Annotated in this window: 47 protein-coding genes (2 of these 47 only partly in view); 37 read left to right on the top strand and 10 right to left on the bottom strand. The window is 66.8% G+C overall.

The annotated features are described in order from the left end of the window. Window positions 1-1368 carry the 5' portion of a lipopolysaccharide biosynthesis protein gene (locus ACFQPS_RS08215; protein WP_377358030.1) on the bottom strand. Its footprint begins 93 nt before the window's first position, so the window shows 1368 of its 1461 coding nt (coding positions 1-1368); its start codon is at window positions 1366-1368; the stop codon falls past the left edge of the window. A gap of 168 nt (window positions 1369-1536) precedes the next feature. Then, window positions 1537-2190 (bottom strand): sensor histidine kinase, encoded by a 654-nt coding sequence (locus tag ACFQPS_RS08210; protein WP_377358029.1) that lies wholly within the window; start codon window positions 2188-2190, stop codon window positions 1537-1539. A 275-nt stretch (window positions 2191-2465) separates the two neighbouring features. Here ACFQPS_RS08210 and ACFQPS_RS08205 point away from each other — a divergent pair, with 275 nt between their 5' ends. The 4 genes from ACFQPS_RS08205 to ACFQPS_RS08190 all read left to right on the top strand — a co-directional run bounded on the left by ACFQPS_RS08205 (window position 2466) and on the right by ACFQPS_RS08190 (window position 6257). Further along, entirely contained in the window at window positions 2466-3269 is an 804-nt protein-coding gene (locus ACFQPS_RS08205; protein ID WP_377358027.1) for an FkbM family methyltransferase, read from the top strand. 180 nt (window positions 3270-3449) lie between these two features. Next, entirely contained in the window at window positions 3450-4766 is a 1317-nt protein-coding gene (locus tag ACFQPS_RS08200; protein WP_377358025.1) for a class I SAM-dependent methyltransferase, read from the top strand. Next, window positions 4763-5602: a glucose-1-phosphate cytidylyltransferase gene (locus tag ACFQPS_RS08195; RefSeq protein ID WP_377358023.1), complete on the top strand. Its 840-nt coding sequence runs from the start codon at window positions 4763-4765 to the stop codon at window positions 5600-5602. Before ACFQPS_RS08200 ends, ACFQPS_RS08195 begins: the two co-directional genes overlap by 4 nt. Before the next feature lie 7 nt (window positions 5603-5609). Next, entirely contained in the window at window positions 5610-6257 is a 648-nt protein-coding gene (locus ACFQPS_RS08190; RefSeq protein ID WP_377358021.1) for a PIG-L deacetylase family protein, read from the top strand. A 70-nt stretch (window positions 6258-6327) separates the two neighbouring features. On the opposite strand, the gene ACFQPS_RS08185 is transcribed toward ACFQPS_RS08190, so the two are convergent. The 3 genes from ACFQPS_RS08185 to ACFQPS_RS08175 form a co-directional block, all read right to left on the bottom strand. Beyond that, on the bottom strand, window positions 6328-7230 hold the full coding sequence (locus ACFQPS_RS08185; protein ID WP_377358019.1) for a glycosyltransferase family 2 protein: 903 nt from the start codon (window positions 7228-7230) through the stop codon (window positions 6328-6330). A 217-nt stretch (window positions 7231-7447) separates the two neighbouring features. Next, entirely contained in the window at window positions 7448-8647 is a 1200-nt protein-coding gene (locus ACFQPS_RS08180; RefSeq protein ID WP_377358017.1) for a VanZ family protein, read from the bottom strand. A 13-nt stretch (window positions 8648-8660) separates the two neighbouring features. Beyond that, a complete protein-coding gene (locus ACFQPS_RS08175) occupies window positions 8661-9761 on the bottom strand; it encodes an NAD-dependent epimerase/dehydratase family protein (protein WP_377358015.1) in 1101 nt (366 codons plus the stop codon). Between the two features lie 408 nt (window positions 9762-10169). Between ACFQPS_RS08175 and ACFQPS_RS08170 the strand changes: the two genes are divergently transcribed. From ACFQPS_RS08170 to ACFQPS_RS08135, 8 genes are all read left to right on the top strand, one after another. Continuing rightward, window positions 10170-11195 carry an NAD-dependent epimerase/dehydratase family protein gene (locus ACFQPS_RS08170; protein WP_377358014.1) on the top strand — a complete coding sequence of 342 codons (1026 nt, stop codon included), beginning with the start codon at window positions 10170-10172 and terminating at the stop codon, window positions 11193-11195. A gap of 193 nt (window positions 11196-11388) precedes the next feature. After that, a complete protein-coding gene (locus ACFQPS_RS08165) occupies window positions 11389-12939 on the top strand; it encodes a lipopolysaccharide biosynthesis protein (protein WP_377358012.1) in 1551 nt (516 codons plus the stop codon). 215 nt (window positions 12940-13154) lie between these two features. Beyond that, window positions 13155-13976, top strand: coding sequence for a glucose-1-phosphate cytidylyltransferase (gene rfbF, locus ACFQPS_RS08160; protein WP_377358010.1), 822 nt, complete (start codon window positions 13155-13157; stop codon window positions 13974-13976). 14 nt (window positions 13977-13990) lie between these two features. Then, window positions 13991-14572, top strand: a complete 582-nt coding sequence (locus tag ACFQPS_RS08155; protein WP_377358008.1) for a dTDP-4-dehydrorhamnose 3,5-epimerase family protein — start codon at window positions 13991-13993, stop codon at window positions 14570-14572. Window positions 14573-14581: 9 nt separating this feature from the next. Beyond that, entirely contained in the window at window positions 14582-15907 is a 1326-nt protein-coding gene (locus tag ACFQPS_RS08150; RefSeq protein ID WP_377358006.1) for a DUF4910 domain-containing protein, read from the top strand. Continuing rightward, complete coding sequence (locus tag ACFQPS_RS08145; protein WP_377358005.1) at window positions 15908-16657, top strand: SDR family oxidoreductase; 750 nt, start codon at window positions 15908-15910, stop codon at window positions 16655-16657. It begins immediately after the preceding gene. A 43-nt stretch (window positions 16658-16700) separates the two neighbouring features. Next, window positions 16701-17972: a methyltransferase domain-containing protein gene (locus ACFQPS_RS08140; RefSeq protein WP_377358003.1), complete on the top strand. Its 1272-nt coding sequence runs from the start codon at window positions 16701-16703 to the stop codon at window positions 17970-17972. A gap of 37 nt (window positions 17973-18009) precedes the next feature. Next, on the top strand, window positions 18010-19170 hold the full coding sequence (locus ACFQPS_RS08135) for an NAD(P)/FAD-dependent oxidoreductase (RefSeq protein WP_377358001.1): 1161 nt from the start codon (window positions 18010-18012) through the stop codon (window positions 19168-19170). Here ACFQPS_RS08135 and ACFQPS_RS08130 read toward each other — a convergent pair. Next, window positions 19131-20189: a glycosyltransferase gene (locus tag ACFQPS_RS08130; protein WP_377358000.1), complete on the bottom strand. Its 1059-nt coding sequence runs from the start codon at window positions 20187-20189 to the stop codon at window positions 19131-19133. The genes ACFQPS_RS08135 and ACFQPS_RS08130 overlap by 40 nt on opposite strands. 345 nt (window positions 20190-20534) lie before the next feature. Between ACFQPS_RS08130 and ACFQPS_RS08125 the strand changes: the two genes are divergently transcribed. From ACFQPS_RS08125 to ACFQPS_RS08105, 5 genes are all read left to right on the top strand, one after another. Further along, on the top strand, window positions 20535-20966 hold the full coding sequence (locus ACFQPS_RS08125; RefSeq protein ID WP_377357998.1) for a c-type cytochrome: 432 nt from the start codon (window positions 20535-20537) through the stop codon (window positions 20964-20966). Window positions 20967-21380: 414 nt separating this feature from the next. After that, window positions 21381-23498, top strand: coding sequence for a TonB-dependent receptor plug domain-containing protein (locus tag ACFQPS_RS08120; RefSeq protein ID WP_377357996.1), 2118 nt, complete (start codon window positions 21381-21383; stop codon window positions 23496-23498). Continuing rightward, window positions 23473-24039, top strand: a complete 567-nt coding sequence (locus ACFQPS_RS08115; protein ID WP_377357994.1) for a TlpA family protein disulfide reductase — start codon at window positions 23473-23475, stop codon at window positions 24037-24039. The genes ACFQPS_RS08120 and ACFQPS_RS08115 overlap by 26 nt, the downstream gene beginning before the upstream one ends. 84 nt (window positions 24040-24123) lie before the next feature. Then, complete coding sequence (locus ACFQPS_RS08110) at window positions 24124-25326, top strand: NnrS family protein (protein ID WP_377357993.1); 1203 nt, start codon at window positions 24124-24126, stop codon at window positions 25324-25326. A 153-nt stretch (window positions 25327-25479) separates the two neighbouring features. Then, window positions 25480-26205, top strand: a complete 726-nt coding sequence (locus ACFQPS_RS08105; protein ID WP_377357992.1) for a Crp/Fnr family transcriptional regulator — start codon at window positions 25480-25482, stop codon at window positions 26203-26205. Between the two features lie 96 nt (window positions 26206-26301). On the opposite strand, the gene ACFQPS_RS08100 is transcribed toward ACFQPS_RS08105, so the two are convergent. Then, the gene (locus ACFQPS_RS08100) at window positions 26302-28581 is read right to left on the bottom strand and encodes a nitric-oxide reductase large subunit (protein ID WP_377357991.1); all 2280 of its coding nucleotides are present in this window, start codon (window positions 28579-28581) and stop codon (window positions 26302-26304) included. Between the two features lie 272 nt (window positions 28582-28853). Between ACFQPS_RS08100 and ACFQPS_RS08095 the strand changes: the two genes are divergently transcribed. From ACFQPS_RS08095 to ACFQPS_RS08035, 13 genes are all read left to right on the top strand, one after another. Then, window positions 28854-29447 carry a hemerythrin domain-containing protein gene (locus ACFQPS_RS08095; protein ID WP_377357989.1) on the top strand — a complete coding sequence of 198 codons (594 nt, stop codon included), beginning with the start codon at window positions 28854-28856 and terminating at the stop codon, window positions 29445-29447. Between the two features lie 72 nt (window positions 29448-29519). Next, window positions 29520-30992 carry a F0F1 ATP synthase subunit beta gene (gene atpD / locus ACFQPS_RS08090; RefSeq protein WP_377357988.1) on the top strand — a complete coding sequence of 491 codons (1473 nt, stop codon included), beginning with the start codon at window positions 29520-29522 and terminating at the stop codon, window positions 30990-30992. Continuing rightward, complete coding sequence (locus tag ACFQPS_RS08085; RefSeq protein ID WP_377357987.1) at window positions 30989-31435, top strand: F0F1 ATP synthase subunit epsilon; 447 nt, start codon at window positions 30989-30991, stop codon at window positions 31433-31435. Before atpD ends, ACFQPS_RS08085 begins: the two co-directional genes overlap by 4 nt. After that, entirely contained in the window at window positions 31432-31722 is a 291-nt protein-coding gene (locus tag ACFQPS_RS08080) for an AtpZ/AtpI family protein (protein WP_377357986.1), read from the top strand. Before ACFQPS_RS08085 ends, ACFQPS_RS08080 begins: the two co-directional genes overlap by 4 nt. Beyond that, window positions 31719-32024, top strand: coding sequence for an N-ATPase subunit AtpR (locus ACFQPS_RS08075; protein WP_377357985.1), 306 nt, complete (start codon window positions 31719-31721; stop codon window positions 32022-32024). Before ACFQPS_RS08080 ends, ACFQPS_RS08075 begins: the two co-directional genes overlap by 4 nt. Further along, window positions 32021-32692: a F0F1 ATP synthase subunit A gene (locus ACFQPS_RS08070; protein ID WP_377357984.1), complete on the top strand. Its 672-nt coding sequence runs from the start codon at window positions 32021-32023 to the stop codon at window positions 32690-32692. Before ACFQPS_RS08075 ends, ACFQPS_RS08070 begins: the two co-directional genes overlap by 4 nt. A gap of 6 nt (window positions 32693-32698) precedes the next feature. Continuing rightward, window positions 32699-32941, top strand: a complete 243-nt coding sequence (locus ACFQPS_RS08065) for a F0F1 ATP synthase subunit C (RefSeq protein ID WP_012565602.1) — start codon at window positions 32699-32701, stop codon at window positions 32939-32941. 3 nt (window positions 32942-32944) lie between these two features. Beyond that, complete coding sequence (locus ACFQPS_RS08060) at window positions 32945-33706, top strand: F0F1 ATP synthase subunit B family protein (RefSeq protein ID WP_377357982.1); 762 nt, start codon at window positions 32945-32947, stop codon at window positions 33704-33706. Then, window positions 33681-35231: a F0F1 ATP synthase subunit alpha gene (locus ACFQPS_RS08055; RefSeq protein ID WP_377357981.1), complete on the top strand. Its 1551-nt coding sequence runs from the start codon at window positions 33681-33683 to the stop codon at window positions 35229-35231. The genes ACFQPS_RS08060 and ACFQPS_RS08055 overlap by 26 nt, the downstream gene beginning before the upstream one ends. After that, entirely contained in the window at window positions 35228-36046 is an 819-nt protein-coding gene (locus ACFQPS_RS08050) for a F0F1 ATP synthase subunit gamma (RefSeq protein ID WP_377357979.1), read from the top strand. The genes ACFQPS_RS08055 and ACFQPS_RS08050 overlap by 4 nt, the downstream gene beginning before the upstream one ends. 145 nt (window positions 36047-36191) lie before the next feature. Next, on the top strand, window positions 36192-36965 hold the full coding sequence (locus tag ACFQPS_RS08045; RefSeq protein ID WP_377357978.1) for an SDR family oxidoreductase: 774 nt from the start codon (window positions 36192-36194) through the stop codon (window positions 36963-36965). 74 nt (window positions 36966-37039) lie between these two features. Beyond that, a complete protein-coding gene (locus ACFQPS_RS08040; protein WP_377357976.1) occupies window positions 37040-37513 on the top strand; it encodes a helix-turn-helix transcriptional regulator in 474 nt (157 codons plus the stop codon). A gap of 106 nt (window positions 37514-37619) precedes the next feature. After that, a protein-coding gene (locus ACFQPS_RS08035; RefSeq protein ID WP_377357975.1) for an IS3 family transposase occupies window positions 37620-38797 on the top strand; the annotation gives its coding sequence in 2 pieces (ribosomal slippage) (window positions 37620-37893 and window positions 37893-38797; 1179 coding nt in all). 132 nt (window positions 38798-38929) lie between these two features. Here ACFQPS_RS08035 and ACFQPS_RS08030 read toward each other — a convergent pair. Continuing rightward, complete coding sequence (locus tag ACFQPS_RS08030) at window positions 38930-39286, bottom strand: helix-turn-helix domain-containing protein (RefSeq protein ID WP_377357973.1); 357 nt, start codon at window positions 39284-39286, stop codon at window positions 38930-38932. 165 nt (window positions 39287-39451) lie between these two features. Here ACFQPS_RS08030 and ACFQPS_RS08025 point away from each other — a divergent pair, with 165 nt between their 5' ends. From ACFQPS_RS08025 to mads8, 7 genes are read left to right on the top strand one after another with little or no spacing between them, the layout of a single operon-like run. Next, a complete protein-coding gene (locus tag ACFQPS_RS08025) occupies window positions 39452-39631 on the top strand; it encodes a helix-turn-helix domain-containing protein (protein WP_417715182.1) in 180 nt (59 codons plus the stop codon). Beyond that, on the top strand, window positions 39631-41664 hold the full coding sequence (gene mads2 / locus ACFQPS_RS08020; protein WP_377357970.1) for a methylation-associated defense system DNA methyltransferase MAD2: 2034 nt from the start codon (window positions 39631-39633) through the stop codon (window positions 41662-41664). The genes ACFQPS_RS08025 and mads2 (ACFQPS_RS08020) overlap by 1 nt, the downstream gene beginning before the upstream one ends. Further along, window positions 41661-43679, top strand: a complete 2019-nt coding sequence (gene mads2, locus ACFQPS_RS08015) for a methylation-associated defense system DNA methyltransferase MAD2 (protein WP_377357969.1) — start codon at window positions 41661-41663, stop codon at window positions 43677-43679. The genes mads2 (ACFQPS_RS08020) and mads2 (ACFQPS_RS08015) overlap by 4 nt, the downstream gene beginning before the upstream one ends. Then, window positions 43676-45073 (top strand): methylation-associated defense system restriction endonuclease subunit S MAD5, encoded by a 1398-nt coding sequence (gene mads5 / locus ACFQPS_RS08010; protein ID WP_377357967.1) that lies wholly within the window; start codon window positions 43676-43678, stop codon window positions 45071-45073. The genes mads2 (ACFQPS_RS08015) and mads5 overlap by 4 nt, the downstream gene beginning before the upstream one ends. Then, on the top strand, window positions 45073-49215 hold the full coding sequence (gene mads6 / locus ACFQPS_RS08005) for a methylation-associated defense system protein kinase MAD6 (protein WP_377357965.1): 4143 nt from the start codon (window positions 45073-45075) through the stop codon (window positions 49213-49215). Before mads5 ends, mads6 begins: the two co-directional genes overlap by 1 nt. Beyond that, complete coding sequence (gene mads7 / locus ACFQPS_RS08000) at window positions 49212-50894, top strand: methylation-associated defense system protein MAD7 (protein WP_377357963.1); 1683 nt, start codon at window positions 49212-49214, stop codon at window positions 50892-50894. Before mads6 ends, mads7 begins: the two co-directional genes overlap by 4 nt. Beyond that, the gene (mads8, locus tag ACFQPS_RS07995; RefSeq protein ID WP_377357961.1) at window positions 50891-56350 is read left to right on the top strand and encodes a methylation-associated defense system ATP-binding protein MAD8; all 5460 of its coding nucleotides are present in this window, start codon (window positions 50891-50893) and stop codon (window positions 56348-56350) included. Before mads7 ends, mads8 begins: the two co-directional genes overlap by 4 nt. Window positions 56351-56352: 2 nt before the next feature. Here the strand turns inward: mads8 and ACFQPS_RS07990 are convergent, their stop codons facing one another. Then, complete coding sequence (locus ACFQPS_RS07990) at window positions 56353-56625, bottom strand: hypothetical protein (protein WP_377357960.1); 273 nt, start codon at window positions 56623-56625, stop codon at window positions 56353-56355. Window positions 56626-56708: 83 nt separating this feature from the next. Then, on the bottom strand, window positions 56709-57671 hold the 3' portion of the coding sequence (locus tag ACFQPS_RS07985) for a pectate lyase family protein (RefSeq protein WP_377357958.1). 465 nt of this gene lie beyond the right edge of the window; only the last 963 of its 1428 coding nucleotides appear in the window; its start codon lies beyond the right edge, outside the window; it ends in the stop codon at window positions 56709-56711.

Here is a 57671-nt window from a genome sequence, read left to right as displayed (position 1 = left end):
GTAGACGGCCAGACCGACCGCCACCTGCACCCCCAGCGCCGCGGGGGCGGTCAGATAGGGTGCCAGCACGAGCCCGACACCATGGACGATCACGGCCATGCCCGCGGCCGCGAGGAATCCGGGCATGAAGCAGGCAAGGTAATCGCCCGCACGGACACCGATCAGCCGCCGCATGATCCAGAGATAGACCGGCACGAAGGCGACGTTGCGCAGCAGGATGGCGATGGAGACGGCGACCAACCCGTACTGCACGCTGACCAGCACCACGGCCACGTTGGCGACGGCGCTGGCGGTCAGGAGGGCCAGCAGCAGGGCGGCGCTGCCGGTGGCTCGGATCACGGCACCGGCGAAGTTGCTGACCAGACCCGGCACGCCCAGCAGGGCGATGACGGCCAGGATGGTGCCGCTCTCCCGCCAGCCCTCGCCGAAGAAGGTGACCACCAGATTGGACGCCACCGCGGAAACGCCGAGGAAGACGGGCGTGGCCAGCAGGCCGCCAAGCTCGACCGCGGCATAGAGCGCGCGGCGCATGCGCTCGCGTTCGGCCTGGAGCCGGGCGAAGGTGCTCATGCCGACATTGGCGACGCCCTGCACGATCAGAAAGCTCAGCGTGTCGTGCACGCGGTAGGCCAGGGTATAGACACCCAGCGCCGCCGGTCCCATCAGCAGCCCGACCAGATAGCGGTCGACATGCTTGCTACAGAAATTGACGATGCGGGTGGCGGTGAGGAAGGCGCTGTACGGCATCAGGTCGCGGGCATGGGCCAGGGAGAAGCGTGCCCGCGGCGTCCAGCCGGCTCCGGCCCAGAGCACGGCCGCCCCGACCGCACGGTCCACCACCTGCTGCGCCACCAGGGCCCAGGCGCCGTAGCCCTGCACCGCCAGCAGGATACCGACAGCCCCGCCGGCCACGATGCCGGCCAGCGAGCGGGTGACCAGCAGTCTGTAGCGGAACTGCCGGCGCAGCAGCGCCTGCTGCACCCCACAGAGACCGACCAGCAGGGGCGCCAGCGCCACCACCTGGAGCAGCGGCGCGATACCAGGTTCGTCGAAGAGACGGGCCAGCAGCGGTGCCGCCAGCACCAATGCGCCGCAGATGCCCCCGGTCAGGGCGACATTGCACCAGAAGGCCGTGTCCAGGTGGCGGTCATCCAGCGGCTCGCGCTGGATCAGCACCTCGTTCAGCCCCTCGTCGAGGACCGTCTGGACCGCGGCCAGCACGATTGTGACCATGGCGAACAGGCCGATCTCCGCCGGCGACAGCAGGCGTGCGACGGCGACAAAGATGACGAGCGATGCGAGCTGGCGGCTCCAGCCCTCCGCGGAGGACCAGAACGCGCCTTCCAGGGCGAGCCGGCGCAGATTCATCGGGATGCGGACCTTGCACGGGGGATCGGGGATGCGGCCGGACCGGCGGACGACGGCGCGCCGCGGCCCCGATCAAGCACGCGATCGGAAGGGTTGCCCATGGGGCCTTGGGCATAGGCACAGGCTGGCCCCCTCGCCCGTCCGGCCGATCCGATGCGGCAGAGGGGCTCAGGGAAGATGGGGAAGGACAAGGCTGATCGCGGTTCCCTCGCGCCGGTCCACATCGACATGGCCGCCGAGCTGCGCGGCGATCGCACGGACCAGCCACAGGCCGGTGCTGCCGCTGGACAGGGTCCGGTCGGAGATCCCTTCGCCGTCGTCGGCGACACGCAGGACGAGCCGGCCGCCGGCGCAGCGGAGATCCACCTCGATGCGGCCGCTGCTGCGGCGACGGAAGGCATAGCGCAGGGCATTGCCGATCAGTTCGTTGGCGGCAAGCCCCAGGGGAAACGCCAGGGAGCGGGGCAGCGGCGGCGCTCCCCAGCAGCGCACCTCGAACCGGATGTTCCGTCCATCGACCTGATGCGCCAGGACCAGGGCCGTTCCCAGTTCGCGCAGCGCCACGCCGAGATCGGCGGCACAGGTTTCTGCCAGATCGGCCAGGACGCGCTGCGCCTGGGCCAGTGCCACGACCCGGGAACGGGCCCCGTCCAGGGCGGCCCGGGCCACGGGATCGCGGATCGCCCGGATCTCGGCCTCCAGCGACTTGGCCAGAGAGACGATGCCGCCCATCGCGGCATGATGAACGGCACCCGGAAGCAGTGCCGCCGCCGTAGCGTCCGCATCGGATACCAGGACTTCGGCCACCGGAACGGCTCCCATCCGGACGCTTTCCTTGCCCATTACTGTCCCCGGCTGTGTCACACGGCGAAGAAAGCGCACCCGCAGCAAAAGCTCCCGCCCTCTTTCGCGGTAGGGCTTCCGCGTGCCAACGCCCTCTGCCTTCGGCAGGGCCGGCGGGAATTCCGTGCGATACCCGTCACCGCCATCCGGCAGAGCAGGAACTCTGTTTAGCAAGGTAACGCGCCTGCGGACGGCATGGACCGGAACGGTCGCCGCCCGTGTCCCCCTTGGAACCGACTGCGGAGTTCGACCCCATGCTTGGGACCCTGTTGCGACAGGTCGTGCCGGAAAGTGCGAAACTGCGGCTGCGCGCCCGCCGCGGACTGACATCCGGTGAGACGGAACTGCCCCTCGTTCCCCTGCTCTGCGATCCCGACGGCACGTCCGTGGATGTCGGTGCGAATGTCGGGGTCTACACCTGGCACATCGCCCGTGCCTCCGCCCGGACCGTGGCGGTGGAGCCGAACCCCGGACTGGCCGAGAAACTACAGCGCGGAACCGGCCGGACTGTCGAGGTGCTGGCCTGCGCCCTGTCGGACCATGAGGGCACCGCCCACCTCGCCATCCCCCTGACGGCAGCCGGGGAGCTGACCTCCCGCGCCACCATCGAGGACAGGGTGAACCGGGAGTTCGAGCGCCGCACCGTGGAGGTTCCGCTCCGCACCCTGGACGGGCTGGGTCTGCGCGATCTCGGCTTCCTCAAGGTGCATGCCGAAGGGCATGAATACCCGATCCTGGAGGGCGGGCGACAGTGTATCGCCCGCGACCGCCCCACGATCCTTGTCGGCAGCGAGGACAGGCACGTCCCCGGTGCCCGCCAGCGGATCGAGGCGATGCTGGGGAGCCTGGGCTACCGCGGCTTCTTCCTGCATGAGGGACGCCTGCACCCGCTCGGCCGTTTCCGCCCGGAAATCCTGCAACGGCCGGAGAACGCCAAGCGGGTCGGCGCCTCCTACAGCGACGCCTACATCCACAACTTCCTGTTCATCCACCCCGACCGTCCCCGCGTTCTCTTCGCGCTGGCGGCCCGGCTGGGCGCCCCCACCGACCCGGACTGAGGGGGCCCGCCCTTCGGCTCTCCCCTCCCCCGGAAGGCCCGACGATCCTCCGCCTGGACGCTTGGTTCCCCCCTCCGCCGTAGGGGCCTCCCCAGGCGGAGCGCCACCACAGGCGCCGGGCCGAGTGCCGCCGCCGCGGGTTCTTGCTCGGGAACTGTTCTGATCCGACCCGGAGCCACCATGGACGCTACCGTCCTGTCCCACGGCGCCCCCCCGGGCGACGCCGCCCCCCACAGCCGCGGGCATACGATCTGCCGCGCCTGCGGCCATGCCCTGGAGCCCTTCGTCGATCTGGGCCTGTCCCCCCTGTGCGAGAGCTTCGTCCCGCCGGAACGGGCCGACGCGGGGGAGATGTTCTATCCCCTGGACGTCAAGGTCTGCCCGCACTGCTGGCTGGTGCAGCTCGGCGAATACGTGCCGCCCGACGACATCTTCGGCGAGTACGCCTACTTCTCCTCCTTCTCCCGGGCCTGGCTGGCCCATGCCGCCGACTATGTGGCGGCGATGGCGGCGCGCTTCGGCCTGGGCCGGGACAGCTTTGTCGTCGAGGTGGCGAGCAACGACGGCTACCTGCTGCGCAATGCGGTCGAGCGGGGCATCCCCTGCCTGGGCATCGAGCCCGCCGCCAACGTCGCCCGCGCGGCGGAGGAGGCGGGCGTGCCGACCCTGGTCCGCTTCTTCGACGCCGCCCTGGCGCGGGAGCTGGCGGCCGAGGGGAAGCAGGCCGACCTGATCGCCGGCAACAACGTGCTGGCGCAGGTGCCGGACCTGCACGCCTTCGTCGGCGGTTTCCCGGTGCTGCTGAAGCCGCAGGGCGTGCTGACGCTGGAGTTCCCCCATCTGCTGCGGCTGATCGAGGAGAACCAGTTCGACACGATCTACCACGAGCACTTCTCCTACTTCTCCCTGGGCACGGTGCGCCGGCTGCTGGCGGCCCACGGGCTGCGGGTGTTCGACGTGGATGAGCTGTGGACGCATGGCGGCTCGCTGCGCGTCTACGCCTGCCACGAGAACGCCGCGCATCCGACGGCGCCGGCGGTGGAGGCGCTCTGCGCCACCGAGCGCGGCCGCGGGCTGGAGGACATGGCGACCTACCGCGCCTTCGACGCGCGGGTGCGCCGGACCAAGCGGCGGCTTCTCCGGCTGTTGTCGGACCTGCGCGAGCAGGGGCTGAGCGTCGTCGGCTACGGTGCGCCGGGCAAGGGCAACACCCTGCTGAACTACTGCGGCATCCGCACCGATCTGCTGGACTACACGGTGGACCGCAATCCCTACAAGCACGGGCGCCTGCTGCCCGGCACCCGCATCCCGATCCATCCGCCCGACCGGATCGAGCAGACACGGCCCGACTGCGTGCTGATCCTGCCCTGGAACCTGAAGGACGAGATCATGCGCCAGCTTGCCCCCGTCGCCGGCTGGGGCGGCCGCTTCATCGTCCCGATCCCCGAACCGGTCATCGTCGATCCCGCCGATCTCTCGAAGGGAACCGCGCCATGAAGGTGGTCCTGTTCTGCGGGGGCCTCGGGCTCCGCATGCGCGACTATTCGGACGCCCTGCCGAAGCCGATGGTGCCGATCGGCACACGGCCGATCCTGTGGCATCTGATGCGCTACTACGCCCATTACGGGCACAAGGACTTCATCCTGTGCCTGGGCCACAAGGGGCACGTCATCAAGGACTTCTTCCTGAAGTATGACGAGTGCGTGTCCAACGACTTCGTGCTGTCGGAAGGGGCGAAGCGGCTGGAACTGCTGCGCCGCGACATCGACGACTGGCGCATCACCTTCGTGGACACGGGCAGCACCAGCAACATCGGCCAGCGCCTGCTGGCCGTCCGCCGCTTCCTGCGCGACGAGGAAATGTTCCTGGCCAACTACAGCGACGGGCTGACCGACTGCCCGCTGCCGGAGATCACGGACCGGCTGGCCGCCAGCGACGCGACGGCCGCCTTCATGGCGGCGCGGCCCAACACCAGCTTCCATTTCGTCCGTCACGACACGGCCGGACGGGTGACCCGGGTGGACAATGTGGAGGATGCGGACCTCTGGGTGAATGCGGGCTATTTCGCGTTCCGGCAGGAGATCTTCGACTACATCGTGCCCGGCGAGGAGCTGGTGGAGGAACCGTTCCAGCGCCTGATCGACGCCCGCCGCCTGCTGGTGCATGAGCATACCGGCTTCTGGCGCGGCTGCGACACCTTCAAGGACCTCCAGACGCTGGAGGCGGCGCAGTCGTCCGGCCCCGCCCCCTGGGAGGTCTGGCGCGATCCGCAGGACACGGTGCAGGACAACAGCGTCCCGACCCACCGCGCCGTCGGCTTCGCTGCTGCGTGAGCGCGCCATGCTGACCCTGTCCCTCGGCCCCGGCACGCCCCTCGACATCCTGTGCCTGGGCGCGCATTCCGACGACGTGGAGATCGGCTGCGGCGGCACGCTGCTGACGCTGCTGGAGCGCCATCCCGGCAGCAGCGTCCATTGGGTGGTGTTCGCGGCGGACGACGTGCGCGCCAGCGAGGCCCGCGACAGCGCGGCGGACTTCCTGCGCGCGGCGGGCCGCAGCCGGATCGACGTCCACGCCTTCCGCGACGGCTTCTTCCCCGCGCAGTTCGCCGAGATCAAGCAGTGCTTCGAGGCCCTGAAGCGGTGCGGGCAGCCCGACCTGGTCCTGACCCATCACCGCGAGGACCGGCACCAGGACCACAGGACGCTGGCGGATCTGGCCTGGAACACCTTCCGCAACCACCTGATCCTGGAATACGAGATCCCGAAATACGACGGCGACACCGGCAATCCGAACCTCTATGTGCCGCTGACCCGCGCCGCGGCGGAACGCAAGGCCGGACTGCTGATGCAGCATTTCGGCAGCCAGCGCGCCCGGTCCTGGTTCACACCGGAGACCTTCCTGGGGCTGATGCGCCTGCGCGGCATCCAGTCGGCCGCCCCGGAGGGCTACGCCGAAGGATTCCACGCGCATAAAGTGTGCCTGTGACGCACTGACTCCCCCGGAACGGGCATGGGCCGCCGGACTGTTTCCATGATCTGGAAACAGTCCGGCGGCGTCAGCTCTGATGCGGCAGGGCGCGGCGCAACAGGCCGCGCCATTTCACGTTCGCCGCGATGATGCCGAGGCAGCGCGCCTTCTCCGCCGCCGACAGTCCGCTGCGCCCCAGCGCATCGAGCACCTGGGTGTAGTAGAGCCGCCGCGGCAGCAGCTTCGGCGGCCGTCGGGCCGGGTCAATCCAGCGCGCCTTCTCCGCGGCCGAGAGCGTCAGCGAGGTTTCGGCATGGTCGCGCTTCAGGAACAGCGGCTCCGGCACCTCCGAGAAGCGGCCCAGCAGCGCCAGTTCCACCAGCAGCGCCTTGTCCGACCCGTAATAGGAGCGGTGCAGCGAGGTGCGGCGGAGCACGTCGCTGCGCATCAGCCCGAAGATGTCGAAGCAGCGGATCAGGTCCACATGGATGTCGCGGAAGCGCTGCACGGGGTCGGGACTCTGCGCCCGGGTCGGCGGCGGCGGCCCGAAGCGCAGATTGCCCGCCCTGTCCCGGTAGGTACCGTCGATCGGGTCGCGGGCCAGTTCCACCTCGTCCTCGTCCACCAGCGTGGTGGCGGTGTGGCAGAGCACCAGACCAGGGTCGGCCTGCATGGCCTCAAGGCAGCGTTCCAGATAGGTGGGGGCGTGCAGGTCGTCGTGCGACGCCCACTTGAAGAACGCGCCGGTCGCCATCGAGAAGACCCGGTTCCAGTTGGGCGCCGCCCCGATGTTGGCATTGTTGCGGACGTAGCGGATGCGGTCGTCGTGGCGGGCCGCCTCGGCCAGGATCGCCGGCGTCCGGTCGGTCGAGGCGTTGTCGCAGACGATCAGTTCGAAATCCCGGAAGCTCTGGCCGAGGATCGTGTCGATCGCCCGGGCCAAGTAGCGCTCGCCGTTGAAGACCGGCAGGCCGATGGAAACCAGGGGCATCAGGACCTCCCCGGCTGCGCCGCGGGAACGAGGGTTGTGGAAGCGACCGGCACGGGATTCCCCCTTTTTGTCACAGGCCGCGCCGGGTCGGACTTGCGGGGCGGCCGCGTCCGGACTCTCCGCCGCCCGGGCCGTCTTCTGCGGCCCTGGGCTGAATCCGGCTTCTCAGGTTCTGAAACGGTGGGGAACACGGTTTGGTTTCGTCACGAAAGAGAGGTCACAGCGACCGGGACGGGAGCGTGTCCCTGGCACCACAGCCATGGCGCGGCACCGTGACCGGCGGCGGTCGCGCGGGCTCCAGCAACCCCCAGACACCGGCCAGGATCAGGACGAGGACCGCATCCGTCGTCAATGGCACGCCCCCCGCCACCGCCCGGACCGCCTCTCCCAGCAGCAGCAACCCGGCGAAGCCCAGGGCCGCCCGCCGCCGGTCCAGCCCGGCCGACCAGAGCAGCCAGAGCACCGACCCCAGGCGGAAGGTCTTCTCGAACAGGGCCAGGAAGACCGCCGTCAGATGGCGCTCGCGCAGTTCCGCGAAGGGGACCAGCCCCGCCAGCGGATCGGCCAGGGCATCACCGGCACGCAGGCGCCCGGCGACGATGGCCGCGGCTGCCAGCCCGGCCAGCAGCCAGCGCCAGGGCCCGCGCCGCCAGGGCACCACGGCCCAGAGCAGGCCGCCCAGCAGGGCCGCCAGCAGGTCGGAGGCATAGAGACGGTTGCGGTCCAGCGTCACCGCGGCCACCAGGAGCAGGGCGATGGCGAGCGGTGCCGCCAGCCGGGCCAGCCGGCGACCGGACAGCGCCTCCACCAGCACCGCGAGCGTCAGCCAGGTGACGGTGCCACGCAGCACCGTCAGGGGCGGGGCCGTGTGCAGGTCGAAGGCGTAGTAGAAACCCGCCCAGACATGGTCCGGCTCCAGCGAGGGAACATAAGGATAAAGACGGTAGCCGGCGACGGCCGCCAGCAGCAGCAGCACGAAGGGCTGCGCCGCCAGCCGCCGCAGGGACCAGCCGCGCACCAGGCGCGGTGCCACCACGGCCCCGAGTATCCCGCCCAGCGCGGCGCCCAGGGTGTTCAGCCCCAGATCCAGCAGGCTGGAGGTGCGGTCGGGCATCACGGCCTGCACCGTCTCCACCCCCAGGGACAGGAGAAAGCCCCCGAACCCGGCCAGCAGGGCCGCGCGGCGCATCGACACCCCGCCCCACGCGGCAACGGCCAGGGCCGCCGTCGGCGCGTAGAGCAGCAGGTTGACCAGCATCTCCGCCGGATGGCTGCCCTCCGTCCCGGCGGACAGCCAGGCCGCCGCCGCTCCCGTCTCCGGCCAGACGAAGCGGAACGGATGGAGGGAGCCGTAGAGGACGGCGGCGAGGCAGACCAGCGCCGCCGCCGCTGCCGGAAGCCGCAGGGGCAGGATCACGGCCGCGACGGTCTCAGGCGACGGCCCGGGCCTGCGGCGCGGCCTCGCCTGCCTGCGTGCCGGTGTGCGGCTCGTCGATGTCCAGGCCATGCCAGCGGAAGCGGCCGTCGAGCCTCCCCAGGTCGAGCAGACGCCGCAGCTCCTTCAGCCGGGTGAAGGGCGGCGCCTTGAAATCCTCCCCCGAGAGGGCGATGGCGCGGAACAGGCTGTGGAGCTGCACCGCCCCCGCCCGGGCCGACCAGTCGCAGCGGAAATCGGGCAGGTGCTCCCGTATCCGGGCGAAGGAGACGCGGTAGCTGCGGTTGTCCGGGCTGGGCTCGCCGAAGGTCACCTCCGATCCGGTGAAGACCTCGCCGACGACGCTGGCGATCTCCCGCACCCGATAGTTCTGGTCATCGGCACCGACATTGAAGATCTGCCCGGCCACCCGCTCCGGCGGGGCCGCCAGCGTCAGCTCCACGGCGCGGCAGATGTCCAGGACATGGACCAGCGGCCGCCAGGGCGTGCCGTCGCTGGACATGGCGATTTGGCCGGTGGTCCAGGCCAGCCCGGCGAGGTTGTTCAGCACGATGTCGAAACGCATGCGCGGCGACGCGCCGAAGGCTGTGGCGTTGCGCAGGCAGGTGGTGGCGAAGCGGTCCGGATCGTTCATCGTGGCGAGGTGCCGCTCGCACAGCACCTTGCACTCCGCATAGGCCGTGCGCGGATCGGGCTCGGAGGTCTCGTCCTTCACCTCGCCCTCGCTGCCGACGCCGTAGACGGAGCAGGAGGAGGCGTAGACGAAGCGGCGCACCCCGGCCCGCCGTGCGGCCTCGGCCAGCGAGCGGGACCCGTTCCAGTTGATGTCCATGGTGGTGTCGCGGTCATGCGCGCCGAGCGGGTCGTTCGACAGCTCGGCCAGATGCACGACGGCGTCGAAGCCCTGGAGATCCTCCGGCCCGACATCGCGGATGTCGCGCGCCACCAGCGGCGGCCGCTGCTTGGCATCCTGATAGAGCAGGCCGGCCGTGTAGAAGCCGGTGTCCAGCCCGGTGACCCGATGCCCACGGGCGATCAGGTACGGGCCGAGGACGGACCCGATGTATCCTTCCGACCCGGTAACCAGCACCTTCATCGCAATGCTTCCTTCGTCTGCCAGTGTCGGCGCCGGCCAGATCGGTCCGGCGGATCGCCTGTTAAACGGAGGCTGTGGTGGACAGGGTGCAGCGCGGCACGGCAGGCAGGGGGAGTACTCCGCCGCCCCCGCACTTACGGTACGGGGATGCCGCCCCGCCGGGCGGAGAGTCCCCCGACGCCGCGGGGTTCACCCGCTTTCGCCCTTGCCACGGCGCGGCAGGGTCTTGGCCCTGCAACGGCTGACGACCGGCCCGCCCCCCTTGCCCAAGGCCATAGGCCCGGCACCGGCAGGCTCCGCCGTCTGGCGGGGTCGATCCTCTTTCGGTTCCCGGTCCTAAAGTGAACCGCGTTCATCACCCGCCCTGCATCCCCGCCGGGATTCCCCCCACCGGAAAGCGGAGGTCCCATGCCCGCGACACCGCCCCCCTCGTCGCTGCGCCCCCCATCGGCGGTCACCCCACCGTCGATCGACGTCAGCGCCCTGCGGGGCCGCCGTGTGCTGGTGATCGGGGCCAGCGGATTCCTGGGCGCGCATCTGGTGGCCCGGCTGGGCCGGCTGGGTGCCCAGGTATGGGGCATGTCGCGCAGTCCCTGGCGGCCGGGCCTGCCGACGGAACCCGTCGGCTGGTGGCCCTGCGATGCCAGCGTCCCCGAGCGGCTGGCCGAGGCCTTCGCCCATATCCGGCCGGAGATCGTCTACCACCTGACCAGCGACAGCCGCGGCGGGCGCGAGGTCGATCTGATCGGGGAGAGCATCCGCAACGACGTGATCGCCACCGTCAACGTGCTGGTGGAGGCGACCCGCCGCGGCGTGGACCGGCTGGTGCTGGCGGCGTCGCTGGAGGAGCCGACCGGCGATGCCGGCGAGGCCGTTCCCTCCTCCCCCTATGCGGCGGCGAAATGGACGACGGCCGGTTATGCCCGGATGATGGCGGCGCTGCACGGCCTGCCGGTGACGGTGCTGCGGCTGATGATGACCTACGGGCCGGGACAGAAGGACTACAAGGTCATCCCCGCCTCCATCCTGGCACTGCTGCGCGGCGAACCGGCACGGCTGGGCAGCGGCCTGCGGCCGGTGGACTGGGTGTTCGTGGACGACGTGACCGACGCCTTCCTGCGCGCCGGGCTCGCCCCCTATACGGGGGCGGGCTCCATCGACATCGGCAGCGGCCGGCTGGTGACGCTGCGCGACTGCCTGACGCTGGCGGGGGAGATGCTGGGGCGGACCGACCTGCTGCGCTTCGGCGCCCTGCCGGACCGCGCGCTGGAGATGGTCCGCGCCGCCGATACAGGCCCGGCGCTGGAGCGGCTCGGCTGGCGGGCGACGACGACGCTGGCCGAGGGCCTGACCCGCACCATCGGGCACTACCGGGAGCACCTGGAGGGCAAACCCTTGGCGGAGGAGCGCCCGACCCTGGCCCGCGCCGGCTGAACCGGCGTGTCCGACGGCGGTTTCCACCCCCTCCGGCCGCGGCGCCGGAGGGGGGTTACCCCGCCAGGCCCGGCCGGTGCCGTCCGTGGCGCGCATCCGGGAGACTGTGACTAAACCGGCCAGCCCCCCTGCCCACCCGGCCCGATGCCGCGTTGGAGTCCCCGTTCGGGAACTCTCGCGGGCCTGTCACCCCATGCCGGATCTGAAGACCGAGATCGCCCTGCCGGAAGGGCAGACGCCGGGAGGGGCCGCGGGGCTCGGCCGGCAGGCGGCCAAGGGTGCGCTGTGGTCCATGGCGAACAACTGGGGCCGGCAGATCATCTCGCTGCTGGTCATGCTGGTGCTGGCGCGCCTGCTGACCCCGCACGATTTCGGCAGCTTCGCCGTGATCGTCGTGCTGGTGGCCTTCGCCCAGGCGATCCTGGACGACGGGCTGGGCGAGGCCCTGATCCAGCGCCCCGCGCTGGAGGGCGACCATCTTGATGGCGTCTTCTGGCTCAATCTCGGCCTTTCGCTGCTGCTGGCGGGCATCGGGGCCGCCGCCGCTCCGACCATCCAGCGGGCCTACGATACGCCGGGGCTGGCGCCGCTGATCTGGGTCGGAGCCGGGGTGCTGGTGGTGGGATCGACCGGCGCAGTCCATCAGGCGTTGCTGTTCCGGCGCATGGCCTTCCGCGCCATCGCGGTACGGACCCTGGCCGGCATCGTCGCCGGCGGGATCACCGGCATCGCCCTGGCGGTGGCCGGCGCCGGGGTCTGGGCACTGGTCGGGCAGTTCACCGTGGAGAGGCTGGTCGGCACGCTGATGCTCTGGCGGGCGGTGGCGTGGCGGCCGCGGTTGCGCTTCTCCCGCCCGCATGTCGCCGAACTGCTGCCCTTCACCGCCAAGACCGCCGGCACCCGGTTGCTGATGTTCGCCTACAGTCAGGCCGACAAGCTGCTGGTCGGCCTGCTGGCCAGCCCCATGGTGCTGGGATTCTACGTGCTGGCGCAGCGGATCCAGGAAACCGTCATCACGCTGCTGTCCCGGACCACGACCCAGGTGGCCTTTCCGCTGTTCTCCCGCGTGCAGCACGAGCGGGAGCGGCTGGCCGGCGCCTTCCTCACCCTGACGGAGGCGGTGCTGGCGGTGGCCGCCGTGCTGCTGCTGGGCCTGTCGGCGGTGGCGCCGGCCCTGGTGGAACTGGCCTTCGGATCGGACTGGCGGACCGCCGGGGAGGTCCTGCGCTGGCTGGCGCTGGGCGGCATCCCCACCATCATCGGCAGCATGTCGGGCACCGTGCTGCGCGGCGTCGGCCATGCCGGCCGGTTCATGCTGCTGATCGGGCTGGGGGCGGCCTGCAACCTGCTGCTGATCGCGCTGCTGATCGACCGCGGCCTTGTCGCCCTGGCCGCGGCTCTGGTCGTCCGCCAGTGCTGCTTCGTGCCGCTGGACCTGCTGGCGCTGCGCCGGGCGATCGGCATTCCGCCGCTCCAGGTCATGCGTCGGCTGGCGCCGGTGCTGCTGGCTTCCGCCGCGTTCGTCGCCGCCTGGCAGACGGTTGCGGGTCTGCACCTGACCCTGCCGCACCGGCTGCTGGCGGAGCCGCTGGGGGCCGCGGCCGGTGTGCTGGCCTATGCCCTGGTGCTGCTGACGGTCGGCCGGCGCAGCCTGCGCACCTGCCTGGACCTGGTCGGGCTGGCGCTGGGCCGCCCCCGGGCAACCGCAGCCGGTCCGGTGGTCAGCGCACCCGCCGGAGACTGACGACTCCTCCTGCTCTGTTCCGCCCCGAAGCGGTTCCACGGAAGCGACAGCGCTTCCCCCGCGGGGACGCCCCCTCCCCCGAGGCCGCACCCCCGAATCCGGGACGCTCAGCCGGAAGGGCGCCGGTCCTGGGCGTCGCGCGAAGCGTTCCGAGACGGACCAGAGACGCAGTCGGCAGCCGCATTCTGTGCAGGCGCATTCTTTCGGGAGGTGTCATGAAGGTCGTCATCCTCGCGGGCGGATATGGAACCCGCATCAGCGAAGAAAGCAATGTGCGCCCGAAGCCGCTGGTAGAAATCGGCGGCAAGCCGATCATCTGGCATATCATGAAAATATATTCGCACTACGGGCTGCGCGACTTCATCGTCTGCTGCGGCTACAAGAGCGAACTGCTGAAAATCTATTTCCGCGATTTCATGCTCTCCAACGGGGACGTGACCTTCGATCTGGCGCGGCAGTCGATGCAGATCGCCCCGCGGGAGGTAGAGCCCTGGCGGGTCACCCTGGTCGATACCGGGCTGGAGACGATGACCGGTGGCCGCCTGCGCCGGGTGGCGCATCTGTTGGACGATACCTTCTGCATGACCTACGGCGACGGCGTCGGCGACGTGGACATCGCCGCCCTGGTCGCGCAGCACCGGGAAAGCGGGCTGCTGGCGACGGTCACGGCCGTCACCCAGCCCGGCCGCTTCGGCGCGCTGCACCTGCACCCCGGCGAGCCGCGGGTGCAGGGTTTCCGTGAGAAGGGGCCGGAGGACGGCGGCTTCATCAATGGCGGCTTCTTCGTGCTGGAGCCGTCGGCGGTGGACTTCATCGACGGCGACCACAGCGTCTGGGAGCGCGAGCCGATGGAGCGGCTGGTCGCCGCGAACCAGCTCCAGGCCTTCCGCCACACCGGTTTCTGGCAGCCGATGGATACGCTGCGCGACAAGATGGTGCTGGAGGATCTCTGGAAGAGCGGCCGGGCGCCCTGGCGGGTCTGGGACCGGAAGCCGGCCGCGGACACCGCGGCGCCGGCGAAGCTCCGCGCCGTGTGACGGCCGAGGCCCCCATGAGGTTCGAGCCCACCGCCATTGCCGATGCCCGCATCGTCCGCCTGACCGCGCACCGCGACGACCGCGGTGCCTTCGCCCGCACCTGGTGTCGGCAGACCTTCGTCGACGCCGGCATCGCCTTCGACTTCGTGCAGGCGAACTGGTCGGTCACGCGCAGCCGCGGCACCATCCGCGGGATGCACTTCCAGCGCGCGCCGCATGCGGAATCCAAGCTGGTCCGCATCACCCGCGGGCGGGTCCACGACGTGATCGTGGACCTGCGCGCGGACTCCCCCACCCGTGGCCGGCTGCACGTCATGGAGCTGGGCGAGGGCGACGACACGATGCTCTATGTCCCGGCCGGCGTCGCCCACGGTTTCCAGACTCTGACGGACGACGTGACGGTCGAATACTTCATGGGCGGCGAGCCCTACCGGCCGGAGTACTACGACGGCTTCCGTCCCGACGATCCGGCCGTCGCCATCCGCTGGCCGCTGCCGCCCGTGTCCGTCTCCGACAAGGACCTGTCCTGGCCGCCGCTCGGTCAGCGGTTCCCCTGGCTGCTGCCCACCCCCGCCCTGGCCACCCCTGCCCTCTGAGGCCCGACCATGGACATCGCCGTTCCCAGCGAGACGCGCCCGGATCTGTCCCCCGGCGCCGCCATGCATGCCTTCATGCGGGAGCTGTTCCCGCTCTGCCGCAGCATCACGGGGCCGGGCCTGCGCGAGACCATCCAGCGGATCGCCGGCCGGATTCCCCTTCAGGTCCACGAGGTGCCGAGCGGCACCGACGTGCTGGACTGGACGGTGCCGGACGAATGGACGATCCGCGCTGCCCGGATCGAGAGCCTGGACGGCCGCACGCTGGTGGATTTCCGCGACAGCACCCTGCACGTCGTCGGCTACAGCCGGCCCGTGGACGCGGTGCTGCCGCGCGCGGAGCTGGCCCGGCACGTCCATACCCTGCCCGACAAGCCGGACCTGATCCCCTACCACACCGGCTACTTCGCCAACTCCTGGGGCTTCTGCGTCACCCACCGGCTCTGGGAGTCCATGACGGACGACGCCTACCGCGTGGTGATCGACAGCACGCTCGCCCCCGGCAGCCTGACCTACGGCGACCTGCTGGTGCCGGGGGAGAGCACGGACGAGGTGCTGATCCATGCCCATTGCTGCCACCCGAGTCTGGCCAACGACAACCTGTCCGGCATCGCCGTGGCGACCTGGCTGGCGCAGCGGGTGCTGGCCCAGGGGGGGCTGAGGCGACCGCGGCGGCTGAGCTACCGCTTCGTCTTCGTGCCGGCCACCATCGGCGCCATCACCTGGCTGGCCCGGAACGAACCGACGCTGGACCGCATCCGGCACGGGCTGGTGCTGACCTGCGTCGGCGATCCCGGCGGCTTCCACTACAAGCGCAGCCGGCGCGGCGACGCCGTGATCGACCGCGCCGTCGCCCAGGTCTGCCGCGACCGGGGCATTTCCCTGGACGTGAGGCCGTTCAGGCCGACGGGCTACGATGAGCGCCAGTACGGGTCGCCCGGCTTCGACCTGCCGGTGGGCTGCTTCATGCGCTCCCCCGACCGCGGCTTCCCGGAGTACCACACCTCCGCCGACAACCTGGATCTGGTGCGCCCCGAGGCGCTGGAGGAGAGCTACGAGGTGCTGGGCGAGGTGCTGGACCTGCTGGAGGCGGACCGCGTCTGGCGGCGGGTGGACGGCCGCGGCGAACCGCAGCTCGGCCGGCGCGGCCTCTACCGCCTGCTCAGCGCGCAGCAGGGTGCCGCCTGCCAGGAGTCCCTGCTCTGGGTCCTGAACCTTGCCGACGGCACGCGCTCCCTGCTGGACATGGCGGAGCACAGCGGCCTGAGCTTCCGCGAGCTGCGCGATGCCGCCGCCCTCGCCGCAGAGGCCGGGCTGATCGTGGAGACGGCCTGAATGTTCGCAGCGGGAGAGCGGCCGCTGGCGCTGGTCACCGGGGCCACCGGCGGCATCGGCCGCGCCCTGGTGGGCCGGCTGGCGGAGGCCGGCATGGACCTGCTGCTCTCCGCCCGTTCAGGCCCCGCATTGGCGGCGCTGGCCGACACACTGCCGCCGGGGCGGGCGCGTCATCACGCCTGCGATCTTGCCCGCGACGTCGGTCTTCTGGCGGACGCGGCGCTTGCCCTGCCCCGGCTCGACCTGATCGTGCATGCCGCGGGCGTGCATGACAGCGGCCCCTGGGAGGCGACGGACGACGGCACGCTGCGCACCCTGCTGGCCGTCAATGTCGAGGCCCCGACCCTGCTGACCCGGCTGCTGCTGCCGCGGCTGCGGGCGGCGCAGGGCATGGTCGTGTTCCTGAACTCGACCCGCGGGCTGGACGTGGCCGAGCATGTCGGCCCCTATGCCGCCTCCAAGCACGCGCTGCGGGCGCTGGCAGACACGCTGCGGCTGGAGATCCAGGGCAGCGGCATCCGCGTGCTGTCCGTCTATCCCGGATCGACCGCCACGCCGATGCAGCAGGCGATCCAGGCGGCGAAGGGCCACGCCTACGATCCGGACGCCTTCATCCGGCCCGACGACATCGCCGCCATGGTGATGGCGGCCCTGGCCCTGCCGCGCACGGCCGAGGTGTCGGACATCACCATCCGTCCCCTGGGGCGCCCGCCCGATCCCTCGCCCGCCGCCGGGCCGGCCACCGCCTGACCCGTTTCCCCGACATTCCCCGCACGCCAGGAGCGTTCTTCCGATGAGCCAGCTTCACCAGTGCCGATCCTGCGGCAGCACCGACCTGACCTCCATCCTGGACCTCGGGATGCAGCCGATCGCCAACGCGCTGGTCGAGCCGGAGCGGATCGGCGAGACGGAGCCCCGCTTCCCGCTGGCGGTCGCCTTCTGTGGCGCCTGCACCCTGGTGCAGGTGACCGAGACCATCCCGCCGGCGGAGCTGTTCGGCCGCGACTACCCCTATTACTCCTCCGTCTCGCCCTTCCTGCTGGCGCACAGCCGGGACCATGCCCTGCGGCTGATCGGCGACCGCCGGCTGGGGCCGGACAGTCTGGTGGTGGAGGTCGCCAGCAACGACGGGTATCTGCTGCGCAACTTCGCGGCGGCCGGCATCCCCGTCCTGGGCATCGACCCGGCCGCCGGTCCCGCCGCCGCGGCGCGGGCGATCGGCGTGCCGACGGTCGGGGACTTCTTCGGCGCCGATCTGGCCCGCCGGCTGGCTGCTGAGGGGAAGCAGGCCGACGTGATCCTGGCCAACAACGTGCTGGCCCATGTCGAGGGGATCAACGGCTTCGTCGAGGGCTTCGCCCTGCTGCTGAAGGACGAGGGCATCGCCGAGTTCGAGTTCCCCTACCTGCTGGATCTGGTGGAGAGCTGCGCCTTCGACACGATCTACCACGAGCATGTCTTCTACTATTCCCTGACGGCGCTGGAGCCCCTGTTCGGCCGGCACGGCCTGCACCTGAACGAGGTGGAGAGGCTGGACATCCACGGCGGCTCGCTCCGGCTGACGGTCAGCCGGCGTCCGGGTGCCTCGCCGCGGCTGGCCGCCCTGATGGCGGAGGAGCGCCGGCTGGGCATGGACCGGCTGCCCTTCTATGCCGACTTCGCCGGGCGGGTGGCCCGCGTGCGCGAGGACCTGCGCGCCCTGGTCGGCGGGCTGCGGTCACAGGGCGCCCGCATCGCCGCCTACGGCGCCGCGGCCAAGGGGGCCACGCTGCTGAACTATGCCGGGCTGGACCATACGGCCCTGGACTATGTGGTGGACCGCAACCCGCACAAGGTGGGCCGCCACATGCCGGGGCTGGGGCTGCCCATCCGCCCGGTGGAGGCGCTGGAGAGCGACCGGCCGGACTATCTGCTGATCCTGGCCTGGAACTTCGGGCGGGAGATCATGGCGCAGCAAAGGGCCTTTGCCGAGGCCGGCGGCCGCTTCATCCTGCCGGTGCCGACGCCGACGGTGACCGACGGCGCAGCCCCGGCCGCCGTGAAGATCGGCGCGCTGGCCGGCTGACGGCGCGGCGGCGCGGGACAGGAGCGGGAGGCTGCCCATGGAGCGGGTGGACGCGGTGGTGGTCGGCGCGGGCGTGGTCGGGCTGGCCGTCGCCCGCGCCCTGGCCCTGGCCGGGCGCGAGGTGATCGTGCTGGAGACGGAGCCGATGATCGGCACCGGGACCAGCTCGCGCAGCAGCGAGGTGATCCATGCCGGCCTCTACTACCCGCCGGGATCGCTGAAGGCGCGCCTCTGCGTCGAGGGGCGGCAGGCGCTCTACGCCTATTGCCGTGAGCGGGACGTGCCGCACCGGGCCTGCGGCAAGCTGATCGTCGCCACGTCCCCCGCCCAGGCGGACCGGCTGGCAGCGATCCGCGCCCGTGCCGAGGCGAACGGGGTGACGGACCTGGAGCTGATCGGCCCGGACCGGGTGCGCAAGCTGGAACCGGAGGTCGTCTGCACGGCCGCCCTCTGGTCGCCGTCGTCCGGCATCATCGACAGCCACGCCCTGATGCTGGCCTACCGCCACGAGGCGGAGAGGCACGGGGCCGCCGTGGTGCCGGGCAGCCCGCTGGAGGCCGGGGAGGTGACGGGCGACGGCTTCGTCCTGACCGTCGGCGGGGCGGAGCCCTGCCGGATCGGCGCGGCATTGCTGGTCAACGCCGCCGGGCTTCAGGCGCAGGCGGTGGCGGGGCACCTGCGCGGCCTGCCGCCGGAGACGATCCCCCGCCGCTGGATGGCGAAAGGCAGCTACTTCTCCCTGACCGGACGGCACCCGTTCAGCCACCTCGTCTACCCGGTGCCGGAACCGGGCGGCCTGGGTGTCCACGCCACGCTGGACCTGGGCGGACAGGTCCGCTTCGGCCCCGACGTGGAATGGGTCGATCACATCGATTACAGGGTGGAACCGGCCCGCGGCGACCGTTTCTACGCGGCGGTGCGGCGCTACTGGCCGGGCCTGCCCGACGGGGCGTTGCAGCCGGGCTATGCCGGCATAAGGCCCAAGGTGGTGGGACCGGGCGAGCCCGACGCCGACTTCGTGATCCAGGGGCCGCGCGGACACGGGGTGCCGGGTCTGGTGAACCTCTACGGGATCGAATCGCCGGGGCTGACGGCCTCCCTCGCCATCGGCCGGATGGTCGCCGCCCTGCTGCTGGAGGAGGACGCGGGGGCCGGGTCTCAGGGCGACAGGGCCGCCGCGTCCGCCGTGGGGGCGTAGTCCGGCACGTCGGAGAGGGTGGCGGTCCCGTCCGGGCGCGCGCCATCCGGGCGGCCGACCCGCTGGCCCTGGCGCAGCAGCACCCGGTGCTCCGCCATCAGGGCGGGATCGGCGGCGGGCGTCAGGCGGGGCCGGAACCGGAAGGCGGACAGGGTGCCGAGCGCGAGCGCCCTGGCCGCCGGCAGGTTGCCGCGGACCAGCGCGCGCACGAACTGGCTGCCGGCCCCCCAGAGGCAGTCCATCATGGGCCAGAAGCCGTAGTAGCGCCGCCGGATGTAGACGTTGTTGCGGCACTTGTAGCGCATGTAGCGCAGCCGGACCGGGTCGGTCTCCGTCAGCGGGTTCACCGGCCGGGCGATCCTGCGCAGATGCACCGCCCGGCTGGCGCCGATCAGGAAGGCCGGCAGATCGGCCGTGACGCGCAGGGTGAAGTCCGAATCCTCCCCCCACATGAAGAAATCCGGCGAGGGTGGCGGGAACCGCTCCAGCGTCGTGCGGGGGATCAGGGTGGAGGTGAGCGCCGCCTTGCTGGTGGCGACGATGCCGTGCTTCAGCAGCCGCTCCCAGTCGGGATAATTGCCGTCCTCCGTCCGCCAGGCCACCTCCGGCGTGTTCTGGGAACGGCCGTCCTCCCCCACCACGCGACTCTGGAGATAGCCCAGCGCCGCCGGCGGCGGCAGCCTGTCCAGGGCGCGCAGCAGGCTCTCCAGGCAGTCCGGATCGGGCAGCACGTCGTCGTCCATCACCCAGACCCAGTCCGCCCCGTCGGCGACGGCATAGGACATGCCCTGCCAGAAGCCGCGCGCCGGGCCGCGGTTGGAATCGAGCCGGACATAATCGACGCGGCGGAGATCGAGCCCCGAGGCGAGCAGGCGCGCGAACGTCCCGTCGCTGGAGCCGTTGTCCAGCAGCACGATGCGGTCCACCGGCCGCGTCTGGGCCTGGAGCGCGCCGAGGGTGAGCAGGAGAAGCTCGAAGCGGTTGTACGTCACGACAAGGGCGGTGACCGTCTCGGACATGCTTGCTGGGCCCGTGTTCCGGTGGGCACCGCCCCATCGTGACCGGCGGACGGAGGCGACGGGAAGGAGCGGTGCGCAGGATGTCGGCCATGGCGCCGCAAAATCGAACGGCATGCCATCCTGCCTTGCGTCGGAGATCAGGGGCGAAGGCTGCACCGGACGGCTTAGGACGGTTGGCAGGCCCCTCCTGAAGCGAACCGGCCCGGCTCCGGGCCTGGCCCCGCCATGACGGAATTATGAAATGGCTTTCATCCTCTCGAAAGGATGAGGACGCCATTCTACCGCCAGAGTGCCGCGTTCCCGGGGACGGCCCCCGGACAGTCAACCGAGCGAAGGGAAGCAGCAGTGAAGAAGTCGTTCGCCACCCTGGCCCTGTCCGGGCTTGTCGCGCTTTCCGCCAGCGGGGCGCTGGCTCAGGATGGCGATCCGGTCAAGGGCGAAGCCGTGTTCAAGAAGTGCATGGCCTGCCACCGGATCGGCCCGGATGCCAAGAACCTCGTCGGTCCGGTCCTCACCGGTGTCGTCGGCCGTCAGGCTGGCGTCGCGCCGGGGTTCAGCTACTCCGCCCTGAACCACGCGGCGGGCGAAGCCGGCCTGCACTGGACGGCTGAGAACATCATGGCCTACCTGCCGGACCCGAACGCCTTCCTGCGCAAGTTCGTGACCGACGCCGGCAACCCGGACGCGGCCAAGGGCTCCACGAAGATGGTGTTCAAGCTCCCGAACGAGCAGGAGCGCAAGGACGTCATCGCCTACCTGAAGACCTTCTCCAACTGAGGTCCGGCCTCCTGCCGAGGTCCGGACGACCGGGCGCGCCCTGAGGGGCGAGGTCCCGCAAGGTCCGCGGCCCCCACGGGCCGCCCGCAAGGGATGCCGCATCGGCCGATGCGGCATCCCTTTGCCGTTCCGCCCCCTGTACGGGGCGATCTCCGCAGCGCCCCGCAGCCCCTGCGACACCGGGCCGCACCGGCCGGTCCGGTCAATGCGCCCGTCGGCGAGGCCGGGATTTCGCGCCACCTTTCTGCGAGTTTCCGGCCATCTTCCGCAATTTTCCGCCAGTCGCTCCGGACCGGGATCGTGTTCCGGCTGTCGCATCCGTCACATCCAGTATTGCGAATCGCTCGCATTTGCATATAAGCAGGGCCCAAGGTCAACCGCTATCGAGTTGAGGTCGACAGGATGCGGAAGTGGATGGGGACGGCCCTTGCCGTCCTGGCGATGACGGATGCTGCCGCGGCGCACGAGGCACAGGCCCCCGGGCCTGATGTCGAGGAGATCGTGATCACCGCGCGGGCGCGGGCCCTGGAAGCGGGAAAGCTGGCGGACACGATCCAGCAGACCGAGGTGGTCGGGCTGGGGGAGCTGCGGGCCACCCAGTCGGCCGTGCTGTCCGAGGCGTTGCAGTTCAGCCCCGGCGTCCGCGTCAACAACGAATGCTCCATGTGCGCGGTCAAGCGCGTCATGCTGAACGGCCTGGGCGGCCAGCACACGACCTTCCTGATCGACGGGCTGCCGGCGCACACGCTGGTGTCCGGCTTCTACGGTCCCGACGCGCTGTCCATGGCGGGCGTCGAGCGGATCGAGATCGCCCGCGGCGCCGGCGCCTCGCTGACCGCCCCGGAGGCGATCGGCGGCACCATCAACATCGTCACCCAGGACCCGACCTCCACCGGGGTGACGGTCAACGCCGCCGGCGGCAGCTTCGGCTACCGCCAGGGTGACGCCGTCGCCACCTACGCCAGCGAGGACGGGCTGTTCCGAGCGCTCTTCAGCGCCCAGCACGACGAGCGCGACCAGGTGGACGGCGACGACAACGGCGTCAGCGAAAGCCCGTTCCTGGAGAACACCAACTACACGGCCCGCGCCTCCTTCGACCCGACGCGGGGCAGCACCGTGTCCCTGCGCGGCGCCTACACCCGGTCCGAGGTGTTCGGCGGCCCCGTGATCGGCGACACCACGGCATCGATCGGCGCGACCCTGGACGGCTTCCGGACCTCGCCGGACCCGTCCGACCGCCTGTTCGCCGGTGGCGACGTGCGCAACCGCTACATCGGCAAGCCCTGGGAAACCACGGAGTGGATCGAGACCAAGCGCAAGGAGCTGTCCGGCCGCTACTTCCAGGAACTGACCGACGACCTGAACGCCGACCTGGGGGTGAGCTGGTCGAAGCACGACCAGGATTCGTTCTACGAGGGCTTCGACTACCGCGCCGACAACAAGATGCTGTACCTGACGGGCCGGCTGAACTGGTCGATCGACGCCGACCACCTGCTGACCGTCGGCGGCGACCGGCGCGACGAGACGCTACGCTCGGACTCCGACGCCGCCCGGGGCAACCCGAACTACATCTCGGACAGCTTCGACTACCTGACCAACGGCCTGTTCGTGCAGCACACCTGGACGCCGCTGCGCGAGCTTGAGGTCGCCACGGCGCTGCGGCTGGACTGGGTCGAGGCCGATTTCATCGACGCCCAGCGGCCGGGCACGGACATCGACGAGACGATGGTCTCGCCCCGCATCGACCTGCGTTACCAGCATTCCGACCAGTGGACCTCCCGCGTGTCGGCGGGCCGCGGCTACCGCGCGCCGCTGTCCTTCTTCGAGTCCGACCACGGCATCCTGGATGCCGGCCAGGGCTTCCTGATCGAGGTGGACGAACTTGAGACATCCACCTCCCTCACCTATGCCCTGAGCTACACGGGCGAGCGGCTGAACTGGACGGCGGCGCTGGCCTGGACCGCCATCGACAATCTGGCGGCGCTGGACGAGGTGGAGATCGACGGCAGGGCCGTCCCGGTGCTGACCCAGCGCGACGAGACCGGGCATGCCTATGGCGGCACGATCGACATCGGCTACAAGCTGACCGACGCGCTGGACCTGTCGCTGACCCTGGAGAAGTTCGAGCACGACGACGTGATGCGCTCGATCTTCGGCGTGGCCCCGATCGAGGAGCGGGCGATCCTGGGGCTGGAATGGCACCCGGGCGCCTGGGACATCGACGTGAACATGACCTGGATCGGGCCGCGCAACCTGAAGGACTACGGCTACGATGGCTACGAGGATGCCGGGCTGACCATCCCGAAGGCGACCAGGGCAGACGCCTTCGTCACGGTGGACGCGCGCATCGAGTACGCCGTCACCGAGGACATCGCCCTCTATGTCGGCGGCCGCAACCTGTTCGACTACACCCAGGTGAAGGATGAGGAGACGCCCCTCTTCTACAAGCCCGACGGCGGCTTCGACGTCGCCTACATCTACGGACCGTTGCGGGGACGCGAACTCTATGCCGGCACCCGCTTCTCCTTCTAGGGCGCGGTCCCTGCTGCCGGGGGCCCTGCTGCCGGGGTCCCTGCTGGCCGCGATCCTGCTGGCGGCGACGGTGCTGGCGCCGGGGTCCGCCCCGGCCGGTGCCGCCGCCGGGCCGCTGGCGCCGGCCGCCCCCGCGGCCGGCCTGTTCGACCTGCCGGCGCAGCCGCTGGAGGGCGCGCCGCCCTTCGAGCGGTTCCGCGACCGGCCGGCGCTGGTGGTGCTGTTCCAGCCGCACTGCCCGCACTGCCTTGTGCAGTTCCGGGAGCTGGAGGGGTTCGCCGCCGCGCATCCGGAGATCGCCGTCGCCGCCGTCTCCCTGCACGGGCGGACCCCGGACCTGCTGGCCGAGCTGCGCCGGGCGCGGGCCGGGGTGCCGGCCTACCGCGGGAGTCCGGCCCTGCTGACGGCCCTGGGCGATCCGGAGGGGACGCCGCGGCTGTTCGCCGTGGCCCCCGACGGCCGCATCGTCGGGGAGCGGCGCGGCCTCCAGGGCCGGGCCGCGCTGGAGGCCCTGGCCGCGGCGGTGACGGCCGCCCCCTGACCCGTCGCGGACTTGCCCGCGGACAAAGACCGGCGCGGCCCCCGCCGCTAGGGTCCGGACAGATTCCGACAGGGAAACCGGACCATGCCGAGCGCCGCAGAAACCCTCCCGCTGCCCGGGCGACGGGGAGTCGCCCTGTTCGCCGCGGGCTTCCGCCCCTTCTTCCTGGGGGCCGGACTCTATGCCGTGGCGTCTGTCGCCACCTGGCTGGCCGTCATGGCCGGGGCGGTGCCCTGGATGCCGGCGGACCCCGTCGCCTGGCACCGGCACGAGATGCTGTACGGCTTCGTCGCCGCCGCCATCGCCGGCTTCCTGCTGACCGCCGTGCCGAACTGGACGGGGGCGCGGGGCTATGGCGGACCGCCGCTGGCGGCCCTGGCCGCGCTGTGGCTGGCGGGCCGGCTGGCGATGAGCCCGTTCCTGCCGGTGCCGCCCCTGGCGGCGGCGCTGATCGACACCGCCTTCCTGCCCGCCCTGGCCGCCCTGGTGCTCCCGTCCATCGTGCGGGCGGGCAACCGGCGCAACTATGTCTTCATCGGCATGCTGGCGCTGCTGACGCTCGGCAGCGCCCTGTTCCATGCCGAGCGGCTGGGCCTGCTGGCCGGCGGAGGCGAGGCTGGCAAGCGCCTTGCGCTGGGGATCGTGCTGCTGATGGTGGCGCTGATCGGCGGCCGGATCGTGCCGTCCTTCACCTCCAGCGCGCTGAAACGTGAGGGCCGGGGGGTGGAGATCGTGCAACGGCCCTGGCTGGACCGGGCGGCCCTGGGGCTGCTGGTCCTGCTGATCCCGGTCGGCCTGCTGGCGCCGGACTCCCGGCTGGAGGGGGCGGTCGCGGCCGCCGCGGCCGGGGCGCACGCGCTGCGGCTGGCCGGCTGGCACGGGCTGCGCACCCTGGACCAGCCCATCCTGTGGGTGCTGCATCTGGGCTATGCCTGGGTGCCGGCCGGACTGCTGTTGCAGGCGGCGTGGCTGCTGGGCGGGCTGGAGATCGGCGCCGCCTGGGCCCATGCCGTGACGATCGGCGCCTTCTCCACCATGATCCTGGCGGTGATGTCGCGGGCCTCGCTGGGGCACACGGGCCGCGCGCTGGTGGTGGCCCGGCCGGTGACGGCGGCCTATCTCCTGATCACCCTGGCGGCCCTGGCGCGGCTGGCGGCGCCGCTGCTGCCGGACCCGCAGACGGCGTTCGCCCTGTCCGGCCTGTGCTGGACGGCGGCCTTCGTGCTCTACTGCATCGTCTATGCACCGATCCTGCTGCTGGCGCGGGCGGACGGCCGGCCGGGCTGATCCTGACGCGCTGACCCGCCGGACGGCAGGGACCGGAGCAGGCGCCTCCCGGAAACGGGGGGCGCTTTCTGTCTTTGCAGAAGAACGGGACCTCGGGCCCGCGCCCTGGTTTCCATCGAGCCCGTTTCCATCGGGACCTGGGGAGGAGAGGCCATGCCGAAACCACCGCTGAAGCCGGATGCCGCCGTCCTGAACGGCATGAGGATGTTCGACGGGCTGCCGCTGGAGGCCCTGGAGGCGGTGATCGCCGCCGGGCAGACGCGGCTGGTGCCGAAGGGCACGACCGTCTTCATGCAGGGGGCCAAGGCCCTGACCTGCCACGCGCTGCTGGACGGCCGCATCAAGATCCAGCAGACCGGGCCGGACGGCCAGCAGGTGGTGGTGCAGTTCGTCGGGCCGGGCGAGATGTACGGCACGCTCGCCATGTTCCTGAAGAGCGGCTATCCCGGCGATGCCGTCACCCTGACGGACAGCGTGGAGATCGTCTGGTCCGCCGACGCCATGCTGCGGCTGATGCTGGAGCATCCGCAGATCGCCCTGAACACGCTGGGCATGCTGGGCAACCGGCTGGAAGACCTCCAGACCCGCCTGCGCGAGCTGTCCACCCAGCGGGTGGAGCGCCGGGTGGCGCACGCGCTCCTGCGGCTGGCGAAGCAGGCCGGCAAGCCGGTGGAGGCCGGCGTCGAGATCGACTTCCCGCTGAGCCGCCAGGACCTGGCGGAGATGACGGGAACGACCCTGCACACCGTCAGCCGCATCGTCAGCGGCTGGGAATCGGAAGGGATCGTGGAGGGCGGCCGGCAGCAGGTGGTGGTGGCCCGGCCCGACCGGCTGCTCGCCATCGCCGAGGACCTGCCCCCCGCCCCGAAGCGCCCCTGACCGCCGGACACCGGCAGACAACGGAACGGGGGAGGAGCCGGAGCCCCTCCCCCCAAACAAAGCCCTCCCCCTTGCGGGATCAGGCTGTGCGGGCGGTCACTCCGCCGGCACGGCGGCCCCGCCCTGCCCTGCCGCGTCCTTCGCCCCGGCCCGGCCACCGCCGCGGACCAGCCGCCAGACGAACAGGGCCAGCACGAGGGCGCCGGCGCTGAAGACGATGTCGCCGGGCACCCGCATCCAGACCAGCGTCTCCATCAGGGGCGAGTGGACCAGTTCGGCCGAGCGGGCGTACCAGAGGCCGTAGCGGATGCTGGCCCAGGCCTGCACCGCCCCGGCCGGGAACAGCGACAGGAAGGTCATCATCGCCAGCCCGGCGTTCAGCGCCCAGAAGGCGGTGCGCAGCAGCCCGTCGCTCCAGCCGCGGTGCAGCAGGCCGCGCAGGCAGAACAGCATCAGCCCGATGCCCAGCATGCCATACACCCCGAACAGCGCCGCATGCCCGTGGTTGGCGGTCAGGTTCAGGCCCTGCACGTAGTAGAGCGAGATCGGCGGGTTGATCAGGAAGCCGAAGACGCCGGCCCCCAGCAGGTTCCAGAAGGACACCGCCACGAAGAACAGGATCGGCCAACGGTACGCCTGCACCCAGGGCGCCGCCTTCGTGTGGCGGTAGGTCTCGAACGCCTCGGCGCCCACGAGCGCCAGCGGCACCACCTCCAGCGCGGAGAAGACGGCCCCCACCGCGATCACCGAGACCGGGGTGCCGGAGAAGTACCAGTGGTGCGCCGTGCCCAGCACGCCGCCGGTCAGGAAGACGATGGTCCCGGCCAGCACGGCCGCGTTGGCCGTGACGGCACGGACAAGGCCCAGGCGGACGAAGATCAGGGAGACGACGGCCGTGGCGAAGACCTCGAAGAAGCCCTCCACCCACAGGTGAACCACCCACCAGCGCCAGTACTCGACCATGCTGATATGGGTGTGCTTGCCCCACATGAAGCCGGCCGCATAGAACAGCCCGATGGCCACCGTGGACAGGAACAGGATCCACAGCACGGGCCGGCTTTCCGACGGCACCTTCAGCGCCGGCCAGAGCGCCCGGCCGACCAGCACCAGCCAGAGCATCAGCCCGACAAACAGCAGGATCTGCCAGAAGCGGCCGAGATCGACATACTCCCAGCCCTGGTGCCCGAACCACCAGTTGGTATCCAGGTCGAAGGCCTGCTGCACGCCCAGCCATTCGCCCGCCAGGGAGCCGACGACGACCAGCACCAGGGCCGCCCACAGCACGTTGACGCCAAGGCGCTGGAAGCGCGGCTCATGGCCGGAGACGGCGGGGGCGATGTAGAGGCCGGTGGCCAGCCAGGCGGTGGCGATCCAGAACACGGCGAGCTGGGTGTGCCAGGTGCGGGTCACCGCATAGGGCAGGAGCTGCGACAGGGGGATGCCGTAGAAGTCGTGCCCCTCCACCGCGTAGTGCGCGGTCAGCGCTCCCAGCGTCACCTGGGCCAGGAACAGGCCGATCACGGTGACGAAGTACTTGCGCGTGGCGCGCATGGAGGGCGTCGGCCGCAGCGCCAGCAGCGGGTCCGCGGTCGGGGGCACGGGCGCGTCCTCGTGCCGGGTGCGGGCATGGTGCCAGACCAGCGCGCCGATGCCGGCCACCAGCAGCACGACGCTGAGCACCGACCACATCACGTTGGGCGTGGTGGCGGTATTGCCGATCAGCGGCTCGTGCGGCCAGTTGTTCGTATAGGTGACGCTGTCGCCGGGGCGGTCGGTGCCGGCGGCCCAGGCCGTCCAGAAATAGAAGGCGGCGATGTCGGCGCGGCGGCCGGCATCGGGCACGGCGTTGTCGGCGATGGCGTACTGCTCGCGCAGCGGCGTCATCGTCGGATCGTCGCCCAGCAGGCGCTCATAATGCCCGGCCACGGCCAGGATCGCCGCTGCGCGGTCGTCGGACACGGTGATGGTGCGGGCGGCCGGGTCGTAGCTGTTCGTGCGGATCTCGCGGCTGAGCCGGCTGGTCAGGCCCGCCTGCGCCTCCGCGTCGAGCACGGCGAAGGGCATGCCGCGCTCACGACCCGCCCAGAGGTCGAGCAGCGCCACCGCCTCGCGGTGCAGCCAGTCGGCCGACCAGTCCGGTGCGAGATAGCCGCCATGGCCCCAGATGGAGCCGACCTGCATGCCGCCCATGGACTGCCAGGCGAGCCGGCCCTGCTCGATGTCGTCGCGGCTGAAGAGAACGCTGCCGTCGGCGCGGACGACCGCCTCCGGCATGGGGGGCGCCTCGCGGTGGATCTGCCGGCCCATCAGCCCGAGCGCGGCGAAGGAGGCCGCCATCACCAGGGCCAGGACCAGCCATAGTCTTCTGGTCTGCATCGTCGGGGTTCCTCATCGGTCCGGGCGTCCACCGCCCGGCCTTGTCGGCGGCGCCGGGTCGGCCCGCCGGAATGCGCGGACCCTAAGGCCGGCGGCGGCAGGCGCTCTTTGTCCGGGGACAACCTGAAAGCGTGGTGGACCCGAGGGCCCGCAAAGATTACCCGGCCGGTGCGTTCCGGTTTGCGCGCCGACAAAGAGCGCGCGCCTTCCCTGTGGCCTGGTGCGCCGGGACCGCCGCGGCGCGCGGCGGCGAAACAGTCAGGGAGCAGGAGATGGTCGCCGATTTCTCACGGTTCGGCATGGCACGGAACGTCCCCCCGCGGCCCCCGGAGGTCGGGGAGGAGGACAGCGGGTCCGCCCGGCTGACGGCGGCGGAAGCGGCGGTCCTGGAGACGCCGGACCTGATCCGCCACATCCTGGACCGCCACCATACCGGGCACCGGCGCGATCTGGCCGAGCTGATCCCCCTCGCCCGGCGGGTGGAGCAGGCGCATGCCGGCCACGCCGCCTGCCCCGAAGGACTGGCCGACCTGCTGGCGGCGGTGCGGGACGAGCTGGAGAGCCATATGGAGAAGGAGGAGGAGGTGCTCTTCCCCATGATGCTGGTCGGCGGCTCCCCGGTCATCGCCGGGCCGATCTCCTGCATGGTGGAGGAGCATGACGATTTCCTGGAGCAACTCGACCGGCTGGAGGATCTGGCCGGCACCGCCCCGCCGGGTGCCTGCGGCACCTGGACCGGCCTGTGCGAACGGCTGGGCCGGTTCGTGGCCGAGGCGCGCAACCACGTCATGCTGGAGAATGACGTCCTGTTCCCGCGTTACGCGGCGGCATCCTCCGCCAGCGGGGTGAATTTCATCCGTTTGTGATCTGGATCACGGGGTTAGCGCCGGAGACGTGGCACCTTCGCTGCACTGCCCGCAAGAACCTGGCCTGCTGCGATGCCGGACATGCTTCCCCAGTCCCCCGACGGCCGTGTCGTCTCCGTCAGGGGATCGGTCATTGATCTGGCCTTCCCGCCGGGGGCCCTGCCTGCCCTGAACGAGGCGGTGGAGGTCCTCTGGGATGCCGGCGAGCCCCTGATCTGCGAGGTGCATGCGCATCTCGATCCCGGCACGGTGCGGGCCCTGGCGCTGGCCGCGACCGGCGGGCTGGCCCGGGGCACGCCGGCCCGGCGCACCGGCGCACCGCTGTCGGTGCCGGTGGGCGAGGCCCTGCTCGGCCGGCTGGTGGACGTGCTGGGCCGGCCCGGCGACGCCGGGGAGCCTGTCACGGCCGACGCGCCGCGCTGGCCGATCCATCGCCCCGCCCCGCCGCTGGCCGGCCAGACGCCGCGGCGCGACGTGTTCGAGACGGGGATTAAGGTCATCGACCTGCTGGCGCCGCTGGCGCGCGGCGGCAAGGGCGGCATGTTCGGCGGCGCCGGCGTCGGCAAGACCGTGCTGGTCACCGAGCTGATCCACAACATGGTGGCGCAGCAGACCGGGCTGTCCGTCTTCGCCGGGATCGGCGAACGCTCCCGCGAAGGTCAGGAACTGCTGGAGGAGATGCGCCGTTCCGGCGTGCTGGAGCGCACGGCGCTCGTCTTCGGGCAGATGAACGAGCCGCCGGGCGCACGCTGGCGGGTCGGGCTGACGGCGCTGACCATCGCCGAGTGGTTCCGCGACGAGGCCCGCCGCGACGTTCTGCTGCTGATGGACAACGTCTTCCGCTTCGTGCAGGCGGGAGCGGAGGTCTCCGGCCTGCTGGGCCGGCTGCCGTCGCGCGTCGGCTACCAGCCGACGCTCATCACCGAAATCGCCGAGCTGGAAGAGCGCATCGCCTCCGTCCCCGGCGCCACGGTGACGGCGATCCAGGCCGTCTACGTGCCCGCCGACGACTTCACCGACCCCGCGGTGGCCGAACTGTTCGGCCATCTGGACAGCGCCATCGTGCTGTCCCGGTCCATGGCGGCGGAGGGGCTCTATCCCGCGGTCGATCCGCTCGCCTCCTCCTCCGCCCTGCTCGACCCGCTGGTCGTGGGGGAGGAACACTACCGGACGGCGGAGGATGTCCGGGCGCTGCTGTCGCACTACCGGGAACTTCAGGACATCATCGCGCTGCTGGGCATCGAGGAGCTGAGCCCGGCCGACCGGCTGGCCGTGAAGCGGGCGCGGCGGCTGCAACGGTTCCTGACCCAGCCCTTCGCCGTGACCGAGGCCTTCACCGGCCGCAAGGGCGGCAGCGTGCCGCGGGCGGAGACGCTGGCCGGCTGCCGCGCCATCCTGGACGGGCAGACGGACGACTGGGCCGAATCCTCCCTCTACATGGTCGGCACCCTGGCCGAGGCGCGGGAGAAGGAGGCGGCCGACGGCAGGTCCGCCCCGTCCGCCACGCCCGTCGCCGGCGGCAAGGCCGCTGGGAGCGCCGGATGATGCGGCTGAGCATCACCACCCCGACCGCCGTCGCCGTCGACGTTGCGGGCGTGGTGCAGGTGCGGGCGGAGGACCCGTCCGGCGGCTTCGGTGTCCGCACCGGCCATGCCGACTTCCTGACCGCCCTGGTGCCGTCCGTCGTGATCTGGCGCCGGGAGGACGGGAGCGAGGGCTACTGCGCCGTGCGCGGCGGGGTGCTGACCGTCAGCGGCGGCCACACGGTCGCCGTCGCCACGCGAGAAGCCGTGCCGGGCGACGATCTGGGCCGGCTGGAGCATGAGGTGCGCGACAGCTTCTCCGTGCGCGAGCGGGAGGAGCAGGAGGCCCGGAGCGGCGCCCGGAAGTTGCAGGTTTCGGCCCTGCGGCACATGCTGGGCTATCTTCGGCCCGATGGCGGCGGGCCGTCCCGGCGGGCGCTGCGCGAGGAGGGGGCGGAAGGATGAGCGGTCCGGACGGCAACCACGGCAACGAGCATCTGAGCAACGACGTCCGCCGCCGCCGCGACCGGCGCGAACGCTGGCAACGGGAGGGCGAGCGGCCGCTCGGGCGCAACCTCGCCCTGGTCGGATCGCTGGGCTGGGCCATCGTGCTGCCCGGTGTCGGCGGGCTGTTCCTGGGCCGCTGGCTGGACGGCGGCGTCGGGGCCTTCTGGACCATCTCCCTGCTGGTCGGCGGGCTGGGGGCCGGCTGCTGGATGGCCTGGGAGCGTATCCGGCAGGAGGAGCGATGATCGTGCTGGCACAGCCCTGGATGCCCACGGCCCTGATGGCGCTGGCCGCACTCGCGGCCGGTCTGGCGGGGGGCATCGTCTATTTCCGGGCGTTGCGGCTGAACGCCCGGCTCTGGCTGGCCGGCCGCGGGGTTGTCCTGCCGCTGCTGCTGCATGCCGGCCGGCTGCTGCTGGCCGGCGGCCTGTTCGTCCTGGCCGCGCAGGCGGGGGCGGCGGCGCTGCTGGCCGGCTTCGCCGGGTTCCTGGCGGCGCGGCGCCTGACGGTGCGGCCCGGGGTCGCGGAACCGGGAGGTGTGGCATGACCGAATCCCCGCTGCTGACGCCCGTGCTGTTCAGCGTCGGCCCGGTGCCGGTGACGCTGCCGGTGGTGACGACCTGGGGACTGATGGCGTTCCTCGTCATCGGGTCCGCCCTGGCGACCCGGCGGCTGGCCCTGCGCCCCGGCGCCGGACAGTCCCTGGTCGAGCTGGTGGTGACGACGATCGAGCAGCAGCTCGACGAGACGATGCAGACCAGCTCGCGCCCCTATCTGCCGCTGCTGGGCACGCTCTTCCTCTATCTGGTGGTGGCGAACCTCTCCGGCATCGTGCCGGGGATGAAGGCGCCGACGGCGGCGCTGGAGACGGCGGCGGCGCTGGCGCTGATCACCTTCCTGTCGGTGCAGGTCTGGGGCGTGCTGCGGCGCGGCCCCGGCGGCTATCTTGCCAGCTTTGCGAAACCGACCGTGCTGATGCTGCCGCTGAACCTGCTGGCGGAGGTCACGCGGGCCTTCTCCCTGATGGTCCGCCTGTTCGGCAATGTCATGAGCGGCGAGTTCGTCATCGCCATGATCCTGGCGCTGGCCGGGCTGTTCGTCCCGGTGCCGCTGATGGCGCTGGAGATCCTGCTGGGGCTGATCCAGGCCTACATCTTCACCATCCTGGCCGCCGTCTTCATCGGCGGAGCGGTCGGCAGCATCGAGAAAGGCTGAGACTTCATGACCATCGAGATGATCAGCATCCTGGCCGCCGCCTTCGCGGTCGGCCTGGGCGCCATCGGCCCGGCGCTGGCCGAGGGCAAGGCCGTGGCAGCGGCCATGGATGCCATCGCCCGCCAGCCGGAGGCGGCCAACGTCCTCTCCCGCACCCTGTTCGTCGGCCTCGCCATGATCGAGACGATGGCGATCTACTGCCTGGTCGTGGCGCTTCTGGTCCTGTTCGCCAACCCCTTCGTCGGCTAAGCCATGGCGATCGACGGCTGGACGGTCGCGCTACAGGCCGTCAACTTCCTGATCCTGGTCCTGCTGCTGCGGCACTTCATGTACCGCCCGGTGCTGGCCATGATCGACCGGCGCAAGGCGGAGGCGACCCGTCTGCTCGACGACGCGGCCCTGCGGGTCGAGGCGGCGACGGCGGAACGGCAGAAGGCGGAGACCCTGCGCGCCGACCTGGAGGCGCAGGCCGACGCGCTGCTGGCGGAGTCCCGCGCCCGCGCCGGCAAGGAGCTGGAGGAACTGCGCACCCGCGCCCGGCGGGAAGCGGACGGCATCCTGGCGGAAGGCCGCAAGGCCCTGGCCGAGGAGCGCCGGGCCGCCGAGGCGGACCTGCGCGGCAAGGCCGCCGGGCTGGCGGTGGAGATCGCCGGCCGGCTGCTGGCGGCGGCGGCCCCGGGCGCGCGGGTGGAGCCCTTCCTGGACCGGGTCTGGGCCCGCCTGACCGACCTTCCGGAACCGGAGCGGCAGGTCCTGGCGGGGCAGGCGGCGGACGGCGGCATCCGCATCGTCACCGCCGTCCCGCTGGACGAGACCGGCCGCGCCCACTGCCGCGACCGTGCCCGGACCCTGCTGGGACCGGACATCGCCGTCGCCTTCGCCGACGATCCCGAGCTGCTGGCGGGGGTTGAGCTGCACCTCGCCCACACCGTGATCCGGGACAGCTGGCGGGACCTGCTGGGCCGCATCGGACTGGAACTGGACGGACATGACGACGCTCACCGGATCGCTTGACCGCTGGCTGCCGGAGGCGTCGCAGCGCGCCGGCACCGTGCCCCCCGGACCCAGGGTGGAGGAGACCGGCCGGATCGAACGGGTCGGCGACGGCGTCGCGCTCGTCTCCGGCCTGCCCGGCGCGCGGGCGGACGAGATCCTGCTGCTGCCGGGCGGGGTGCCGGGGCTGGCGATGACCCTGGACCGCGACACCATCGGCTGTGTGCTGCTGGGCGACGGCGTCCGGCTTGCCGCTGGCGGCACCGTGCATGGCAGCGGCGCCATCGTGCGCGTGCCGGTCGGGCCGGGGCTGCTGGGCCGGGTGGTGGACCCGCTGGGTCGGCCGCTGGACGGCGGGCCGCCGCCCCGCGCCAGCCGCCTGGACCCGGTGGAGCGCCCTGCCCCGGCCATCGCCGAGCGGGCGGAGGTGACGCAGCCTCTGCACACCGGGCTGACGGTGGTGGACGCCATGTTCCCCATCGGCCGCGGCCAGCGGGAGCTGATCATCGGCGACCGCGCCACCGGCAAGACGGCGCTGGCCCTGGACGCCATGCTGGCCCAGCGCGACGGCGACGTGGTCTGCATCTATGCCGCCATCGCGCAGAAGGCATCCTCCGTGCGCGAGGTGGTGGAGGCGTTGCGGGCCGGCGGCATGCTGGAGCGCAGCATCGTCGTCGTCGCCTCCCCCGATGCGCCGCCGGGGCTGCAATGGCTGGCCCCCTACGCCGCCATGACGATGGCGGAGTTCTTCCGCGATTCCGGCGGCCATGCGCTGGTCGTGCTGGACGACCTGACCAAGCATGCCGCCATCCATCGCCAGATCGCCCTGCTGCTGCGCCAGCCGCCGGGACGCGAGGCGTTCCCGGGCGACGTCTTCTATCTGCATTCGCGGCTGCTGGAGCGCTCGGCCAAGCTGTCCGACGCCCGCGGCGGCGGCTCGCTGACCGCGCTCCCGGTGGCCGAGACGCTGGCCGGGAATCTCTCGGCCTATATCCCGACCAACCTGATCTCCATCACCGACGGCCAGATCGTGCTGGACACCAAGCTGTTCCACGAGGGCCAGAAGCCCGCCGTGGATGTCGGCCGCAGCGTCAGCCGGGTCGGCGGCAAGACACAGTCGCGCTCGCTGCGGCCGCTGGCGGAGAGCCTGCGGCTGGACTATGCGCAGTTCGCGGAGCTGGAAGCCTTCACCCGCTTCGGCGGCATGACCGACGAGCGCACGCGCCGGGCGGTGGAGCATGGCCGCCGGTTGCGGTCGCTGCTCGCCCAGCCGCGGCTGGCGCCCCTGCCCCTGGTGGCGCAGGTGGCCTTGCTGCTGGCGCTCGCCGAGGGGCTGCTCGATCCCCTGCCGCTGGACCGCATCCCCCGCTTCCGCGCCGACGCCCTGGCGGCGCTGGCGGACCACGGCGCCATCGCGGCCCGGCTGGCAACGGGGGAGGCGCTGGACGACAGCACCCGGGCCGCGCTGCTGGCCACCATGCGCCGGCTGCTCCCCGCCACACCCCCGGCCGCCGCCCCTGCCACCAACGGGAGACCCGGGGAGTGAGCGAGCGGCTGGAGGAGGTCGAGACCCGGCTGGCTGCCATCGGCGACCTGGGCAGCGTGGTGGATGCCATGCGGGCCCTGGCGGCCGTGCGTTTGCAGCAGGCCACGGCGGCCCTGGGCGGCACCCGGACCTATGCCGGGGTGGTTCAGTCCGCCTTCGCCCGTGCCCTGTCCGCACTGCCGCAGACACGGCCCGACGGCAAGGGGCCCCGCACCGCCCGCGGGGTGATCGTCTTCGCGGCCGAGCACGGCTTCGTCGGCGCCTTCGAGGAGCCCCTGCTGGAGCGGCTGCGGACGGAGGGGGCCGTGGCCGCGGTCATGGTCGCCGGCAGCCGCGGCGCGGCCATGCTGGAGGAGCACGGGGTCCGGCCGGCGTGGTGCGTGCCCATGGCGACCCAGGTCGGCGGCGTCATGGCCGTGGCGCGACGGGTGGCGGACCGGCTGGCCGCCCTGACGGCTCACCGGCTGGGGCGCGTGGACCTGCTGTACCGGACGCATCCGCACGGCGTAGCGCTGGAGCCGCTCTATCCGACCGGGCTGCCGACCCATGTCGCCGTGCCCGGCCCCGCCCCCCTGTTCGGCCTGCCGCCCGCGGAACTGGTCGATCACCTCGCCGACGAATACCTGTTCGCCCGCCTCGCCCATGCCGCGATGGAGAGCTTCGCGGCGGAGAACGCGGCACGGCTGTCGGTGATGCTGTCGGCCGGCCAGAACGTGAAGGACCGGCTGGAGGACCTCTCCCGCCTCGCCAACCGCCTGCGCCAGGACCTCACGACCCAGGAACTGGCCGAACTGACCATCGACCGGGGCGAGTGAAGGCTGCCTCCTGAACTCCTGACCTGTCGCAAGTAAGGACAGTCGATGAGGAAGACGGTCCTTCCCGGCCCAGCGCAACAATCGGGTCGTTCTGATCGCGTCGGTCCCGTATCTGCCATCCCACCATCAACCGGGATATTCGGACATGCAGATGAAGGGAAAGACGGTCATCGTCACCGGCGCCAGCAGCGGAATCGGTGAGGCCGCGGCCCGCCTTCTCGCACGGGAAGGGGCCAACGTGGTGCTGGGGGCGCGACGCGCGGGGCTGCTCGAACAGCATGCGGCCGGCATCAGGGCGGAGGGCGGCAGCGCTCTGGCGGTGGCCGGGGATGTCGAACAGGAAGACTATCACGCGAGCCTGGTCGAACGTGCGATCGAGCGGTTCGGCAGGCTCGACGGGGCCTTCAACAATGCCGGCATCACCGGGGACCTCGGTCCCGTCCCGGCGATGGACAGTGCCACCTGGCACAAGGTGATCGGCGTCAATCTGACGTCGGCCTTCTATGCCGCCAAGCATCAGGTCCCGGCGTTGCTGTCGGGGGGCGGCGGCTCGATCGTGTTCACCTCCTCCTTCGTGGGGCATACGATCGGCCTGCCGGGCATGGGCGCCTATGCGGCCTCGAAGGCCGGGCTCATCGGTCTCGTGCAGGTGCTCGCCGCCGAGCACGGGCCGGCGGGGCTGCGCGCGAACGCCCTTCTGCCCGGCGGCACGCTGACACCGATGGCCGGAGACGACCCCGGATTTCACGACGCCGTGCGGGCCATGCACGCCCTGAAGCGCATGGCCGCGCCCGAGGAGATCGCCCGCGCCGCCCTGTTCCTTTTGTCCGACGCCGCATCGTTCATCACGGGAACGGCGCTGCTGGCCGATGGCGGGAACTCGATCACCAAGGTCCAGGCGCGGTCTGGCCGCGCCTGAGCGCAGCAGCGACCGGGCGCGGTCCCGTTCAGTCAGGGCGACTGTCCGCTATGGAGATTGTGGGGGGAGCGGCCATGCTCGGGCCGGTGGCGGAGGGAAAGCACCTGGAGACAAACTCGCTCGAAGTATGCCCCACATCGCGCCAGCACGCCCTCGTATTCGTAGGTGAATCTTCGCTACCGCATAACTTCGCTCTCACCAAAAAAGCAGTGCATCGTCCAGCCTTTGACGCTCAGGCCAGTATTACCTTGATAGTGTCTTCTGCCCACGCCTTCGTTGTGTCGCAGTCAAAATTGCCCGCACGAAAGGACACGAAGATGGAGGCAACCAAAGTCGATGTGATCTGTATTAACCAGATGGAGCTGGCAGCACGCTGGCGGATCAGTCACCGGACCCTTGAGCGTTGGCGTTGGACCGGCGAGGGCCCTAAGTTCCTCAAGGTCGGCGGGCGAGTGGTCTATCGCCTAACCGACATCGAGGAGTACGAGGAGATGATGATCCGCTCCAGCACCTCAGGCGTTCGCGACGCTCACCAGTTCAGCGCATAACTTTGAGCCGTGATGACGGTCGCCTGTCAGTGAGGCCGTCAGAGGTGGCCGCGGAAATTCGGACAGGGTGTTAAGCTATTCCCCAGCCTGAAAAGGACTGGGACAGATGGGTAAAGTGACAAGGAAGCGCTACAGCGGGGATTTCAAGGCGAAGGTGGCGTTGGAGGCGATCAAAGGCGATCTGACCCTTGCGGAACTGGCCGCCAAGCACGGCGTCCACCAGACGATGATTGCGGCGTGGAAGCGTCAGGCCGTCGAGGGGATGGCGGCGACGTTCTCGGGCAAGTCCGAGGTGGCCAAGGCGGCGAGCGAGGCGGAGCTCGCCAAGTTGCATGCAAAGATCGGCCAGTTGGTGGTGGAGCGGGATTTTTTGTCCAAAGCCTTCGGTCGATGAGCGTCGAGCGGAGGCGGCAGATGATTGATCCGAGCCATCCCAGGCTGTCGGTGGTTCAGCAATGCGCGCTGGTATCCATCAGCCGGTCGGCGTTTTACTACAGCCCGACCGGCGAGAGCCCGCTCAATCTGGCGCTCATGCGCCTGATCGACGAGGCGTTCCTGGAATGCCCGTTCTACGGCGCTCGGCAGATGGCCCGCCATCTCCGGCGCCAAGGCTATACGGTGGGGCGTAAGCGGACGGCGCGGCTGATGGCCAAGATGGGATTGTCGCCCATATACCAGAAGCCGCGCACCAGCGTGCCCCATCCCCAGCACCCGACTTACCGATACCTGCTGAGGGGGCTGGCCATCGAACGGCCCAATCAAGTCTGGTGCGCAGACATCACCTACATCCCGATGCGGCGGGGCTTCCTCTATCTGGTGGCGATCATGGACTGGGCGACCCGCAAGGTGCTGGCCTGGCGAGCGTCCAACACCATGGAGGCCGACTTCTGCATTGAGGCTCTGGAGGAAGCCCTGGCGCGCTTCGGCGCACCAGAGATCGTCAACACCGACCAGGGCAGCCAGTTTACCAGCCCGCGCTTCACCGACGTGCTCAAGGATGCCGGGGTGCGCATCAGCATGGATGGGCGCGGCCGCTGGATGGATAACGTCTTCATCGAACGCCTGTGGCGATCCATGAAGTACGAGTGCGTCTATCTGCACGCCTTCGAGACGGGCTCCGAGTTGCGGTCCGGACTGGCCCGGTGGATCGCCTATTACAATGCCCACAGGCCCCACTCGGCCCTGGGTGGACAGACGCCCGACGAGGCGTATCATCAAACCGCGCCGTCACCCTGTCCGGGGCATGCCCCGGACAGGGTGACCATCAGCGCACTGGCGGCATGATCGTGAACCGGGGAATAGCTTAACTCTGCCGCCAAACTGTCCAAACGGACGGGGCCACCTCTGTCATCATGTGCTACTTGTTGGTCGGCCGCACCTGTATATCCGCACTAGAGAAAAGATGAACGTCGAGGTCTAGTTAGCGCCACGCCTTTTGACCAAGTCATTTGCTAGCTTCGTAAGACGCTGAATTTCTGAATTGGATGCATGATGCTCCTTCAGGAACCTCAAAAGCGCCATGAGCTCTGGGTGCCCGTGGAGAAACTCAGTCATCTCTGGGTCAGTTGAGGATGACAGGCGAAAGAGTACATCCGGATCGGCGGCCAAGACCCGGGCCAATGCCTTGATCACTTCCGCGCTCGGCGGCTTCTCCTTACCACGTTCGATGCGGCTCAAATAGGCTGGCGAGATCCCAACTTTCGCAGCCGTCTCCCGGAGCCCCAGGTCCTGGGCAACGCGCAGTTCTCGCAGTGTCTCGCCGAAGTTCCTCATGACCGTGGTACCTACCGCATTGTTTAGTGTTATGCAACGCAAAAAACGGCTGGCGTATGGCGGCAATGTCTTGTAAGAACGAGCATAATCTGTCCGATCGCGCCCGTCTGGGCCGTTCGCCAGAAAGGGGAGCTGACGTGTCGAGCGAAGAGATCCTGAAGCTGCGTGAGGTCGCCGCCCTCTTATAAGGTGGGGGAAAAAACGGTCTACTCCATGGCTCAAGCTGGCGAGCTGCCTGCTTTCAAGGTTCGGGGGCAATGGCGCTTTTCTCGTGCAGACATTGATGCGTGGATCGGGCAGCAAAAGCGCACTACACAAGACCATCTCGACGAGGATCAGCAATAATGTCCGCCTGCACTAAGGAAACGAAGCAGAGAAAAAAGAAGGCGCCTTCGCAGACGGAAAACACGATTCCGGCGGGATACATTCTTGATTATGCTTCCGGCAAGCAGATCAAAGAAACGAAAAAGGAAATCGTTCGACAGCGAATTATTCGAGCTCTGATCCACGAGTACGGATTCTCTCCCGAAGATATGGAATTGGACTTCTCCATCGGCGGTCGCAAGAAGGTGGATGTGGCCATCTTCCACCATGGGAAGGAGCACACCTTGGAGAATCTCGGACGTGCTGTGCTCTGCCGCCAGGAGCCAACTATCGGCAAGAACGCCGTCCGTATCCGTGACTTCGAACAGGCCGCCAAGGACCTAGACGAAATCGAAACCATCATGCGGGACGTCGATGCGGTTCAGTACGGGCTTTGGACCAATGGCCTGGAGTTCTTCTTTGTAGAGAAGGAACGGAAGCGCTTCGAAACCAAGTGCACCCCCATTGGCGACTGGCCCATGGCCGAAGAGTCAGTTGGCACCAAGGAGGTCATCTCCGATGCCCATACCCGGGTCGCCGACAACGAGATGCTCAAGATCACCTTCCGCCGTTGTCACAACTTCATTCATGGCAACGAGGGAATGCCCAAGGACGCCGCCTTCTGGCAGTTCCTGTATTTGATCTTCTGTAAGATGCATGACGAAAACCTGCGCACTAAGCAACGCCAGGCTTGGCAGCGCCGCTTCTGGGCTGGCCCGAAGGAACAGTTCGAGGCGGACGGGCGCAAGGCCATCCGTGCGCGCATCGACGAGCTCTTCACCGAGGTGAAAAAACAGTACAAAAACATCTTCCGAGGAAACGAGGAGATCAGTCTCTCCGACCGGGCGCTGGCCTTTATCGTTTCCGAATTGGCCAAATACGACTTCACCCGCACAGACGTCGATGCGAAGGGCGTGGCATACCAGGAGCTGGTTGGCGTCAACCTTCGTGGCGACCGCGGTCAGTACTTCACTCCGCGGGGCGTCGTGAAGCTGGTGGTCGAGATGCTCGACCCGAAAGAGAACGAGATCTTACTGGATCCGGCGTGCGGCACCGGCGGATTCTTGGTCGCTACTCTAGGGCATATGCTCAAGCAGTTCCGCGAGGAGCAGAATACCCAAGCCGGTAACGAGAGCACCACTGAATTTCTGAGTGTCCACGAGCGGCTGAAGGAGTATGCCGCTTCAAACGTATTCGGGGCCGACTTCGACCCGTTCCTGATCCGCGCCGCGCAGATGAACATGGTGCTGGCTGGTGACGGCCGCGGTCACATTTACAACATCAACTCCCTAGAATTCCCGCTGGGGCATCTGGCGGATCTTCCGGCCGCCAAAAGAGAGATCCTGCTAGGTTCGGTAGACATCATCGCTACCAACCCACCATTCGGGTCGGATATTCCGATTACCGACAAGCACATCCTGGAGCAGTACGAGCTGGCCCACAACTGGGAGCCGGATGGCGAAGGTGGTTTCCGCAACACCGGTGTGCTTAAGGGCAGCGTTGCACCCGAAATCCTCTTCATTGAGCGTTGCATCAAGTGGCTGAAGCCCGGCAAGGGCCGCATGGGCATCGTCCTGCCCGATGGCGTTCTCGGCAATCCGGCAGCGGAATATATTCGATGGTGGATCATGCGGGAAGCCCAGGTGCTCGCCTCCGTCGATCTGCCGGTGGAGGCATTCATCGCGGAAGCCAACGTCAATATTCTTACCAGCCTTCTGTTCCTGCGCCGAAAGGATGACCAGGAGAAGCATCGCGAGGCGCTGGGCGGAGCCGAGGAATATCCAGTTTTCATGGCCGTAGCGGACAAGGTTGGCTTCGATCGCCGTGGCAACAAACTCTACAAGCGCACTCCAGACGGCGAAGAAATCATCGAACCTAAACAGCACACTGAGCGAATTCGTATCGGGGGGCGCTTCGTAGAGCGAACTCTGACCCGCAGCGAAAAGATCGAGGACAATGATCTGCCGCTAATCGCTGAGAAGTACCGTGAGTTTCTGAAGGAGCAGAACGGATGAGTGACGAAGAAAGTGTCATCGAAGCTTCTCAGGATGCGGCCGAAGAAAGCGGGCCCGATAACTTCTTCATCGATATTCTGACGGGGGACAAGGAGAGCGCTTCGGCGAAGAAGCTCTTGGTTCAAAAAGTGCTCCGACAGCTGATCGAAAGCTACGGTTTCGATCGAGACGATATTGAGCTGAATTACAACCCCCAAATACCCGGCCAGGGGCGTAAGCGCATTGATATTGCGATCTTTCGCCCCGATGCGGAGCACACCAATGAAAATCTGCAACGGATTATAGTCTGCAAAAATCAAAAGAAGCGCGACAAGCTTCGGTCCATTGCCGAGGCTGACATAGACCTGCGGGAGCTCAAGGAGCTGCTGGAATTGATCCCTGGCGCTTCGTTGGGAATGTGGACGAACGGCCAGGAAGAATTCCTCTTCCAGGTTGAACGCACCCGGTTCGAGGTTCGATCGAAGCCATTAGGCATCTGGCCGGCGCCGGGGGAGCACACCGCTGACTTGGATCGGACAGGCGGGGTCATTCAAGTCAGTGCCGAGGCGGAAGACCTCGAGGATGCACTGCTGCGCTCGCACCGTTTCCTGAATAGAAACCTGGGCCTGGATCACAAGGACACCTTCAAACAGCTGGCGGTGTTGATGCTGGCCAAGATTTTCGACGAAACGCTGCCGAGCGGCGAACGCAAGTTTTGGATCAGGGGAGACGAGCCTTTCACGGAGCCGGGGCAGCAGGCGATCGCCCAACGCATCAACGAGTCCATCGCTGCGGCCAAGGCCTGGCAGCCAAGCCTGTTAACCCGTGGCTGGGAGCTGACGCTAGAGCCTCATGAGACGGCTCGTGTGGTCATGGAACTGGCGCGTTATTCCCTGAGCGAAACGCAACCCCGTTTCCGCACGGGAGCGTTCCGTGCAGTTGCCCGTAGCGTTATGGATGGCCGCGAGGGTCGGTATCCGACACCGCTGAATGTCGCCGAGATGGCGGTGGAGATGCTCGACCCGCAGCCCGGCGAACGCATAATGGACTGCTCCAGCGGCACCGGCACGTTCCTGGCCATGACCGCTGCTCACGTCTTCAAGAAAAAGCTCGCGGCTTTAGGAACCTCGCCTGAGGAAGCTACCGGTGAGCAGATCCGCCGCGCACAAGAGGAAACCGCGGCCTGGGCTTCCACGAATGCCCTTGGCTGTGACATCGATCCGTTTCTGGCCGTGGCCAGTCGCATGAACCTTCTCTTCACAATCGGCAATCCTGGCCGCGTCTTTAGAATCGACGCGCGCACTTTCCCGGACGGGGATTTAGACGGTATCGAAGCTGCTCGCCCTGCGATGGCTTTGGGCAACATGGACGTTGTCCTGCTGAATCCGTGGTTCTCGACCCAGGATACGGTCAGCGACGCCTCCATCCTCGAGCGCTACGAATTGGGCAACACTTGGGAGCGCGACGAGGCTGGCGGGTTCCGGAACACCGGCAATCTAAATGTGGGTGGTGTACCCCCTGAAGTCCTGTTCATCGAGCGCGCCCTGCAATGGGTCAAGCCGGGCACGGGGCGAATCGGCATCTTGTTGCCGGATGGTCTTCTCGGTAATCCGAGTGATGAATACGTGCGCTGGTGGATCTTGCGACACTGCGAAGTGCTGGCCTCGGTTGATCTACCGGTGGAACCGTTCAAGGTCACCGTCAAGGAATATGGCCTAACCCCTGCCTTGCCCAGCTTCCTGGTGCTGCGCCGTCGTAGCCAGGAGGAGCTGATGCGTACCGAACACCCAGAATACAAGGTATTCATGGCCGTGGTCGATCGCGCTGGCGTCGATGCCCGGGGGAATTTGCTGTTCCAACGAGCGCCGGATGGGGAGGAACTCATCTTCGACGAGGAAGTGGTCGAACGGGTACGCGAAGCTGGTGAAGTCGAGATTCGCCGCACGACACGCCGCAGCCGCCGTATTCATGACGAGCTGCCCGTGGTGGCGGAGAAGTACAAGAGCTTCCGGGAAACCGGCGAGGTGTCCCAATGAGCAGAAAGTTTCAGGTCAAATCTGTTCCGAGCACCTGGCTGGAAAACAATGGGCGCCGGCTAGACTGCGGTCCGTACCTCTCTGGGGCAATGGAAGCAAGGGAACTGCTGAGGAAACTGCCCGCGGAGAAGACGCATTTAGCTAATCTCACTGTCGATATCTTCCATGCTGGCCGAGAGAGCCGTCAGTGGGTAGAGGCCGAGGAGTTTGGCGTCCGGTTTATGGGAAGCACCGATGTTCTGGCCGCAGATTTGTCTGGGCTACCCCTCATCTCAAAGAAGCAAGTTCGAGCGAATCCAAACTTCACAATCCGAGCTGGCTGGACCCTCATCACTAGGTCGGGAACAATCGGCCGGATGGCCTATGCACGTTCTGACATGGATGGAGTGGCCTGCTCTGAACATGTGATGCGAGTGGCCCCTGATGAGCAGAAGATCAAGCCTGGTTACCTATACGCCTATTTGCATAGCCGTTTTGGTGTGCCACTCGTTGTTTCAGGCACTTACGGAGCAATCATCCAGCACATCGAACCACATCATATCTCGGATCTGCCAGTTCCGCGCCTCGGTGAATTAGAAGAGCACGTTCACAATCTGATCGAGTGTGCTGCTGAAAAACGCGTGGCCGCGAATGATTTGATTAATACAGCCATCGCAAACATGGCGACTGCGGCTGGTCTCCCCGAGCTTCCCGCATCGAACGGGATACCTTTTGGGGTCAACGCCGTATCGTCTACCTGCATCGTGAATCGGATGGATGGCGCATTTCACAGCCATCACCATGACGAGGCGGTTTTTTTGCTAAAAGATGCGAAGGCGCCACCGACTTCTATTTCAGAAATGTGCACATCGGTTGTTGAACCTAACAGATTTAAGAGAATTCCGATCGATGATCCGGCGTTTGGCGTTCCACTGTTCGGAACCTCGGCCTTGATGTGGTCAGACCCTAAGCCGAGCTATCTGATTCCGAAAAATATGACCGGCATAGACAGCCTTGTGGTGGGCAAATCGACTGTCCTTATACCTAGATCTGGCCAGATTACTGGCATCATCGGGTCCCCGGTTCTTCCTTATGGCGAGTTAATAGGTGGGGCAGTCTCTGAGGATGCTATCAGAATAAATTGCCCGGACGAGAACGTGGCTGGGTATGTTTTTGTTGCGCTTAAATCTGAATATGGGCGTCGGCAGCTGAAGGCACGAGCATATGGATCTTCGATTCCGCATCTCGATGTGAGCCAAATTAAATCGGTTCAGGTGCCAAATCTCGGAGCTCGACTTATTGAAGAGATTGGCTCCCTCGGGGTCCAGAGCGCCAAGCTCCGCCATGAAGCGATCGCTTGCGAGAACCAAGCTCGTGAACTCGTTGAGAACGCCATCGAGGCCGGGGGGCACTGATGGCAAAAGTTGTACCCATCGGCCAACCTGCCAACGACTCTGAGCGCCAGGCGATCGGCTTTCTTCGGGATCACCTCCCGGATAGCTGGCTGATATTCCATAACTTTGAGATGCGCCAGGGCGACGAGGTGTTTGAAATCGACATCGCCATCCTCGCTCCCCATGCGGTGTATCTCGTGGACGTCAAGGGCACGCGGGGCAACATCGATGTGTATGGCTCCAAGTGGTATCCCGAGGGTCGGCAGCCATTCTTCTCACCGCTGGCTAAGCTGCGCAGCCACGCCAAGGCCATGGCGACCATCATCCGCGAGAGCAACCCCGGCCTTATCGAACTCCGCAAAGCGCATGTTCATGCGGCCGTGCTGCTCACAGCCGATGACGCTGCCGTATTCGATCAAGGGGGTATCGACAGCCCAGATGTTACCAACTTCAAGCGTTGCCTTAAGTATTTTCGGGATTCGAGCCGTGTCCCCGACAGCCGCCTCGACAACATCGCGCGCTTCCATACTCATATTGCCAAGGTTATCACCGGCAAAGCCAAGCCGAAGAGTTCGGCACTGATTTTTCGCGATTGGCAGGTTGAAGAAAAACTCGGTGGCACTGACCGGTACACCGAGTATCGAGCAAAACATAACCTGTTGGGAAAGAGCGGCGGCTTCGCGCGGCTTCGCGTCTACCAAGCCGACCCATATCAGGATGAGGCCGCTCGACACGAAGAGTTCAAGAAGATCAGCAACGCCTACCGGGCGGTGGCGCACATGCCGACGCATGCCAATGTGCTGGCGGTGAAAGACCTGTTTGTCGTCGACGATGAAGATACGGTGGTGCTGGTCACGGAGGACCTGCCCGGCCAGGCGCTACGCCTGCATGTCAACAAGGCCTCCCTGGCGCTGACCTTTGACCAGAAACTCCAGGTAATGCGCGACGTTTTGTCGGCTTTGGACCATGCGCACCGGCATGAGGTGATCCACCGCAATCTCACCCCGGATGCCATTCTGGTCACCAAGGGCGGCCAGGCCCGTGTGACAGGTTTCGATTTCGCCCGGGTGGGCAAGAACCGCACCTCCACCATCGCCGACCAGGTGGTAGATGATTTGGAAGCTGCGTATCAGGCTCCAGAGTGTTTCAAGGACCCAAGCCAGGCCAGCATTGCCTCCGACCTCTATGCCGCGGGGCTGATCTTTTACGAGCTGCTGACCGGCGAGCTTCCCTTTGAAAGCATAGACCAGATGATGGAGGCCGACGGCCAGTTCCCGATGAAGCCCTCGGAACACAAGCCGGATCTGCCCAAGGGGATCGACGAGTGGCTGCAGAAGTTTTGCGAGTTCGACCCCGAGGAAAGGCATACCAGCGCGGCCATCGCCCGGAAGGGCCTGGATGACTTAATTCTGCCCGAGGCCAAGAATGACTCCGGCCCGGATGTGAGCGGCCCGGCGGTCGTCGTACCTCAGCTCCCCGAAAATCTGATGAACCTGCCGCAGGACTTCATCCTGGCGGACCGCTTCCGCATTCAGAAGAAATTGGGCAGCGGCGGCTTCGGCGTGGCTTACAAGGTATTTGATTCTCTGGGCGACGTGGTGCGGGTCATCAAGCTGGTGACCAAAGACCGCCGCAGCGTGTACGAGCGGTTGCGCCGCGAATACAAGACACTGACCAATCTGCCCGAACATCCGCATGTGGTTAAGGTGATCTGGGCCGATCGCATGGCCGATGCCAAGCAGACGCCGTACATCGTCTTTGAGTATGTGGAGGGTCTGGATGTTTCCGATCTGATCGATGCTGAGGCGCTGTCGCTCGATGATGCTGTGCGCATTGTGCGTGAGGCCGCCGATGGGCTGGCCCATCTTCACAAGCACGGCGTTTACCATCAGGACGTCAAGCCCTCGAACCTGCTCTGGACCGACAGAGGCGTCCGCATCATCGATTTCAACGTGGCGGTCTCCGAGAATGATGAGGTTCAAGGCGGTGGCGGCACGCGCCGCTATCTGCCGCCGGATTATGATTACTCTTCCGAGCCCGGAGTTTCGGATCGGGTCGACCGCGACCTCTACGCCCTCGGCATCTCGTTCTACGAGTGCCTAACCGGCAAGTATCCCTTCGACGACCCCACACCGCCGATCAAGACTCAGCCCAAGGACCCCAAGCAGTTCAAAAGCTGCGCCGCCCTGAGCTCTTCGCTGGTCGATGTGCTGGTGAAGATGATCGCGCCGGAGCGCAAGGATCGGTTCTCGTCAGCTGAGGAGTTCTTGGCGGCCATTGCCGAGGTCAAGCGCTTGCGCGCGGTGCTTACGACGGGCGAGATTGGTACCGGACCCAAGGCGGTGTTCAAGCTGGGCTTCGAGCCGACCAAGCCCAACACCAACCCCTTTGTCACCCACCTGCTAACGCTCTACAGCCAGAGCCAGGTCTCCAACGCTGGCACACGTGGGCTCGATGAAGTTGGCAAGGCCACCTACGTGCCGACCTATCTGGACGAGAGGCTCAAGCCTGCGTTGCTCAAGGGCGAGTTCCGCCTTGTCATCATCAGCGGCAACGCCGGCGACGGTAAGACGGCCTTTATTCAGCAGTTGGAGGATTTTGCCGAGAGCAAGGGCGCACAGATGCAACGCGGCGCGAATGGCGCTGTGTTCCAGCTTAAGGGGCATACCTACCAGAGCAACTACGACGGCAGCCAGGATGAAGGCGACGAGCGCAATGATGCCGTCCTTCGGAAGTTCTTCGCTCCTTTCGCGGGCGAGGATGCCTCCGGCTGGCCCGAGAATCAGACTCGGCTGATTGCCATTAATGAGGGGCGGCTAGTCGATTTCTTCCTGGAGCATAAAGAGGAGTTCCCGCTCCTCGCCGAGCAGATCCACCAGGGCTTGGCCGGAGCCGTTCCGGAAGGCGGTATCGCGGTCATCAACCTCAATCTGCGCTCGGTGGTCGCCCAACCCGAGGGAGGACAGCCTTCGATTCTGGAGCGTCTGATCGCCCGCATGACGCAGCAGGAATACTGGCAGGCCTGCGAGCAGTGTGATCTCAAGGGCAAGTGCTATGCCTATCACAATGCCCGGACCTTCCAGGACCCGGTTGCCGGTCCCAAGGTGGTCGAGCGCCTGCAGATGCTCTACACCATTACCCATCTGCGCGGCCGACTGCACATTACCATGCGCGACCTGCGTTCGGCGCTCGCCTTCATGCTGGTGGGCACCAAGGATTGCGACGGAATTCACCAGCTCTATCAGAATGGCGGTGAAGAAATCCAGAATCGCATCCTTGACGGTTTTTATTTCAATTCTTGGCTTGGCGGGGCGGAAGGCTCGAATGACCGGCTGATTGCCTTGCTGCGCGAAATCGACGTTGCCGAAGTCAGCAACCCAGATCTGGACCGCGAACTCGGCTTCCTCAATCCCCAGACCAAGGCCATGAGCCGCTTCTCGTTCACGGAACGGGCCGGGTACGACGGTATTCTGTTGGAGACGCTGTTCCGCAATCTACCTCGCGATTACTCGTCGAAGAACCGTGATCGGTTGATCGCCAAGCACCGGAATTACCTATCGCACATGCGCCGCCGCCATTTCTTTGAGCGACGCGACATCGGTTGGAAGGAGATGCTGCCATACGGAAGCATTGATACCTTCCTGGATGCCATTAAGCAGCCAGGCGCGAAAAGCGCCGATGAGGTTTCCGCCATTCTTCGAGCTGTCAACCGGGGCGAAGGTCTGAGCGATCCGGCGCGGCTGGGCAACCAGTTGGCGTTGCGTGTCCGCCAGGTGGATAAAGGCACAATCCGCAGTTATCGCCTTTTTGACGGTGACCATTTCACCCTCCGCACCGAGCAGGAAACGGCGGCTCACCCTTTCCTCGAGTGCCTGTCTCAGGCGCTGGTACTGCTTTACGACTCCGGCGATGGACACAAGGCCAACCTGCGCATCAATCTCGACATCTATGAAATGCTGATGCGGCTCAACAATGGCTACCGCCCCAGCATCGAAGAACAAGAAGGGTTCTACCTCAGCCTGGCTGTGTTCAAGAATGTTCTATCCGCCGCTCCCTATCAGGAGGTGCTTCTCACTGAAAGCGGCTTCGAATTCTTTCAGATCCGGCGCGACGACAAAGGCATCCTGCATCTGGGAAAAATAAGCAGGAGGGCGGAAGCATGAGCATCAAAGGTAGAGACAAGGAGTTCCGCACTCCCAAGACGACGTACCTGGATTTTAAGCACATCGAGATGGATCGTGTGCTGACGATGCTCTTCCCCCGACTGAAATACGACGGTTATGCCAGTCGACGTCCGCCCCGAGGCGGCGACCTGACAGTTGAAGAGTTCATGGAGGACTTCATCGAGCATCCAGAATGGTTCGCGGGCTTTGATCGCTTTCCGCAGGTAGTACACCGCTGGATCGAGACCGATCTTATGGATGTGGTTAATCGAGGCAAAGCCAATCAGGCCGTGGCCGCGCCAAGGCCGCTGCATGGCAACACCTATAAGTTCCGCAACGCCAAGCATACCCGGGATTATGGGGCGGCCGAGCAGATTTACTGGATGCTTTTCTATGCCCGCAAAGGCAAAGGCCAAGCGGCGCGAGATGCCTTGAAGCGTTTCTTTTTTCCGGGGATTGACTTGGTGACGGACCGTTACGATCCCAACGCATCGGTGGATGTGGAAACGCAGGCAATCCTGCGTCTGGATCACCAGGTCACCCAAGACATGAAGGACTCCAAAGAGCCCTCGCGCTTCCAGCCGCTGTGTATCGGCCAGGCCGATATCATGGCCGACGACATTCTGCGGCTACTCGCCTACGAGCCCTACATACCGCGTTCGGTGCTGGTGGATTACCTCAAAACCCTGATGGCATTCCATCTGGCGCTTTACCACCTCAAAATTCTGCAGATGCTGCCGAAGCTGGTGAAACAGCGGTCTGGCAACGATCTCTGTACCGCCAAGGAATGCCCGATCAACCCCGGCCTCGACAATGCGCTGGAGGGCTGTCCTTACCGCGTGGCTTTGGTCGTGGACATGGGGGATGTCAACAATCCGCATATGGCCGAGCTGGCGCGCAAGTCCACTGACCGGCTCTATCGTCAGATACCGGCCTTTGTGCAGGCCAATTTCGCCGTCAAGAAGCTCGATGAAATGGCGGAGTACCTGAGCAAAAAAGCGGGCAAGCTAGCTACCCCTAGGGCCGGCGTTTTCACCGTTGGCGATCTGGTATCCCTGCTGAAGCCGGAGCATGACGCTGACCGCCAAGCCTACTTCAAATTCCGCTTGGCCAGCCTGATCGAGGAATCGAGCTCCGGGAACGAGGACGTCGATCCGGAGATCCGGGAAGTCACAGGCATGGGCCTTAGCGAATTTGAAGCCTTCATCGAAATCCTGATGGCGTATCGCGGCAAGTATCACCGCCAGTACATCACTGAGTGCCTGGACTCTCTGCTACTGAAGAACAAAGAGAACGGCCTTCTGGCTCAATCCCGGACGAAGGGAAGTTCTCGGCGCTTTGTCTTGGGAAGCAAGTTGCTTGAAGTGCTCATCCAGTTGGCTGTGCTCACCCAGGACGGCGGGCGTTTCGTGACCCGAGAGGTCCGCATCGAGGAGTTGCTGGTCTTTTTAAGGAACCGCTATGGCCTTCACATCGACCGGCTGCCGGAAAGAGCCCAGCCGAACATCAGCATCCTCGACAGACGCGCCCTGCGCCTTAACCTCGAAACCTTCAAGCGGCGCCTGCGTGAAATTGGGTTCTATGAAGACCTTTCGGATGCCTACGTGACCCAGAAGGTATCGCCCCGCTATGCAATTGAGAGAAACGGTGGAACTGATAAGAACGGCAGGCATGCATGAGTAACGCGTTCACCAAGCTTTCTCAGGATAAATTGAACGCTGCGGTCGCTGGTCTCCTATGCCCTCGTATCGAAGCGATCCTGGAGGACCGCGGGCCAGGCCACTGCATGCGGGTCACCGATCTCGATAATGATGTAATGGAGTCGGTCTGCAAGCAACTGCGCCGAACCCGGTCCGACGGAAACATCTTTATCCTCGGCAGCCATGACGAAGATGGCCAGAAATTTCGAGTCACATCTACGAAACTGGTGGAGCTGCGCAACCCGGACGCAAACGGCGAACTGCGCCAGCCTTTGCTGGTCTTCATACCCACCTCACTCCGCACCAGCGCCGAGGACTCTTTTGGCGTGGCGACCTTTGAAGAGTTGGCTTTCACCGGCATCTACGGGGACCTTTTCAACTCGCTGCTTGATCGGCTTCCGGCAACGCTGGTCGGTCATGTTCGCGATCTTTTGGGCATCCTCACCGAGGAGGATTGGCTATTTGCCGACGATGTCTCCCGCGTGCGGTACCTGCTCACTGCGCTCGAAAACGGGGTTGATGGAGAAACCCTCGGGGCCAGCCTGTATGAACTGACGTTAATTCCAGACTTCAAGCTCTTTGCCGATCCCGACACGGTCAACGGCAAGATTCGCCGTAACCTCGGCAGCGTCCGCAGTCTGATGACTTCGCACAAGTCGGTTCGTGGTCGCATCGCTGATCTGGGGCTTAGCGACAAGGCTTTGGAGTCGCGCCTGTTCACCTACTTTGAAAAGCACGATGTCCAAGAGCCCGAAGCCTGGACGCCGCCCATCGCGGTCGACAAGAGCTGGTGGAGCATTTCTTTCGACAAATGGGCGTTCCAGGAAGAGCTTTCGCTGGACAAAGTTCTTCTGACGGTCTCGGCGACCGACTTGCCGGTCATTCAGGACGATGAGACCGACGACCAACTCTCCGGTCTCATCGGACAGCAGGTTCTAGTCCCGAATGATCGCCGCAAAATGAACGTGGTATTCGAAGTTAACCCTCACCCGGGTAAGGTCAGCGGGCTTGACCATTTTACGGTTCAGATCGTTTCGCAGAATAACGGTCCGGTAGGAAAATCCAAAAAGGTGAAGGCCTGGACGCCGAGCCGCCTGCAATGCACGACCAACCTTGCCAAACTCAACAGAATCGAATTCGAGGAAGGATGGCATTTCATCCGTGTAATGCCTTGGACGGCCGATGGCGATCCGATTCCGCTGGAACCGGATTCCCCCTCCGAGGGCGCTAAACGCTCCTATGAGAGCGAACCTTTCTACGTCCTGCCCGGTGGCCGCATCGAGGAAGAACCGCCGCAACGTGCCATTCCCATTGAGCAGAGCCTCGAGCATGCGCTTTTCCGGCTGCAACTGGCTGCATTGGGCGATGAGCGCGATCCCGATGATATCGTCATCAGTGGTGTCGCCTGGGCCGAGGGCGCTCGTTCGAAGAAGACCTCCCGGCAGGAAACCTTGCTTGCGAAATTCGGTCGTGAGGGCGCTGTTCAGATCCCGCTTTCGCGCATGCTCAAAAACATCGAGCAGCGTATCTTGACGGCGCCCAAGCACCCTTCAGGCTGGCGAATGCAGATCAATCTGGATACTGCCGAGCCGCCTTCCGAGGTCGGACTCACGCTGCCATCTTCTGCCGGAATGGCCTCCTTCCTGGCTGCCCGCGAAGAGTTTTTTGCAGCGGTGCGCAAAGACACTGCCGAGCTGATCATGCAGGGGCTTTCGTTTCGAGACTCGGAAACGGAATGCCTCGCTTACGCTGAAAGCTACCTTGACTTGGTCAGGAACCTCATCCGCCAGGCCGAGACGACTTCTGGTGCCGAGCGTCAGCAACATCTGCAAGCGCTCAGAAACGTGCTGGCCGTTGATTCCATTCATGTCATCTTGACCGACTTCCGTGGAAGGCATCGGGAGGCCGTATTGGCCTCCCCAACCCATCCGCTCCGCGCCTTGTGGTTGAGCAGTTGGGTCACCCTGGGTAAGGATTGGATCGAGAAGATCAAGTCGGGCGGGAAGGATCACATTCCTCACGTCCGTTCCGCGCTATTGGATGGCCTTGTGCCCTCTGCCTATCCGGTCGGTATTCCCGTCGAGGATGGCCGCATCTTCACTCCGGTGGACAACCTGAATGCGTTTTGGGCGCTCTACGCCCCGACAACCGAGGAGAATTCCCGTGGCCTGATGGCGGAGATCTGTTCGGCCCTCGGCTTGGCCGAGCCCTCTGCGGCGGGGACTGATATTTCCGGAAAGGTCATTGCGGACAAGATCGAGCGCTATCTCTCCCAGCATCCGTATGTGCGAGAGTTATCCCTGAACATCTTCAACCCCGGGGCCGGTTCGGTGGTAGCGGAGGCCCTGATATCGCTCCAGCAGAAGCGTGAGCATGCCGATTTGCGCTATGATATCCGGCTCTTTACCTCCGATCCCGACTCGCCTGTTTTGGGTGAGGCGCTTGAATCTATGGTCCGCCCCGGAGCGACGGTAAACGAGGCAGCCGACGCGTTTGCGACTTCAACTGGCAGCCATCTGTTTTCCAAGCTGAACTTGGCCAAGCACGCGCTGAATGAATTCCATACAAATTCCAAGGAGTTTCCGGCACACATCAGCGTTCTTCTAGATGTGTTTCCCGCCGAGGAGCTTTCCATTGCCGAGAAACCGATGGGAGTGACTCCGCTGCATGGGTTGATACAGGACTTCGACACCGAATTCGTTGATGACGATTCGGGTACTTTCTGGAATAAGCGGCCGATTGTCGGGCGCTCCCTCGGGGCGGACAACCACTCTGCGTGTTTCGATTTGCTGTCGTCCCTGAGCCGTCACCTTTGTTTTGCTACCTCAGCGGTTGCTGCTTCTGGTGCCAGTTTCAAAGCCGTGCCCGTCGTGACCCTTGGCCTTGATGTGGCCCAACGAGAACTGATCTACGAGGTTCATCAGATCAGCGATTGGGTGTTCACCATCGACCGAAATATGGGGATTGAGTTTTTCGACCATGGCGGCCGGAAGAATAGACCGGACTATCTGATTGACTATGTGCCGGGAGCCAGCTCCCAGGCGACACACAACCTGATCATCTCCTCGCGCTCGAACGATGAGCTGGAGGCCATGCTGAAGCCGGTGTTGCTTGAGCATGGCTTGTCCGCCGACGGCGAGCAGTCGGTTCAGATTCTGGCAAACCTGCGGTCGCTTTCCGGACAGCTCGCCCTGAAACTGATTTCCGCACGCACGCAACAGGCGGAAGCTCTTGGCCTGGCCCTGGCGCGGCTCTATCTCGAATATCAGGGCGCGTTGAGCAATCAGGTCATTGTGCCGTTGGACGCACACACGGACCTCTACCGCTCAAGCGGTGAGTCAGACGATGTCAATGATGCCATCAGCCTGCAACGCACCGACTTGGGTCTGTTCGACTTGGATTTAAACACCAGGACGATCACTTGCAACTTGGTCGAGGTGAAGTGTTATTCGCAGGTCGGTGACTTTGCGGCCTTCAACCAACTGAAGGAGCGAATCTCCGCCCAAATCAATCAGAGCGAGCGCATACTCCAGCGCCACTTTGACCCGGCCCTGAAAAAGCCGGACCGGCCGGATAGGTTGCTCAAGAGCCGGGAGTTGGCTCAGATCCTTCGGTTCTATCTGGAACGCTCACTGCGTTACGGGATCTTTGATGTGACTGCCGCGCAGGAAGCGCGAGGGCTACTTGCATCCATCGAACAGGGCTACTCGCTTCAGTTCAGACGCAGCGCCCTGATCTTCGACTTCGACAAGACCGGAACCGAAGCCCCGGACAACGAGGTGGGCATTGAATTCCACCGCATCGGCAAGGATCTCATTCACGCCTTGCTGGAGAGCTGCCGCAAGCCTATTTCCGTCGAGATTGAGGAGGAGCCGACCGCGCACCTCCTGAGCGAGCAGTTTATACCGAACGTGCCGAAGCTCGAGACAGCTGCTTTCATCGCACCCAAGAGAGCCCGGTCAACGTCCTGGACGGTGGATGAGCTCTGGGACGAAGAGCCGGAGGCACCAATCACCCAGCCAACACCTCCTGCCGCAGAGGAAACACCCGCACCTGCCCAAGAGGAAAAGGCGGATGCCGTCGAGCAAGCACCTCGACCTTCCACCATTGCGCCAGAAGAAGAAAAAGAGGACGAACAGCCCGCCGCCGTTGCTGTTGAACCGGAAGAACCTGTTCAACCCGCGCTTGAAGCGCCAGAACATCCAACACCCGAGCCTGCACCTCAAGCTGAGGTCAGCTATGACATCATGCTGGGCGTTAATGGTGACTCGCCCCAGTACGGATTGCTCGGAGAGGTATCCGGCAGGAAGATCGCGCTGGACCTCAACCACACCCACACGATCAGTCTCTTTGGGGTTCAAGGCGGCGGCAAGAGCTACACCCTTGGAACAGTCATTGAGATGGCCTCGATGCCGCTTCAGCACATCAATGTGCTGCCAAGCCCGCTCGCCACGGTCATTTTCCATTACAGCCCGACGCAAGATTATGCGCCGGAGTTTACCTCGATGATCAATGCCAACTCGGTGGATGAAGAGATCTCCATCCTTCGTGAGCGTTATAAGGCTACCCCGGAAGCCCTGAAAGATGTCCTGATTCTTACCCCGGCAAACAAGGTGAATGACCGCCGGGCCGAGTACCCGGATATCGAGGTTAAGCCGATTGCTTTTTCTGCCTCCGAACTCAAGGCGGCGCACTGGAAATTCCTGATGGGAGCGATTGGCAGTCAGAGCATGTATATGCGGCAAATCAACCTCATCATGAGGGGACTGCGGGATAACCTGACCTTGGATGCTCTTCGAGCTGGCATCGATAGCTCTGGTCTGTCCGATCACCTAAAAGAGCTGGCCCAGACGCGCCTATTGTTCGCTAGCGAATACATCGATGATAACCAGCGACTCCAGGATCTGATTCGTCCAGGCCGTTTGATCATCGTGGATCTGCGAGATGAATACATCGAAAAGGACGAGGCCCTCGGCCTGTTCGTGGTGATGCTGCAGATTTTCTCGGAAGCAACCTACCAGGGAAGCGCATTCAACAAGCTGGTGGTTTTCGATGAAGCCCACAAGTACATCGAGAACGATGACTTGGTTTCCGGCCTGGTAGAGGTCGTCCGTGAGATGCGACATAAAGGGACCAGCATCATGGTGGCCTCTCAGGACCCGCCATCGGTCCCTGTATCTCTGATCGAGCTGTCATCGCAGATCATCATGCACAAATTCAACTCGCCCGCCTGGCTGAAGCATATCCAGAAGGCGAATGCCGCCCTTGGCGAGTTGACCTCCGACAAAATGAGCCATCTCGGAACCGGCGAGGCCTATGTGTGGTCGAGCAAGGCCTCGGACGACGCATTCTCCCGGGGCGCGGTGAAGATCAAGTGCCGTCCTCGCATCACGCAGCATGGAGGCAGCACCAAAACGGCAATAGCACGCCAGTGATTTCACCCATTGCACGCCCTCCGAGCCTGATCCCGCATGACGCTGTAGTCGGCGAGCAGTTCGGCGATAGCCGATCCCTCCGGCAGCAGATCGAGCTCGTCGGCTGCACGCGCCTGGAAGTCGCGGCTATACTCGACAACCGGCAGGCAAGCGGCCGCAACGCGGGGTTCAGAAGCGATGTCGTTGTCGACGGCGCGTTCCAGGGTGCCGATGCGGCCCTCGATGACGGCGACCTTGGTGGTGCCCCAGGCGACGAGGCTCAGCAGCGCCGCCATGATGGCGGCGGCGCGGGCGACGATGGCAACCAGCAGGGCTCATTCGGCGGTGGTCATGGGCGGGTCTCCTTCGGGTCGGAGGCTCAGGACAGTATCCCGGCGGTCTTCAGATCCAGGATTAGGGCGCGCAGCACGGCGCGGACGTCTTCCAGGGCGGAGCCATCGGCGTGCAGGCTGCGGGTGAAGGCACTGCCGGAAGGATTGGGCCAGACGGCGGCTGGGCGGTCGTAGCGGGCGGCGATGATGTGCCAGGCCGCGCCATTGGAGACGACGGCCACATGATCACCGCGCCGGCCGAGCCGGACCGGGTCGGCGTCGGGACCACGGCCGCCGGCTTGCGTGACGGTCACGGCGTGGGGGCCGCTGTCGCTTTTCTTGACCACCAGCACCACACCGTTGAGTGGGTGCGGGTCGGGCAGGTCGGCGGTGACCGGCCCGGTCCAGGCGCTGACCAGGTGGACGGCCCGTGCCGGATCGAGGGTGACACTGGCCATGCCTTCGGTGAAGGCCGTCTCCAGTTCCAGCCGCCCGATGCGCGCCTCGGTCAGTTCGGTGCGCTTCAGGTGGTTCTTCACCGGATGGCCGGCGTTGAAGGCGGTGTAGCGGCCGGCCCCGGTGGTATCCCAGATCGGCGCGCCGCCGGTGGCGGAGAACAGGTTCAGGATGGCCGTGTTCTGCGATCCACCGTCGATGCGGATGCCGGGGACCGGGCCCAGGCTCTCGGCATAGAAGTTGACGATCAGGTTCTGGTCGGTGGCAAAGCCGAGCCGTAAGCAGGCCTCCGCCCCCGGATGCAGGTTGGCTTCGCAGTCGACGAAGCTATTGTTGAAGCGCCCGGCCGAGATGAAAAACCCGCAGCCGGACATGGGGGCAGCCAGGGAATAGACCCGGATGTCGTGGAACTTGTTGGCGTTGGGCGTGTCGCCGGCGGAATTCACGGTCAGCAGCACGCCATGCAGTTGCGGTCGGGCGACCAGGGTGCGGGCGATGTGGTTCCAATAGCAGGGCCGGTCAGGATTATCGTACCCGTCCAGCACGATGCCGAT

It is taken from the genome of Rhodocista pekingensis, from assembly GCF_042665545.1.
Classification (GTDB): Bacteria; Pseudomonadota; Alphaproteobacteria; order Azospirillales; family Azospirillaceae; genus Rhodocista; species Rhodocista pekingensis.
This window is presented reverse-complemented; position numbering and strand designations above follow the sequence as displayed.

Coding starts and splice junctions, on each gene's coding strand:
- ACFQPS_RS08120 (WP_377357996.1), top strand. CDS start 21,381: ATGGGGACGGCCCTTGCCGTCCTGGCGATGACGGATGCTGCCGCGGCG.
- ACFQPS_RS08070 (WP_377357984.1), top strand. CDS start 32,021: ATGACCGAATCCCCGCTGCTGACGCCCGTGCTGTTCAGCGTCGGCCCG.
- mads2 (WP_377357970.1), top strand. CDS start 39,631: ATGTCCGCCTGCACTAAGGAAACGAAGCAGAGAAAAAAGAAGGCGCCT.
- ACFQPS_RS08115 (WP_377357994.1), top strand. CDS start 23,473: ATGCCGGCACCCGCTTCTCCTTCTAGGGCGCGGTCCCTGCTGCCGGGG.
- rfbF (WP_377358010.1), top strand. CDS start 13,155: ATGAAGGTCGTCATCCTCGCGGGCGGATATGGAACCCGCATCAGCGAA.
- ACFQPS_RS08045 (WP_377357978.1), top strand. CDS start 36,192: ATGCAGATGAAGGGAAAGACGGTCATCGTCACCGGCGCCAGCAGCGGA.
- ACFQPS_RS08055 (WP_377357981.1), top strand. CDS start 33,681: ATGACGACGCTCACCGGATCGCTTGACCGCTGGCTGCCGGAGGCGTCG.
- ACFQPS_RS08130 (WP_377358000.1), bottom strand. CDS start 20,189: ATGTCCGAGACGGTCACCGCCCTTGTCGTGACGTACAACCGCTTCGAG.
- ACFQPS_RS08030 (WP_377357973.1), bottom strand. CDS start 39,286: ATGAGGAACTTCGGCGAGACACTGCGAGAACTGCGCGTTGCCCAGGAC.
- ACFQPS_RS08175 (WP_377358015.1), bottom strand. CDS start 9,761: ATGAAGGTGCTGGTTACCGGGTCGGAAGGATACATCGGGTCCGTCCTC.
- ACFQPS_RS08150 (WP_377358006.1), top strand. CDS start 14,582: ATGGACATCGCCGTTCCCAGCGAGACGCGCCCGGATCTGTCCCCCGGC.
- ACFQPS_RS08095 (WP_377357989.1), top strand. CDS start 28,854: ATGGTCGCCGATTTCTCACGGTTCGGCATGGCACGGAACGTCCCCCCG.
- ACFQPS_RS08065 (WP_012565602.1), top strand. CDS start 32,699: ATGACCATCGAGATGATCAGCATCCTGGCCGCCGCCTTCGCGGTCGGC.
- ACFQPS_RS08085 (WP_377357987.1), top strand. CDS start 30,989: ATGATGCGGCTGAGCATCACCACCCCGACCGCCGTCGCCGTCGACGTT.
- ACFQPS_RS08210 (WP_377358029.1), bottom strand. CDS start 2,190: ATGGGAGCCGTTCCGGTGGCCGAAGTCCTGGTATCCGATGCGGACGCT.
- ACFQPS_RS08135 (WP_377358001.1), top strand. CDS start 18,010: ATGGAGCGGGTGGACGCGGTGGTGGTCGGCGCGGGCGTGGTCGGGCTG.
- mads8 (WP_377357961.1), top strand. CDS start 50,891: ATGAGTAACGCGTTCACCAAGCTTTCTCAGGATAAATTGAACGCTGCG.
- ACFQPS_RS08040 (WP_377357976.1), top strand. CDS start 37,040: ATGCTCGGGCCGGTGGCGGAGGGAAAGCACCTGGAGACAAACTCGCTC.
- ACFQPS_RS08155 (WP_377358008.1), top strand. CDS start 13,991: ATGAGGTTCGAGCCCACCGCCATTGCCGATGCCCGCATCGTCCGCCTG.
- ACFQPS_RS08195 (WP_377358023.1), top strand. CDS start 4,763: ATGAAGGTGGTCCTGTTCTGCGGGGGCCTCGGGCTCCGCATGCGCGAC.
- ACFQPS_RS08100 (WP_377357991.1), bottom strand. CDS start 28,581: ATGCAGACCAGAAGACTATGGCTGGTCCTGGCCCTGGTGATGGCGGCC.
- mads2 (WP_377357969.1), top strand. CDS start 41,661: ATGAGTGACGAAGAAAGTGTCATCGAAGCTTCTCAGGATGCGGCCGAA.
- ACFQPS_RS08105 (WP_377357992.1), top strand. CDS start 25,480: ATGCCGAAACCACCGCTGAAGCCGGATGCCGCCGTCCTGAACGGCATG.
- ACFQPS_RS08190 (WP_377358021.1), top strand. CDS start 5,610: ATGCTGACCCTGTCCCTCGGCCCCGGCACGCCCCTCGACATCCTGTGC.
- ACFQPS_RS08080 (WP_377357986.1), top strand. CDS start 31,432: ATGAGCGGTCCGGACGGCAACCACGGCAACGAGCATCTGAGCAACGAC.
- atpD (WP_377357988.1), top strand. CDS start 29,520: ATGCCGGACATGCTTCCCCAGTCCCCCGACGGCCGTGTCGTCTCCGTC.
- ACFQPS_RS08075 (WP_377357985.1), top strand. CDS start 31,719: ATGATCGTGCTGGCACAGCCCTGGATGCCCACGGCCCTGATGGCGCTG.
- ACFQPS_RS08140 (WP_377358003.1), top strand. CDS start 16,701: ATGAGCCAGCTTCACCAGTGCCGATCCTGCGGCAGCACCGACCTGACC.
- mads6 (WP_377357965.1), top strand. CDS start 45,073: ATGGCAAAAGTTGTACCCATCGGCCAACCTGCCAACGACTCTGAGCGC.
- ACFQPS_RS08170 (WP_377358014.1), top strand. CDS start 10,170: ATGCCCGCGACACCGCCCCCCTCGTCGCTGCGCCCCCCATCGGCGGTC.
- mads5 (WP_377357967.1), top strand. CDS start 43,676: ATGAGCAGAAAGTTTCAGGTCAAATCTGTTCCGAGCACCTGGCTGGAA.
- ACFQPS_RS08165 (WP_377358012.1), top strand. CDS start 11,389: ATGCCGGATCTGAAGACCGAGATCGCCCTGCCGGAAGGGCAGACGCCG.
- ACFQPS_RS08205 (WP_377358027.1), top strand. CDS start 2,466: ATGCTTGGGACCCTGTTGCGACAGGTCGTGCCGGAAAGTGCGAAACTG.
- ACFQPS_RS08110 (WP_377357993.1), top strand. CDS start 24,124: ATGCCGAGCGCCGCAGAAACCCTCCCGCTGCCCGGGCGACGGGGAGTC.
- ACFQPS_RS07990 (WP_377357960.1), bottom strand. CDS start 56,625: ATGGCGGCGCTGCTGAGCCTCGTCGCCTGGGGCACCACCAAGGTCGCC.
- ACFQPS_RS08060 (WP_377357982.1), top strand. CDS start 32,945: ATGGCGATCGACGGCTGGACGGTCGCGCTACAGGCCGTCAACTTCCTG.
- ACFQPS_RS08200 (WP_377358025.1), top strand. CDS start 3,450: ATGGACGCTACCGTCCTGTCCCACGGCGCCCCCCCGGGCGACGCCGCC.
- ACFQPS_RS08145 (WP_377358005.1), top strand. CDS start 15,908: ATGTTCGCAGCGGGAGAGCGGCCGCTGGCGCTGGTCACCGGGGCCACC.
- ACFQPS_RS08185 (WP_377358019.1), bottom strand. CDS start 7,230: ATGCCCCTGGTTTCCATCGGCCTGCCGGTCTTCAACGGCGAGCGCTAC.
- mads7 (WP_377357963.1), top strand. CDS start 49,212: ATGAGCATCAAAGGTAGAGACAAGGAGTTCCGCACTCCCAAGACGACG.